This is a genomic window from Sphingobium algorifonticola, assembly GCF_004005485.1.
In the GTDB taxonomy this organism is placed as follows: domain Bacteria; phylum Pseudomonadota; class Alphaproteobacteria; order Sphingomonadales; family Sphingomonadaceae; genus Sphingobium; species Sphingobium algorifonticola.
Genome location: NZ_RZUL01000010.1, coordinates 1 through 47719 on the forward strand (window position 1 = coordinate 1; position 47719 = coordinate 47719).

Annotated in this window: 41 protein-coding genes and 1 pseudogene; 30 read left to right on the forward strand and 12 right to left on the reverse strand. The window is 58.8% G+C overall.

Annotation, left to right across the window (positions count from 1 at the left end; translation table 11 throughout):
- Positions 1 to 193: 193 nt before the first annotated feature.
- The 3 genes from ENE74_RS16215 (at position 194) to ENE74_RS16225 (ending at position 5285) form a co-directional block, all read left to right on the forward strand.
- On the forward strand, positions 194 to 3016 hold the full coding sequence (locus ENE74_RS16215) for an autotransporter family protein (RefSeq protein ID WP_127691928.1): 2823 nt from the start codon (positions 194 to 196) through the stop codon (positions 3014 to 3016).
- Positions 3017 to 3180: 164 nt separating this feature from the next.
- Positions 3181 to 3927, forward strand: coding sequence for a response regulator (locus ENE74_RS16220; RefSeq protein WP_206517749.1), 747 nt, complete (start codon positions 3181 to 3183; stop codon positions 3925 to 3927).
- Positions 3927 to 5285 (forward strand): ATP-binding protein, encoded by a 1359-nt coding sequence (locus ENE74_RS16225; protein WP_127691967.1) that lies wholly within the window; start codon positions 3927 to 3929, stop codon positions 5283 to 5285. Before ENE74_RS16220 ends, ENE74_RS16225 begins: the two co-directional genes overlap by 1 nt.
- A 329-nt stretch (positions 5286 to 5614) precedes the next feature.
- Here ENE74_RS16225 and ENE74_RS16230 read toward each other — a convergent pair whose 3' ends face one another.
- Both ENE74_RS16230 and ENE74_RS16235 read right to left on the reverse strand, forming a co-directional pair.
- Complete coding sequence (locus ENE74_RS16230) at positions 5615 to 7948, reverse strand: transketolase (RefSeq protein WP_127691930.1); 2334 nt, start codon at positions 7946 to 7948, stop codon at positions 5615 to 5617.
- Positions 7949 to 8158: 210 nt separating this feature from the next.
- Positions 8159 to 8626: an Lrp/AsnC family transcriptional regulator gene (locus ENE74_RS16235; RefSeq protein ID WP_127691931.1), complete on the reverse strand. Its 468-nt coding sequence runs from the start codon at positions 8624 to 8626 to the stop codon at positions 8159 to 8161.
- 575 nt (positions 8627 to 9201) lie between these two features.
- Between ENE74_RS16235 and manD the strand changes: the two genes are divergently transcribed.
- Positions 9202 to 10410, forward strand: a complete 1209-nt coding sequence (gene manD / locus ENE74_RS16240) for a D-mannonate dehydratase ManD (RefSeq protein WP_127691932.1) — start codon at positions 9202 to 9204, stop codon at positions 10408 to 10410.
- Between the two features lie 317 nt (positions 10411 to 10727).
- On the opposite strand, the gene ENE74_RS16245 is transcribed toward manD, so the two are convergent.
- Both ENE74_RS16245 and ENE74_RS16250 read right to left on the reverse strand, forming a co-directional pair.
- Positions 10728 to 11696: an MBL fold metallo-hydrolase gene (locus ENE74_RS16245; protein ID WP_127691933.1), complete on the reverse strand. Its 969-nt coding sequence runs from the start codon at positions 11694 to 11696 to the stop codon at positions 10728 to 10730.
- Positions 11696 to 14005: a TonB-dependent receptor gene (locus ENE74_RS16250; protein ID WP_127691934.1), complete on the reverse strand. Its 2310-nt coding sequence runs from the start codon at positions 14003 to 14005 to the stop codon at positions 11696 to 11698. Before ENE74_RS16250 ends, ENE74_RS16245 begins: the two co-directional genes overlap by 1 nt.
- Before the next feature lie 165 nt (positions 14006 to 14170).
- On the opposite strand from ENE74_RS16250, the gene ENE74_RS16255 reads away from it, so the two are divergent.
- From ENE74_RS16255 to ENE74_RS16315, 13 genes are all read left to right on the forward strand, one after another.
- A complete protein-coding gene (locus ENE74_RS16255; RefSeq protein WP_338142996.1) occupies positions 14171 to 15046 on the forward strand; it encodes a LysR family transcriptional regulator in 876 nt (291 codons plus the stop codon).
- A 134-nt stretch (positions 15047 to 15180) separates the two neighbouring features.
- Entirely contained in the window at positions 15181 to 16299 is a 1119-nt protein-coding gene (locus ENE74_RS16260; protein ID WP_127691936.1) for an FAD-dependent oxidoreductase, read from the forward strand.
- Between the two features lie 36 nt (positions 16300 to 16335).
- Entirely contained in the window at positions 16336 to 17238 is a 903-nt protein-coding gene (locus ENE74_RS16265) for a VOC family protein (RefSeq protein WP_127691937.1), read from the forward strand.
- A gap of 5 nt (positions 17239 to 17243) precedes the next feature.
- Positions 17244 to 18413, forward strand: coding sequence for an alpha/beta hydrolase family protein (locus ENE74_RS16270; RefSeq protein WP_127691938.1), 1170 nt, complete (start codon positions 17244 to 17246; stop codon positions 18411 to 18413).
- Entirely contained in the window at positions 18413 to 18733 is a 321-nt protein-coding gene (locus tag ENE74_RS16275; RefSeq protein WP_127691939.1) for a DUF2218 domain-containing protein, read from the forward strand. The genes ENE74_RS16270 and ENE74_RS16275 overlap by 1 nt, the downstream gene beginning before the upstream one ends.
- Positions 18730 to 19179: a hypothetical protein gene (locus ENE74_RS16280; protein ID WP_127691940.1), complete on the forward strand. Its 450-nt coding sequence runs from the start codon at positions 18730 to 18732 to the stop codon at positions 19177 to 19179. The genes ENE74_RS16275 and ENE74_RS16280 overlap by 4 nt, the downstream gene beginning before the upstream one ends.
- A gap of 2 nt (positions 19180 to 19181) precedes the next feature.
- On the forward strand, positions 19182 to 19961 hold the full coding sequence (locus ENE74_RS16285; protein WP_127691941.1) for a cyclase family protein: 780 nt from the start codon (positions 19182 to 19184) through the stop codon (positions 19959 to 19961).
- Positions 19962 to 19964: 3 nt separating this feature from the next.
- Positions 19965 to 20732, forward strand: a complete 768-nt coding sequence (locus tag ENE74_RS16290; protein ID WP_127691942.1) for an SDR family NAD(P)-dependent oxidoreductase — start codon at positions 19965 to 19967, stop codon at positions 20730 to 20732.
- Positions 20722 to 21645 (forward strand): NAD-dependent epimerase/dehydratase family protein, encoded by a 924-nt coding sequence (locus ENE74_RS16295; RefSeq protein WP_164847522.1) that lies wholly within the window; start codon positions 20722 to 20724, stop codon positions 21643 to 21645. The genes ENE74_RS16290 and ENE74_RS16295 overlap by 11 nt, the downstream gene beginning before the upstream one ends.
- An 18-nt stretch (positions 21646 to 21663) precedes the next feature.
- On the forward strand, positions 21664 to 22623 hold the full coding sequence (locus ENE74_RS16300) for a fumarylacetoacetate hydrolase family protein (protein WP_127691944.1): 960 nt from the start codon (positions 21664 to 21666) through the stop codon (positions 22621 to 22623).
- The gene (locus tag ENE74_RS16305) at positions 22620 to 23111 is read left to right on the forward strand and encodes a cupin domain-containing protein (RefSeq protein ID WP_127691945.1); all 492 of its coding nucleotides are present in this window, start codon (positions 22620 to 22622) and stop codon (positions 23109 to 23111) included. The genes ENE74_RS16300 and ENE74_RS16305 overlap by 4 nt, the downstream gene beginning before the upstream one ends.
- 4 nt (positions 23112 to 23115) lie before the next feature.
- Positions 23116 to 23832: an alpha/beta fold hydrolase gene (locus ENE74_RS16310; protein ID WP_127691946.1), complete on the forward strand. Its 717-nt coding sequence runs from the start codon at positions 23116 to 23118 to the stop codon at positions 23830 to 23832.
- Positions 23833 to 23900: 68 nt separating this feature from the next.
- Positions 23901 to 24980, forward strand: a complete 1080-nt coding sequence (locus tag ENE74_RS16315) for an aromatic ring-hydroxylating oxygenase subunit alpha (protein ID WP_127691947.1) — start codon at positions 23901 to 23903, stop codon at positions 24978 to 24980.
- A gap of 274 nt (positions 24981 to 25254) precedes the next feature.
- Here the strand turns inward: ENE74_RS16315 and ENE74_RS16320 are convergent, their stop codons facing one another.
- The 3 genes from ENE74_RS16320 to ENE74_RS16330 are packed head-to-tail and all read right to left on the reverse strand — an operon-like array spanning position 25255 to position 29161.
- Positions 25255 to 26004, reverse strand: a complete 750-nt coding sequence (locus ENE74_RS16320) for an SDR family NAD(P)-dependent oxidoreductase (protein ID WP_164847523.1) — start codon at positions 26002 to 26004, stop codon at positions 25255 to 25257.
- Complete coding sequence (locus ENE74_RS16325) at positions 26001 to 26774, reverse strand: SDR family NAD(P)-dependent oxidoreductase (RefSeq protein ID WP_127691949.1); 774 nt, start codon at positions 26772 to 26774, stop codon at positions 26001 to 26003. The genes ENE74_RS16320 and ENE74_RS16325 overlap by 4 nt, the downstream gene beginning before the upstream one ends.
- A 14-nt stretch (positions 26775 to 26788) precedes the next feature.
- Complete coding sequence (locus ENE74_RS16330; protein WP_164847524.1) at positions 26789 to 29161, reverse strand: TonB-dependent receptor; 2373 nt, start codon at positions 29159 to 29161, stop codon at positions 26789 to 26791.
- A gap of 202 nt (positions 29162 to 29363) precedes the next feature.
- Between ENE74_RS16330 and ENE74_RS16335 the strand changes: the two genes are divergently transcribed.
- The 5 genes from ENE74_RS16335 to ENE74_RS16355 are packed head-to-tail and all read left to right on the forward strand — an operon-like array spanning position 29364 to position 34570.
- Positions 29364 to 30671, forward strand: coding sequence for an LLM class flavin-dependent oxidoreductase (locus ENE74_RS16335; RefSeq protein ID WP_127691951.1), 1308 nt, complete (start codon positions 29364 to 29366; stop codon positions 30669 to 30671).
- Between the two features lie 14 nt (positions 30672 to 30685).
- Positions 30686 to 31561 carry an alpha/beta fold hydrolase gene (locus ENE74_RS16340; protein WP_127691952.1) on the forward strand — a complete coding sequence of 292 codons (876 nt, stop codon included), beginning with the start codon at positions 30686 to 30688 and terminating at the stop codon, positions 31559 to 31561.
- Between the two features lie 38 nt (positions 31562 to 31599).
- Positions 31600 to 32514, forward strand: a complete 915-nt coding sequence (locus tag ENE74_RS16345) for a DODA-type extradiol aromatic ring-opening family dioxygenase (protein ID WP_164847525.1) — start codon at positions 31600 to 31602, stop codon at positions 32512 to 32514.
- A 20-nt stretch (positions 32515 to 32534) separates the two neighbouring features.
- Positions 32535 to 33464, forward strand: coding sequence for an alpha/beta hydrolase (locus ENE74_RS16350; protein ID WP_127691954.1), 930 nt, complete (start codon positions 32535 to 32537; stop codon positions 33462 to 33464).
- Positions 33464 to 34570, forward strand: a complete 1107-nt coding sequence (locus ENE74_RS16355) for an NAD(P)/FAD-dependent oxidoreductase (RefSeq protein ID WP_127691955.1) — start codon at positions 33464 to 33466, stop codon at positions 34568 to 34570. Before ENE74_RS16350 ends, ENE74_RS16355 begins: the two co-directional genes overlap by 1 nt.
- On the opposite strand, the gene ENE74_RS16360 is transcribed toward ENE74_RS16355, so the two are convergent.
- Entirely contained in the window at positions 34560 to 35504 is a 945-nt protein-coding gene (locus ENE74_RS16360; protein WP_241242059.1) for an SMP-30/gluconolactonase/LRE family protein, read from the reverse strand. The genes ENE74_RS16355 and ENE74_RS16360 overlap by 11 nt on opposite strands.
- Before the next feature lie 107 nt (positions 35505 to 35611).
- Between ENE74_RS16360 and ENE74_RS16365 the strand changes: the two genes are divergently transcribed.
- From ENE74_RS16365 to ENE74_RS16375, 3 genes are all read left to right on the forward strand, one after another.
- Entirely contained in the window at positions 35612 to 36373 is a 762-nt protein-coding gene (locus tag ENE74_RS16365) for an SDR family NAD(P)-dependent oxidoreductase (RefSeq protein ID WP_127691956.1), read from the forward strand.
- Between the two features lie 62 nt (positions 36374 to 36435).
- Positions 36436 to 37503 (forward strand): alkene reductase, encoded by a 1068-nt coding sequence (locus ENE74_RS16370; RefSeq protein WP_277601385.1) that lies wholly within the window; start codon positions 36436 to 36438, stop codon positions 37501 to 37503.
- A complete protein-coding gene (locus ENE74_RS16375; protein WP_127691958.1) occupies positions 37500 to 38018 on the forward strand; it encodes a nuclear transport factor 2 family protein in 519 nt (172 codons plus the stop codon). Before ENE74_RS16370 ends, ENE74_RS16375 begins: the two co-directional genes overlap by 4 nt.
- Here ENE74_RS16375 and ENE74_RS16380 read toward each other — a convergent pair.
- Positions 38008 to 40764: a helix-turn-helix transcriptional regulator gene (locus tag ENE74_RS16380; protein ID WP_127691959.1), complete on the reverse strand. Its 2757-nt coding sequence runs from the start codon at positions 40762 to 40764 to the stop codon at positions 38008 to 38010. The genes ENE74_RS16375 and ENE74_RS16380 overlap by 11 nt on opposite strands.
- A 23-nt stretch (positions 40765 to 40787) precedes the next feature.
- Positions 40788 to 41408 (reverse strand): 3,4-dihydroxy-2-butanone-4-phosphate synthase, encoded by a 621-nt coding sequence (locus tag ENE74_RS16385; protein WP_164847526.1) that lies wholly within the window; start codon positions 41406 to 41408, stop codon positions 40788 to 40790.
- 220 nt (positions 41409 to 41628) lie between these two features.
- On the opposite strand from ENE74_RS16385, the gene ENE74_RS18330 reads away from it, so the two are divergent.
- Genes ENE74_RS18330 through dmpG form a run of 4 tightly spaced genes read left to right on the forward strand, consistent with a single transcriptional unit; the run spans position 41629 to position 44671 of the window.
- The gene (locus ENE74_RS18330; protein ID WP_164847527.1) at positions 41629 to 41874 is read left to right on the forward strand and encodes a hypothetical protein; all 246 of its coding nucleotides are present in this window, start codon (positions 41629 to 41631) and stop codon (positions 41872 to 41874) included.
- The gene (locus ENE74_RS16390) at positions 41871 to 42665 is read left to right on the forward strand and encodes a fumarylacetoacetate hydrolase family protein (RefSeq protein ID WP_127691961.1); all 795 of its coding nucleotides are present in this window, start codon (positions 41871 to 41873) and stop codon (positions 42663 to 42665) included. The genes ENE74_RS18330 and ENE74_RS16390 overlap by 4 nt, the downstream gene beginning before the upstream one ends.
- Positions 42666 to 42677: 12 nt before the next feature.
- The gene (locus ENE74_RS16395) at positions 42678 to 43631 is read left to right on the forward strand and encodes an acetaldehyde dehydrogenase (acetylating) (protein WP_127691962.1); all 954 of its coding nucleotides are present in this window, start codon (positions 42678 to 42680) and stop codon (positions 43629 to 43631) included.
- A complete protein-coding gene (gene dmpG / locus ENE74_RS16400) occupies positions 43628 to 44671 on the forward strand; it encodes a 4-hydroxy-2-oxovalerate aldolase (protein WP_127691963.1) in 1044 nt (347 codons plus the stop codon). Before ENE74_RS16395 ends, dmpG begins: the two co-directional genes overlap by 4 nt.
- A gap of 97 nt (positions 44672 to 44768) precedes the next feature.
- Here dmpG and ENE74_RS16405 read toward each other — a convergent pair whose 3' ends face one another.
- Positions 44769 to 45455 carry a hypothetical protein gene (locus ENE74_RS16405; protein ID WP_127691964.1) on the reverse strand — a complete coding sequence of 229 codons (687 nt, stop codon included), beginning with the start codon at positions 45453 to 45455 and terminating at the stop codon, positions 44769 to 44771.
- Positions 45456 to 45788: 333 nt separating this feature from the next.
- Here ENE74_RS16405 and ENE74_RS18740 point away from each other — a divergent pair, with 333 nt between their 5' ends.
- Positions 45789 to 46310 carry a hypothetical protein gene (locus ENE74_RS18740; RefSeq protein WP_420902606.1) on the forward strand — a complete coding sequence of 174 codons (522 nt, stop codon included), beginning with the start codon at positions 45789 to 45791 and terminating at the stop codon, positions 46308 to 46310.
- Between the two features lie 26 nt (positions 46311 to 46336).
- Here the strand turns inward: ENE74_RS18740 and ENE74_RS16415 are convergent.
- Positions 46337 to 47548 (reverse strand): annotated as a pseudogene (locus ENE74_RS16415) (TonB-dependent receptor); the annotation flags it as partial.
- Positions 47549 to 47719: the final 171 nt, after the last annotated feature.

A 47719-nucleotide genomic window follows, 5' to 3' on the forward strand; every position in this document is an offset into this window, starting at 1 on the left:
AACGGCAGACCATCGAACATCGGCGCTTGCTTCACCGCAAGCTCGCCGCCTAACATCAACCCCCAGACGAGGCCCGCACTCCGCTAATCTACGCCGCGAGTTGCGCCAAATGTTCTGACGACGGACACGTGCGGGAACGGATGTTGTCATCAACATCGACGAAGACGCGGTAATCCGCGTTCAGGAGGATTTCGTGCCGGATGACGATAACGGCACGATCACCAGGGGCGCTGCATCTGCCAGCAATCGCTATGGCATTCATGTCGACGGTGCGGCCGCCGGGTCCATCCTTAACGACGGCAGTATCTATGTCGAGGGCCAGAACTCCGGGGGCCTCGTTTTAGAAGGAAACTGGACCGGCGACATCACACACAGCGGCGCAATGTCCGTGATTGGCGATTATGCCAAAGGGATATCGACGCAGAACATAAACGGCGACCTCAACGTATCGGGCGCGGTATCAGTGGCGGGATACGGGTCGGAAGCAATCAGTTTAGACGGTGATGTTACCGGTACAGTGACCATTCAGGGCACCGTCACGAAACGGTATTCGTTTACCGACGACGACGGCTCAACTGTAACACTCTCTCGCGAGGCATTGAGGCTCGGCACAGCCGCCGTCAGCATAAACGGAAATGTCGAAGGTGGCATATATATCGCCGCGCCGCCGGTCGATCGGGACGAGGACGACGATGATGAAGACAATGATGACATAGAAGATAGTGACGAAACCACAGGTTCTATAGTCACATATGGCAATGGCCCAGCGTTGCAGGTCGGCAGCGTAGGCGACATCATCATTGGATCTGTTGTCGGCAATGTCGGCACGCACTCCATTGTCATCGACGGGACTGTGTCGTCCAACGCCACGTACAGCAATACGGATGCATATGGCATCATAATTGGCGGACAGGGCGGAAATGTGACCTTGACGGACGGAATTGGCGTGTCCGGCTCATTGAGCGCAACGTCCTACGACCAAGCCGCAACAGCATTGCTGATTAACCAAGGCAGCACTGTGAACAGCCTTTACAACAGCGGCACAATCGCCGCTACGCTGTCGTCGGGAGGCGACGGCTTCACCACCGGTATACGGGATTTGTCCGGCACACTTACGTCGATCGAGAATACCGGGTACATTACGGCAAGCGGTACCAGTACCGATGTTCGCAATGCAATTGACCTTTCCTCCAACACTACCGGTGTTACCATCATCCAATATCTGAACGACGATGACGCCGAAGCCCGCGCGGATTATGTCGAGGAGAATGACGAGGAAGATCCCAACATCTATGCGAAGATAACCGGGGATATCCGTCTGGGATCGGGCAATGACACGCTGTCTGCTTCCACCGGCGAGATCGATGGCAATACCTATTTCGGGGGTGGCAATGACAGTTTAACGCTTGCCGACGATACTGTTTACACCGGGGATATCTATTTCGGCACCGGCGTGGGCGTAGCAACGCTGTCGGGCACGTCGACCTTTTCAGGCACGATGGACTTTGCCGGCAGGCGCGGAACGGTTACTATCGGCGACACAGCGAAATACTCCGGCGATTTTTCCAATGCCGACAATGTCGCTGTCACCCTTACCGGTGGCACGCTGATCCCGAACGAAGCAAAAACCGTGCGTTTCGGCAGCTTGGACGTCCGCTCCGGGGGAACGATTGGGGTGTATGTCGATGGCGACCAAAGTTCGACCATCAATGTCGGCAGTGCCACTTTGGCCGATGGCGCGAGCGTCACGGCGGTAGTCGACAATCTGGCAACGGCCGAGAACACCTACACGGTCCTCACATCGGCCAACCTCGACATTCAGGGGCAACTCGCCAATTCAGCCGACCTTCCCTTCATTTTCAAGAGTATCGTCACAAGCGATAGGGAAAATGTCTACCTTACAATTTCGCGCAAGACCACTGACGAACTGGGCCTCAAGAAAGCGCAAGCGGCGGCTTGGGATGCCACCTACCTGACAGCGCAGAACAACAGCAACATCACCAACAGCTTTCTCCAAGTGGAAGACTCTGAAACGCTGAACGAACAAGTCGGCTCACTTCTGCCCGATCATGCTGGCGGTGTTTTCAATTCTGTGTCGACTGCCGATCGCCTCGTCGCGCGTCACATCGCAGACGACACATCGCTCTTCAACATATCTGACGTCGGCGGCTGGCTGGAACCGATCTATTGGCGCACCAACAGAAAAGAAACCGATGTTGCAGCATACAAGGCAAATGGTTGGGGGCTATCGACCGGCATCGAGAAGCGTACCGGTCTCGGATATTTCGGCGTGTCCTATGCCTATCTACCGAGCACGGTGGAAAACAACGGCGGCACCGGAAAACTGGATATCAGCCAGCATAATGTGGGAGCCTTCTGGCGTATAGGCAGACAGTCGTTCCTAGCATGGGCGCGTATCGGCGCCTCACGTATCTCTATCGATTCGACAAGAACCTACACTGGCACATTGGACGACACGGACTTCTCCTACACCGCCGATGGAAGTTGGAATGGCTGGCTGGTCTCGGGAGTGCTAGGCGCTTCGTACAGGATCGATCTGTCCGATCGCTTCAGTATCAAGCCTAAGTTGGAACTGGAGCAGATGTGGCTGAAGGAAAACGGCTATGATGAAACCGCAAACAGCGCGGCAATCGCTCTGAGTGTCGCCAGCCGCACGAGCAAATCGCTGACCGCTACGCCCAGCGTCACAGCATCCTATTCGTTAGGGGAAATTTCGCGGGATTGGCGCGCGCTGACGTTCCAGGTTGAAGCCGGACGTCGGCAAGTGTTGAACGGAAATCAAGGCGACACAACTGCATATTTCAATGGTGATGATGAATTCGACGCCGGAGCGAACTTCACTATCGCGGGTGACGATCTCAAAGGCGCTTGGATAGGCGAAGCAAGTGTGCTCGGCGGTGGATATGATTTCACATGGAAGCTTACCACCCGCGCAGAAAAGGCGAATTCAGTAACGGATTTATCCGCCCGCGTGTCGCTCAGCGTCGCATTCTGATCGTCAGGTAGCAGGTCAAGACAGCTGCGGTGGTGCTGGCTGCGCAGCCGCAGAAATGATGATGTGTGCCGATCGCGGGAAATATGCGAGACACAATATCTTGGGACCATAAATTTTGATTTGGCGCACAAGCTGCGCTGTGGGTAGAATATCGCGGGTTGATGATGCTGCAAAAATCCATTCAGACCGTTGTCCCGCAAGGCTCGGAGCGTTGCAGGCCGACGGCAACAATCTTGATCGTGGACGACGACATCGTCATCCGGACGCTGTTGGCCAATGGCTTGGCAGCCAATGGATATAACGTGCATACCGCAGCGAACACGGTGGAGATGGATCTGGTGCGACAGCGCACATCCGTCGATCTCATCCTGCTCGACATAATGATGCCAGGCGAGGACGGCCTTTCCGCATGTCACCGGATTGAACGAGATTCTGGCCCCGCCGTGATATTATTGAGCGCACGGGGCGAAGAGCATGATCGGATAACGGGTCTTGACATGGGTGCCGCCCACTATCTGGTGAAACCTTGTAGTCTCCAGGAAGTGCTGGCGCATGTCCGGGCAGGTTTAAGGCGCCGCCCCAGCAATGAAAATGCAAGCACGAACCTGCATTTTTTGGGCTGGAGAATGAATCTCGCATCGCATGAACTGTTCGATCCGAACGGCATCCTGATCGATCTGACGGACGGAGAGTTCGCGGTGCTGCGGGTATTTCTGGAAAGCCCCCGCAGAGTTTTGAGCCGCGATCAGCTTCTGGCTGCAGCGCGAGGGCGCAATACCGATTCGTTCGACCGTGCGATTGATGTTCAGGTAAGTCGCCTGCGCAGAAAACTGAAATGCCGCGGAGAGGAAATCATCCGAACCGTCCGCAACGAAGGATATCTTCTCGTTCCGGAAGTGCATTCCATGTGATGCAGCCAGCCATTCGCAAAGGCGCACCACTTTTTCTTCGTATTTTTCTCGTGATGCTGGCGGCTGTCGCGCTGGTGCAGGTATTAAGTACCGCCCTTATTTTCCTGCAACCACCGCCTGTGCCCCCTATCGTTTCAGCGGACAGCATTATCGATATGCTACGCACCGGAAAATCGGGCTCTGGTGATCTTCGATTGTCGGACACACCACCACCCTCCAATATCGACGAGACATCTTTCCCGGAAGCGATGCATCGCAGAATTGCGAGCCAACTCGGCGTCGCGCCGGAGCGCGTGAAACTGTATTATCCCGCACGTTTCCGCCCCAAATTGCCTCCCTTGCCCAAATATCAGCCACCTCCGTCATCGGGCAACAATCAATCGGGTGCGATTATACGCGAGCGTACTGCCGAAAATCGTGATGATCTTTTGTTTGGTGATTTCAGCGTATCGCTCCAGTTGGAGGACGGTAGCTGGCGTACCGTGAAACCCACATTATCCGGCCTCGAATACTGGCGCAGCCGTGCCGTGGCCTGGCTGTTGATTTCGATGATTGCGGTGGCGCCCTTTGCGTGGTGGCTGGCGCGCAGGATTGCCAAGCCTATTGCACTATTTGCACGGGCGGCGGAAACATTGGGCAAAGACCCGAGATCTACGCCGCTTTCATTGGCCGGGCCGTCCGAAATTGCCGAGGCCGCAGCTGCGTTCAACCAGATGCAGGCACGCTTGTCGCGCTATGTCGAAGACCGCTCGATGTTCATGGCGGCCGTCGCCCATGATCTGCGGACGCCTCTCATGCGGCTGTCGCTGCGCCTTGAATCGGCGCCGGAGAGCATACAAGCCGCAGTGCGGGAGGACGTAGAGGACATGGATGCGATGATCCGGTCGCTGCTTTCCCTGTTGCGTGACTTGTCGGCATCCCCCCGTCGTCAGCGCCTTGATTTGCGCGCTATAGCGCAGAGCGTCACCGATCGAGCATTGGATGAAGGGGGGCAAGTGGCCTTGGTGGACGGCGATCCGTTGATTATCGAAGCGGATCCGATCTCGGTAAAGGCCCTGGTTGCCAACCTCGTCCAGAACGCACTTCTTTATGCCGGCGATGCAACGATAATGATGGGCCGAAGTCAGGATCATGCGTGGCTGGAAGTGCATGATAACGGTCCGGGTATTCCAGATAATCTGCTGGGACAGGTTTTCGAACCCTTCTTCCGGGTGGAAGCGTCAAGGAACCGCGAAACCGGCGGAGTTGGCCTAGGCCTTGCCAGCGTCAGGGCAATTGCACGAGCGCATGGTGGTGATGTCGTGCTGTCCAATCGTGCACAAGGCGGGCTGACCGCTCGGGTAACTCTTCCCATGTAAGCTAGGTTCGGCCGAGGCCTGTTGAAAGATGATTGCGGCGGCCGTGTAAACATATGTGCTATCTTTGTCTCACGCCGAACAGCCCGAACCTCGCATGCTTCCTTTGGATCGTAGTATGCGTACAGGTCCGAAGCGGATACATCCGAACGAATGCAGGCACAAAAATGCTCCTTATGCGCCGATCCTGGGTTCAAGGCCTGGCAGTGGGTCCATCACATTCCCGACGGGTTAGGTGCGGGAGCGAGAGCTTGCACTCGCCATAGTAGGCATTCGCCATTCGATGGTCGTGCTGATTTCTCCCCACGTCTCTACCCGCGAATGAAGTCCCGTTACAGAAACAGTTCGGCAGCAGCGTCGATGATCGCTTCGCTGTCGAGCCGGTAGACGCGATAGAGGTCAGGCAGGTCACCGGTCTGCCCGAACCGGTCTGTCCCCAGCGGGCTGACCCGTTGACCGCGCACGCCGCCGAGCCAGGACAGCGTAGCCGGTGAGCCGTCGAGCACAGTAATCAGCCCGGCATCGGGTGCGAGAGGGGCAAGCAGCGCCTCGACATGACAGGTCGGCGCACCACCTCCGTTCCAGCGTGCCGCCCGCCGCGCCGACCAGCCGCGATGAAGCAGGTCGGGCGAAGTGACGTTCAGCAGGCCAAGGCCAGGGATATCGGCAACGAGTTCTTCCCAGGCAGCGAGCGCCTCCGGTGCGACCGTGCCGCAAAAGGCAATAGCTGCGCTTGCGCCGTTGGCGGGCTGGCGCAGCCAGTAGCCCCCTGCCAGAGCATCTGCATGCCAGGCATCGTCATGACGCGACGGTTGGGAAATGACGCGCGTCGAGAGTCGCAGATAAACCGACGTGCCGTCCGGACGTTGCATGAGGTCGAAGGCGTGAGCCATCATCAAGGCGACCTCGTCGGCGAAGGCTGGCTCGTAACTTGTCAAGCCGGGTTGCCCCATGCCAATTAGCGGCGTGTAGAGCGATTGATGGGCACCGCCCTCCGCCGCCAGCGTCAGACCGGATGGTGTGCCGACCAGCAGGAAGCGGCTGTCCTGATAGCACCCATAGTTGAGGGCATCCAACCCGCGCGCGATGAATGGGTCATAGACGGTGCCGACCGGCAGCAGCCGCGTGCCGAAATGCGGGCCGGCAAGCCCCAGCGCCGCAAGAAGGAGAAAGAAATTGCTTTCCGCTATGCCGAGTTCGATGTGCTGCCCGGCAGTGTGCTGGATCCACTTTTGAGCCGAAGGGATGCGGGCTTTCTGGAATACGTCGCCAAGTTCCTGCCGACGGAACAGCCCACGCTGATTGACGAAGCCGCCGAGGTTGGTGGTTTGGGTCACGTCCGGCGCGGTGGTGACGATGTGGTCGGCCAGCGCGTCCCCCGACTTGGCCAGGTCAAGCATGATGCGACCAAACGCCGCTTGCGTCGATTGCTCCTCTCCGGGCGGGGGCGCGATCGGCGGAACCGGCAGGACGGGGGCATGTAATTCTGGGCGTTGCCGGGCCACGGCACTTGTCTCGACGAACGCTTCCAATGTCTGCGCGACATTGTCGCCCATGCCGCCCCACTTTTCCCACTCCTCGCCCGGGGCAATGCCGAGGCCGGCACGGAACTGCTCAATCTGCGCGGGATTCATCATCCCGGAGTGGTTGTCCTTATGACCGGCAAGCGGCAGACCATGGCCCTTGACGGTGTAGGCAATGAACAGGGTCGGGCGGTCGTCATTGGCGCCATCGAAGGCGTCGACCAGTGTCTCGATGCAGTGCCCGCCGAGATTTGTCATCAGCCGTGCGAGTTCGACATTGTCGAAGCTCTGGAGCAACTCGACTGTCTGCGGCTTGTCGCCGAGGTCGGTTATCAGTCGTGCGCGCCAAGCCTCACCGCCCTGGTAGGTCAATGCGGCGAAGTCGGCATTGGGGCAGTTTTCGATCCACTCCTCGATCGCCGTGCCGCCCGGACGTGCGAATGCGGCGCGCTGGAGGCGTCCGTGCTTGAGTGTCACCACCCGCCAGCCACAGGTTTCGAAGATGTCGTCGAAACGACGAAACATGCGGTCGGCCGTGGTCGCGTCAAGCGATTGACGATTATAATCAACTACCCACCAGCAATTGCGCAGGTCATGCTTGTATCCTTCGATCAGGCATTCGTAGATATTGCCTTCATCCAGTTCCGCGTCGCCAAGTAGCGCGATCATCCGGCCCGCATCTGCCTCCCGCAATTGCCCGTGCGCTATCAGATAATCCTGGACGAGGCTGCTGAAGGCAGTGACCGCCACGCCGAGGCCGACCGAACCGGTTGAGAAGTCCACCGGGATCGTGTCCTTGGTGCGGCTGGGGTAGCTCTGTACGCCACCTAACCCGCGGAAGGCTTCAAGCTTTCCGCGCGACTGGTTGCCGAGCAGGTAGTGGATGGCTTGCAGAACAGGTCCTGCATGGGGCTTGACCGCGACCTTGTCGTTTGGGCCCAACGCGTGAAAATAAAGCGCCGCCATGATCGCCGTGATCGAAGCACAGCTTGCCTGGTGGCCGCCGACCTTGAGCCCGTCCCGTTTGGGCCGGATATGGTTCGCGTTGTGAATGGTCCATGCAGATAGCCAGAGAAGCCGCTGCTCCAGCAGTTCGAGGGTGCTGACAAGTTCCTGACGGTCTGCTGCAGTAGTGGTTTTCATAAGCCTCGTTCCGTTTCCCCGACTGCAGCAAAATGTTGGTCGCAACTGCCAGGTACCAGCGCGCCTTACGCATCCTGGCAGGCGTGGAAACTAGACCTGCAACCCGGCTCATGTCCTTGCAAAATGGATAACAATTAGAGCGTAGATAGGCAGAAAAATCTTCAAAAGCCTCCAATCGTGGCAGATTATGCTAAAAAGCGGATTTGCACGTCAAAGCGGTAATGCGGTTTTGTAAACGACCGGGCGCAGCGCGAAGCTCGTCGTCACTTCTGATACGCCGGCGATCCGAGTCAGCTTCTGTCGCAGGAAATCTTCGAACGCGCCCAGTGAGTCGAACAGGCCCCGCAGTTGGTAGTCGCAGTCCCCGGTCATGAGATAGCACTCCATAATTTCAGGGAACGTCGCAACGCAGCCTTCGAATTTCGCCAGATTCTGATCGTCCTGCCGGTCGAGGCGGACACGGATGAATGCCGTGACCGGAAGCCCGACCGCGATCGGATCAACCAGTGCCACGTAACGGAATATCACGCCTGTGCTCTCCAATGCGCGCATGCGGCGCAAGCATGGAGAGGGGGAAAGCCCGACGCGTTCCGACAAATCGTGGTTCGTCATCCGTCCATCGGCTTGAAGGGCATTGAGGATGCGCCGATCCATCATATCGAGAGAAAAATCTGCCATTTTTCACACTCTAATTATCAACTGTTGCCACAAATAACCCATAAATTGGGTAATTCATGCCAATTTCTCAGTATCACTCACTACGCGGTTGAGACGTTGCGATTAGCCCTGTTGGGCTGGCGATGCCGCGCTTTCGATTCAAAGTCGTTGTCGATCTCGAAACTGCTGTCGTCGACGACTGAATAGCCTTGGCTTTCTATGGAAAGTCGCGCTCGGTGATCTGGGCGGCAGCGCCCGATAAAAGGCCTGACCAATTATTGTCATCTAACAGCTTATGATGCCTGCCATAGCCCCGAATGAAACGAAAGGCGCCAAAACGTAACAAGCGTGCGGCATATCATGCCCACCACATTGCCAAGCACGCCGCAACGCCCCCAATCACAATCTGTTGGTAATTGATCGCCAGACCGCACAAATCCTGCTTTCGCAAAAGCGGCATCGGCACCCGTGGAATGAGCGGCGATAGCATTTTAAGATGCCTTAGCTCAAACAGGTATTACCAATTATGTTGCAATTGATGCGCCACGCGCTACCAACGGGGCGACATGACTTTCAGGAGGGGAGAACCGCATCCCATGAAGATACAATCGGCCAAGGTGATCGTGACATGCCCCGGGCGCAATTTCGTGACGCTGAAAATCGAGACCGACCAAGGGGTTTATGGGATCGGTGACGCAACGCTGAACGGGCGCGAACTTTCGGTCGCTTCCTATCTGGAGGACCATGTCATACCCTCCCTGATCGGCATGGATCCGCGACGGATTGAGGACATCTGGCAATATCTCTATCGCGGTGCCTATTGGCGGCGCGGCCCGGTGACAATGCGCGCCATCGCGGCGGTCGATATGGCGTTATGGGACATCAAGGCCAAGATGGCGGGCATGCCCCTGTATCAGTTGCTCGGCGGACGCAGCCGCGACGGCGTAATGGTCTATGGCCATGCCAATGGCGGCGACATTGCCGAAACGGTTGAAGCCGTCGGCTTTTATGTCGACATGGGCTACAAGGCTATTCGCGCGCAGACCGGTGTGCCCGGGATCAAGGACGCTTATGGCGTGGGCCGCGGCAAGCTCTATTACGAACCGGCTGACGCCAGCCTGCCCTCAGTAACCGGATGGGACACGCGCAAAGCGCTGAACCACGTACCAAAGCTGTTCGAGGAACTGCGCAAGACATTTGGCTTTGACTATCATCTGCTGCACGATGGTCATCACCGCTACACGCCGCAGGAAGCCGCTAACCTCGGCAAAATGCTGGAGCCTTATCAACTGTTCTGGCTAGAAGATTGCACGCCCGCAGAGAATCAGGAGGCGTTCAAGCTGGTGCGCCAGCACACCGTTACACCGCTCGCAGTAGGCGAGATTTTCAACACCATCTGGGATTGCAAGGACCTTATCCAGAATCAGCTGATCGATTATATCCGCGCCACCGTGCTTGGTGCAGGCGGCCTGACGCATCTGCGCCGGATTGCTGACTTTGCTAGCCTCTACCAGGTGCGCACCGGCTGCCATGGCGCGACCGACCTGTCGCCAGTAACCATGGGTTGCGCGCTGCATTTCGATACATGGGTCCCCAATTTTGGCATTCAGGAGTATATGCGGCACACCGCCGAAACCGACGCTGTTTTCCCGCATGACTATCGGTTCGAGGCAGGACTGATGTATTGCGGTGAGGCGCCCGGCCATGGCGTCGATATCGACGAGGCGCTGGCGGCAAGATATCCCTACAAGCCAGCCTATCTACCTGTCGCACGGCTGGAAGACGGGACAATGTGGAACTGGTGACCGATGCGGGTCGCTCTGGTCGGGGAAGTCATAAAGGTGTCGAGCGGACGTAGTGCGAAAGGCGGAGCACGTTCGACGACAGTGATCGCCACCGGCTCTGGCACCAAAGGAACGAGGCATCGCCCTAATGCGACCGCGCGACCGCGCGACCGCATCGACGACAATCGATCTACCAACGCTCAATGACAAGGCGCTGTCGCAAAGTGACGTCACGTCGATGGCTGCAGATTAACAGTGAATGCCCTGCAACGAAATTGTGGTGAAGCTGCGGACCGAAAGCCCGATGCAGATCTTTCGGTCGTGCAGGCTCCTCGTTTTCAGAACTGGTCGAGATCGTTCGCCAGCGTCACCGGACCGCGATAATGTGCGCCAATTTGGTCGATATAGCCCTGTGTTCGCAACGGGTCGGGCGTGCCAGCGGCGAAATGGGTGATGACCAGCGCCTTCACCCCTGCCTTCGCAGCCAGCTGGCCCACGGCTTCGGGCGTCAGATGATGGGTTGAAAGGTGCTGCACCAACTGCTGCTTGGCTTGCGGGGGCATATCCAGTGAGTTGCGCGCGACATTGGCCATGGTGCCGCCCATATCGATCATCTCGCTGACCAGCAGGTCCGCGCCCTGCGCGAGTTTCTCGACCGCCGCACTGGGCCCGGTATCGCCGGTGTAGACGATCGAACGACCCGGCACATCGAAACGCAGCGACAGCGATTTGTAGTTACGATCCTGGGTGCTGCCGGGCGCAAAGTCATAATGGGAGTTCTGTGCGGCAGTTACGGTGAACCCATCAACCGATACGCGTTCGCCATCGCCCAGTTCGATCACCGCCACCGTGTCGGCAGGGGGTGCCCAGTGCTGACCAGGGATGCCATAACCGACGCGAGCGGCGGGTTGCATCGATGCGACCATGCCCGCCACCAGTTCGCGCGTGCCCGGCGGGCCGTAGACGGTGATCGGCTCTCGCTGGTTGGTCTGGTTGCGCAAACCCAGCACGGCAGACAGGCCGCCGGTGTGATCGACATGCAGATGGCTGAGGAACACCGCGCGCACCCGCGGCAGGAGAATCCCCGCGCGGGCGAGCTGCTGCACCGCTCCATCGCCCGCATCCACCAGATACACCTTGCCCTGATGCACCAGCGCGTTGGCCGGCTGCGATCGTTCAGGGGACGGCACTGGCCCGCCCATCGTGCCAAGCGTGATGAAGCCGTCGTTGGCTGGCGCAGGCTGTGCCGGAGCCGGAGTCGCCAAGAAGAGGACAGCCAGCACCGGAGCGACGAACAACTTTCCCACTAGAAATTATACCCCAATCTTATGCCGTAGGTCCGGGGCGGACGCAGTGTACCAACTGGGAAGTCGAGGATCGGGCGGGTGCCCGCGCGTGCCAGCACTTCTTCATCGGTAATGTTGTTGATAAATCCCGTGATACTCCATCCGCCCGCGCTTTCCAGCGTGGCATAGGCATCGGCCATGGCGAAGCTGCCCTGACGTTCTTCCGGCCGGAAATTCGAATTCAAGAAGCGACTGCTTTCGATATTGCCGCGCGCTCCCAGAACCAGGTCAAGTTCACCGGTCAGCGCAAACGTCCGCTCATAGCCCATATTGATCGCCCATTTCGGCGAGTTGACGGTTGGCCTGCCCGAACAGTCGATATCGAAGAATCGCGCAGCATTGACGCCGGGATTGGCCAGGCGGCTGCCCAATGTAGTGCATCCCGTGGTAACCGGTGCGCCGGTAGGCGAGAAATTGGCCGTTATGAGACTATTATATTTGCCGTTGAGATACTGAACGTTCAGGCTGAACAAGTCATTGCGGCTGGGCGCGAACCGCGCCTCGAACTCTGCACCATAAATGCGCGATTTGCCGGCATTAACCGTCGTAGACCCTTGCGCAAATATCCCGCCTGCGGTGCGTACACCGCCCACGAATGTGATCTGCTGGTCCTTGTAGTCCCAATAAAAGGCCTCAATGTTAAGCTGCAACTTGTTGTCAAAGAAGCGATTTTTTGCACCAACGGTGAACGCGGTCAAGTTTTCCGGGGCAAAGGTGTTGTTGGGGGGCTGGGCAACGAAAAAGCCGCCAGATTTGAAGCCAGTCGCCGCATTGGCATAGATTAGCGACTGTGGACCTGCATCCCATTCCAGCCCTGCCTTCCAGGTGAACTTTTCGAACGAAAGATCGCCGGTGAACGGGGCGCTGAGTGGCGGGGTGATAGGGCCGGGCAGACCGCCTGATGCCACTGACGTGAACTGTTCCTTGTCCTCCTTGGTGTAGCGTCCACCTGCTACCAGCCGCAACGCATCGGTGATGTCGAAGGTCAACTGGCCAAAGGCGGCAATGCTCTCAGTGCTGAGCCGTGGTGTGAAGCGTGTGGTGGAGATATTGCCCTGACGGAAGAAGTTTTCGGTAATCTGGTTTTCACCGAAGTAGAAGACACCCAGCACATAACGCAGCCGCTGGTCGTCGTTCGATGCAAGGCGAACTTCCAGCGATGTCTGCTCGGCCAGATCGGTCACCGTTCCGGCAAAGCCCGGCAAATATGTGAGCAAATTGACATCAGACCGACGATAGGCCGGAATGACCGTCAGCGTACCAAAACCCATATCGCCCACGATGGTGGCGCTGACTCCAATGAATTCATTGTCCAGAAAGCCATCGCTTCCAGGAAGTGCGACGCAGCCGCTGTTCACGAAATTGCCCGCACCGCCGCAAAAGGGCGGGGCCACAATTCCTGACGCAAGCCTGCGGATCGCCGCATGCGCAACTGGATCGGAAATACCGACACGGTCTTCCAGCGGCGGTACGGCATAGCGCGCCTCAGGCAGCAGGACCGCGCCTGCACCCTTGCCGCGTTGGTTGTAATAATCGGCGACCAGGGTCATCGACCAGCGGTCGGACGGTTCGATCAGCAGGGACGCACGGAAAGCCTCACCCTTGTCATCGTCATAGCCGTCGGAAATGTATCCGTCGCGATCGACGATCTGGCCCGCCAGACGCAGCGCGACGGTATCGCCGATGGGAATGTTCAGCGCGAGCGAGGCCTTTTTGCTGTCGTAATTGCCATATTCGAACAGGCCTTCGCCGCTAAACGTCCCCAGCACCGGCTTTTTGGGAATGACGTTGATCGCGCCGCCGGTGGCATTGCGGCCATACAGCGTACCCTGCGGCCCCTTGACCACCTCGACCCGCTCAAGGTCGTAAAACACGCCGGCAGGCGCCGTGGGCCGACCGACATAGATGCCGTTGAAGTTGAAGGCGACGGCGTTTTCCGCAAAGGAATTCTGCGAGTTGGTGCCGACGCCGCGCAGAAAGAAGCTGGTCGTGCCGCCGGTCGGCTGAACGACGAGCGACGGCACCAGGCGGCCAAGATTGGCGGTTTCGGTGATGCCGGACTTCGTCAGATCGTCGCCGGTCACCGCAGTGACGGCAACCGCAGCACGCTGTAGGCTCTCTTCGCGCCGCTGTGCGGTCACAACGATTTCGCCGAGGCCCTCGGCCTGATCTTCGACCGTGGATCCGGCGGTGGCGGCATCCTGTGCTAAAGCTACGGCGGGCACCGCGAATACCGCGAACGCCGTTGTAGCCAACAAAATTGCTTTCATAAATCCTCTCCCCAACGATGCGTGATGCCTTGCTTGGGCAACCACTATTTCGAAGAGAGATAACAGAGGGGCTAGGCATAGGTGAAATCTTTTGTTTTAATGATGATCTAGTAATGTTATGGATAGATATCAGCGATGCGGTTCAAAGGTCTCGACCTCAATCTCTTGGTTGCCTTCAACGTGTTGATGGATACGCGGAGCGTTTCGCGTGCGGCACACCAACTGAACCTCAGCCAGCCTGCGATGAGCGCGGCGCTGGGCCGATTGCGTGACTATTTCGGTGATGACCTGCTTGTGCTTCAGGGCAAGCGCATGTTCCCGACACCATATGCCGAATCGCTCGTTCCGATGGTACAGGACACGCTGCGCCGTATCGATGCGCTGATCACCACGTCGACCAGCTTCGATCCTGAAACGTCGCAGCGCGTGTTCCGCCTGATCGCATCCGACTATATCACTGCTGCGGTTATTGCGCCCTTGTCACGCCACCTTGCGCATGTTGCGCCCGGTATCCGGCTCGAAGTCGTACTACCATCCGATGGCAGCGCCGATCTGATCGCGCAGGGTGCATTTGACCTACTTATTACGCCCGAGGAGTTCATAAACCCGAGCCAGCCTGCCGAGCTTCTGTTCGAAGAACGTCATGTCATTGTCGGGTGGAACAAAAACCCGATTTTCAAACGTACCATTAGCCTGGACGACATTGTCAGTGCCGGCCACGTCAGCGTACATATGGGCAACCAGCGGACCAGCGCCTTTGCTGACAGTGTCATGGATAAGCTGGGCCATTTTCGCCGTATCGACATGACGGCGTCGTCGTTTACCGTCGTACCTTGGCTGATCATCGAAACCGATCGCCTGGCGCTGATGCACGAGCGGCTGGCTCGTTGCATGGCGCAGATGTTCCCGCTCGCAATGGCTTCGATACCCTTTTCTTTCCCGGCGATGCGCGAAATGATGCAATTCAACCACGCCAGATCCGCCGATGATGGCTTGGCCTGGCTGCGGGACGAACTGCGACGGCACAGTGCACTGGATTGAGCAAGTTAATCCATAAATCTGATGTTTAAGTATCCAAACAATAATATTTACAGATTTACCTCTCTCGCCTTATCCTCGGGTCACAATAGAGCAAGCTCGGTTACGCAATCCCCGGGGCGGAGAGGCAATCCAGCATGAAAAACATGCAAATATTGGTCGTGGGTGGCGGCATCGGCGGGCTGACATCAGCCATCGCGCTTTGCCGTGCCGGTCACACCGTCGAAGTTATCGAACGCGATCCAAACTGGTCGGTTTATGGCGTCGGCATCATACAGCAGGGCAATGTCATTCGCGCAATGACCGAACTCGGACTGATCGACGATTACATCGGTGCCGGTTTTGGCTTTGATCGGGTACAAGTTTATATCCCTACCGGCCAATGCGTTGCAGACATTCCCACGCCGCGCTTGGTCGACGGCTATCCGAGCAATGTCGGCATCGGCAGGCCCGCGCTGCATAAGGTGCTGGGTGACCGCGCCAAAGGCGCTGGGGCACAGATTCGCCTCGGTGTAACGGTCGATACGCTGGTCGATGATGGGGAAGGTGTGTCGGTCACGTTCAGCGACGGTTCGACTGGCAGGTACGACCTCGTCATCGGTGCGGATGGGCTGTATTCGCAGACACGCGAAACCATTTTCCCCGATGCACCCAAGCCAGAATTTACTGGTCAGTCGGTTTGGCGCTACAATTTCAAGCGCACGCCTGATGTGGTCGGCCTGCAGGCTTATGAAGGGCCAACCGGCATTGGCTTGGTGCCCCTTTCCGATGAACTGATGTACATGTACGTCACGACGCCGGAGCCGGGCAATCCATGGTATGCCAAGGAAGACTTGGCGAGCACCATGCGCAGCAAGATCGCAAACATTCCTTCGCCCGCCATCAAGGCACTGGTCGACCAGATCACCCAAGACCATGAAGTCGTGTACAAACCGCTCGAATGGATTTTGCTGGAAGGGCCATGGCACAAGGGCCGGGTCGTTTTGCTGGGCGACGCCGTGCATGCGACTACACCGCATCTGGGTCAGGGCGCCGGCATGGCTATCGAAGATGCGTTGGTTTTGGCGGCCGAGTTGGCAAGAGCCGACTCCATTGAGCCCGCGTTGACGGCCTATCGCAATCGCCGCTTCGAACGGTGTCGCTACATTGTCGAATCCTCCCGCGCCATCTGTTTCGGCCAGATCGGCAAAGGGCCGCTGGTCGATAACGCGCACGCAACAAGGGACATGTTCATGAAGGTGGCAGAGCCAATTTGAATCTGTAATCTTCTAATTTCTTCAAGGATTTAACTTATGACACGTGTCAGCGAAATTCGCTACGTCGGCTATGCCGTGACCGATCTTGCCGCCGAAGCGGCCTTCTACCGCGATGTCTGGGGCCTGAAAGAGGCTGGCGAGCAGAACGGGATGCTGCACTTTGCTGCTGAGGGCAGTGACGAGCTTTATGTCGTGCGCCTGCGTGAGGCGGACACGCAGCGGATCGACGTCATCACCCTTGCCGCGAACAGCCGTGCCGATGTCGATGCGCTGCACGTCAAGGTCGCGGCCTATGGTTGCCAGATTATATTCGCACCCAAGGCGCTCGAAACGCTGGGCGGCGGCTATGGCTTTCGGTTCTTCAGCAAGGACGGCCTGCCATTCGAGATTTCAAGCGATGTCGCCCGCGGCACATCGCGCGAGCTCATTCGCTGGGAAGGCATTCCGCAAAAGATCAGCCATATCGTCCTGCATTCGCCCGACCACAAGGAAATGGTTCGGTTCTTCACCGATGTGCTTGGCTTCAAGGTCAGCGACTGGCTGGGCGATTTCATGTGCTTCCTGCGGTGCAACCAGTGGCACCACCGCATCGCATTGCTGCCTGGCCCAGCCTGCCTCAACCACGTCGCCTATGACATGCTCAGCGTCGATGACATGATGCGCGGCATTCATCGGCTGAAGCAGCAGGGCACCGATATTCGCTGGGGCCCCGGCCGCCACACCGCCGGAAACAACACCTTCAGCTACTTCACCACGCCCGGCGGTTTTGCGGTCGAATATACCGCCGAACTGGAGGAAGTGGATGATGCCACATGGGAGGCCAAGGTCCACACCCCTGCCCCCATGATCATGGATCAATGGGGCGTAGGCGTGGGTGGACCGCAGACCATGCCGCACCCTGCGCCGGACGCAGGCCTGTTCCAGCCTGTTGGAGTCTGAACGTCATGGCGCTTTTTGAGTATTTCCCGAATTATGTATGGAATCTGTCGGTCTCGATCGCGCTGGAAAGTGGCGGCAAGATTGGAGAGATTATCGACATGTGCAAGCCGATCCGCGATGCGGCGGCAAATGGTGAAGACGCGGGCACCGGCGCGTTCCTGCAGCAATGGGTGGCGATGGGCGAAAAGCTGATCGCACTTGCCGCCGAGGATGAGGCACGCGGTCGCAGCCTTTCTGCTTCCAGGAAGCTCGAGCGCGCCGCCCTCTACCTCCTGGTGGGTGAACGCATGCAGGGCCATGGCAACCCTGCGCGTATTGCTACCTTTGCAATGGCGCAGGATACATTCGCCAAGGCGATGAAGTTGGGCAACCACCCGATCGAGCGTGTGATGATACCCTATGAGGGCAGCGAATATCCCGCGCTTTATGTCCGCGCGCCAGGAGAAGGCCCCAAGCCGGTGGTGGTTTACTGCAATGGCCTCGATAGCTCGAAGGAGCTGCTTTACTGGTCCAACCTGCCCCAGGCGCTGGCAGCACGCGGCATTTCCACGCTCTGTGTCGATCAGCCGGGCACGGGCGAGGCGCTGCGCATCGGCAACCTGCCCGCCACGCCGCATTCGGAAAAATGGGCATCGCCTGCGGTCGATTGGCTGGAGAAGCAGCCCGATGTCGATCCCTCGCATATCGGCATGACCGGCATTTCGCTCGGCGGCCATTTTGCCCCGCGCGCTGTCGCTTTCGAACCGCGCTTTGCTAGCGGCGCCGTCTGGGGGGCCAACCACAATTGGGCCGAAGTCCAGCAGAAACGCCTCCGCCGCGAGGGCGAAAATCCGGTACCGCATTACTGGGCGCATGTGATGTGGGTGTTCGGCGCAAAGGACATGGACGATTTCCATGAAAAGTCGAAGGACATGCACCTCAACGGCGTGATGGAACGGATCAAGGTGCCGTTCCTCGTCACCCATGGCGAGCAGGACCGGCAAATCGGCCTGGAATATGCGCACCAAAGCTACGACCAGTTGACGAGCAGCCCCAAGCGCGAGCTGAAAATCTTCACCCCGCGTGAAGGCGGCGTCGAGCATGTCGGCGCTGACAATATGTCCTATGGCTGCGACTATATTGCCGACTGGTTCGCCGAAACATTGGGCGGCGATACCGCCGGAAAGTCTGCATAATGACCTACATCGCCATCGCGCACGTCCTAGTGACGAGCGTAGGCAGATATTTGCAGCAGCTAGGCAATCACTGGGGACATATTACGTCAGTGACCCTTGCCGTGCTGCACGGTGTGATCAGTTTCGCCAGGAAGCCGCGCGCCGCGGAGTGGGGGGCCGATGCGCGGGTGATGCTTGACGCCGAACGCAATACGCCGGTGTGTGCTATTAGCGTCCCCGCCGCGGGCCGAATTGGCGGCCGGACATCTACGCTGAGGCACGATGTCGGTCTTTTCGCCTTTCGCGAAATGCCGCTGACCGTCCATTGGATGGATCGATGACATCGGTCAGTGCACATTTGCGTTTTAGCACGCTGATATCCGTCGTCATCTCCATGGCGATAAGTGCGGCCTTCTTCCTCCTGATATTTGGCGGCACGCCAAATATCCGAGTCTTCACCGTGGATGGACTCGCGCTGGACTTCATCCCGCAGACCTTGGCGGCCGGATTTATGTCCGCATTGGTGCCCGCAATTCAGACAAGAGCGAAAATGGTCGCAGGGAGCATCACCGGATCTCCTCCCCCGCTTTGGCAGATTGCGGTCCGCGCGCTAGGGCTCGCCCTTGGCGGCTTGGCATTGGCTGGCGTGATAACTGCCCTTCTGTGGCTCGCTGGAGCAGAGGCCATGAGTTGGGCCAGCGCCTTGGCTATGAAAATCGGCTATGGGGGGCTGCTAGGCCTTATCATCACGCCCATCGCTTTGCGCGCAATCTTGCCGAGAGGATAGCCATGGCCCGGACATTCGTCGATTTGTCGATCTATTTGGAAAACGACGTCATTACCGATCCGCCCTTCATGCGGCCGAAGATCACCTATCAGCAGCATGCCGACACCGTGGCCGAACTTGGTCACTTCTTCCCCGGCGTGACAGTCGAGCAGACCCCCGACGGCGCAGGTTTTGCCGCAGCCGAATGGGTGACGCTGACCACGCACAACGGCACGCATTTGGATGCCCCATGGCACTTTCACCCTACGATGGACGGAGGCAAACGCGCGATCACCATAGACGAGGTCCCACTTGAGTGGTGCTTCAATCCCGGCGTCAAACTCGACTTTCGGCATTTCGATGACGGCTATGTCGCCACCGCTGCCGATGTTGAAGCGGAATTGGATCGCATAGGATATGAACTTCAGCCATTCGATATCGTGCTCGTCAACACCGCTGCGGGCGGCGCGGTAGGTAACCCGGAATTCGTCAATATCGGCTGCGGCATGGGGTATGAAGCGACCATGTATCTGCTCGAACGCGGTATCCGGGTGACCGGCACCGATGCATGGAGTTGGGATGCTCCGTTCAGCCATACTGCGAAAAAAGTTGCGGAAACCGGGGATACATCGCTGATTTGGGAAGGGCACAAGGCTGGTCGCGATATCGGCTATTGCCATCTGGAAAAGCTGCACAACCTCGAAAGCCTGCCTTCGCACGGGTTCACCATCAGCTGTTTTCCCCACAAGATCCGGGGCGCGTCGGCCGGCTGGACCCGTGCCGTTGCGATCATCGAAGGCTGAGCGATGCTGGCCGCCGCGTTCGATCTTGCCGGTCGCACGGCCATTATCACGGGATCGACGCGCAGTATCGGGCTGGGCATCGCGCAGGCGCTGGCCGAGGCTGGCGCGAAAGTTGTTGTGTCGAGCGAGAACGACGCTGATGTCACCCAGACTACTCGTCAACTGACCGACCTCGGGTATTGCGCGCACGGCATCGCCTGCGATGTCACTGATCCCGTTGCGCTGCGCGCCTTGATCGATGGCACAGTGACGGCCTTTGGCGGCATCGACATTCTCGTATGCAATGCGGGCATCACAGGCGCTGCGGGCAGCTGGTCGCTCGAAGATTTCGATCAGGTTATGGCGATCAACCTTCGCTCGAAGGTGGCGCTGACGAGCATCGCCCTGCCGCATATCGCCGCGCGAAGCGGCGGCAGTGTTATCCTGATGTCCAGCCTGTCAGCGCTGCGCGGCAATGGCGCGATCAATGCCTATGCGCTGGCTAAGGCGGGTGTCGCTCAACTGGCCCGGAATTTAGCGGTTCAATGGGGGCCGAAAGGCGTTCGCGTCAATGCCATCGCGCCCGGCCTGATCCGCACCCCGCTGTCCGAACCCTTGATGGCCGACAAAACCTTTATCGACCGGCGAATAGGCATGACACCGCTGCGCCGCGTTGGCGAGGTCGACGATGTTGCCGCGACCTGCCTATTCCTCGCCTCGAAGGCCAGCGCCTTCATCACCGGCCAGCAGATCTCTGTCGATGGCGGCACATCGATCACCGATGGCAGCTGAGCCGATCCTGATCACCGGCGCGGGCGGCTTTGTCGGCAGCGCACTGATGCGCGCGCTGGCGGGGACACGCCGGATTATCGCGACCGATCGGGCGGAGCTGGATTGCGCCGATCTGCCTGGTATCACCGCGCTGCAAGGCGAAATCGATAACCCCGCGCTTGTCACGGCGATTGCTGCAGAGCCGCTCGCCGCGATCATCCACCTCGCTACTATCCCAGGCGGCGCGGCAGAGACCGATCCGGCGCTTGCGGCGCGGATCAACGTCGCCGCTCCGATGGCGCTGATCGATGCGGTGACCGCCTACGGCAACGTGCCCCGCCTGATCTTCGCCAGCAGCATTGCAGTGTTCGGCCATCCCATGCCGCAGTGGGTAGACGACGATACGCAGGTGCGCCCGCTGAAACTCTACGGCGCCCACAAAGCGATGATGGAAGAATGGATCGCGACACTCGACCGGCGGGGTACGGTACGCGGCCTCTCGCTGCGACTTCCGGGCATCTTGGCCCGCCCGCTCGCGCCATCGGGGATGAAATCGGCTTTCCTTGGCGATCTCTTCCATGCGTTGAAGACGCGCAAGCCCATCACCCTGCCGGTCTCGGCCGACGCCTACAGCTGGCTCTTGTCTCGGCGCGCGCTGGTGGAGCAGCTGATAATCGCACTCGATCTTGCTACCGACCCTGCGTCTACCCGTCTGAACTTGCCCGCCTTGCGGGTGCGCATGGGCGATTTAGTGACCGAAGTCGCGCGCCAGACAGGAGCAGACCCAATGCTCGCGACATACGCGCCTGATCCGGCAATCGAGGCCGCATTCGGTGCGCAGCCCCCGCTTGCAACCCCTGCCGCAAACGCGCTTGGCCTCACGCATGATGGCGACATTGCTGCGCTAGTGGCGAATGCCCTTGCCGATCTTTGACATGCGAAAGGACGCCGAATGAAACTCGCTACCGTCGATGACGGGACACCCGATGGTGCGCTGGCCGTCATCAGCGCGGACGGAAGCCGCTATCTGGCAACGAACGTCCCCACGCTGCAGGCTGCTATCGAAGGCTGGCACAAAGCCGAACCCACATTGACGGGGTTAGCGGCACGCCTGGACGCGGGAGAAGGCGAAAGCACCCATAGCCTCGTTTTTGCGGCCCCCTTACCCCGCGCTTGGCAATGGCTCGACGGCTCGGCCTATCGCAGCCATGGCGCGTTGATGGAGACGCTGTTCGGGACAGAGCCTCCGCCGCCGGGCCGACCGCTCATGTATCAGGGCCTGTCGCACCAGTTTCTGTCAGCCACCAGTGATGTTCCCCTGCCGCGTGAGGAGGATGGGATCGATTTCGAAGGCGAATTTGGCATTATAACGGATTTCGTGCCGATGGGCGTCACCCCCGAACAGGCGCTGGGCCATATCAAGCTGCTGGTACAGATCAACGACTGGTCGCTGCGCGCACTGGCCCCAGTCGAAATGAAGACGGGGTTTGGCTGGATCCATGCCAAGCCAGCCTGTTCACTAGCACCTTTCGCCGTAACCCCCGATGAGCTGGGCGATGCTTGGCGCGATGGTCGCGTCCATTTACCGCTGACGGTGGACTGGAACGGGGTACGCTTTGGCAATGCGGAGGGTGGACCGATGGAGTTCGGCTTTCACGAACTGGTCGCGCACGCCGCCAGTACGCGGTCGCTTTGCGCGGGCACGATCATTGGCTCGGGCACTGTGTCGAACAGCAATTTCCGTGAGATCGGCTCGGCCTGCATTGCGGAACGGCGCGGCATCGAGATGCTGGACGAAGGCAAGGCACGCACAGGCTTCATGCGGTTCGGCGATCGTGTGCGAATGGAGTGTCGATTGCGCGACGGCCGTGTGCTGTTTGGGGCCATTGACCAGAAAGTCGTGAAGGCATGATCGGTTCTGCCGATGTCCGTCGGATCGTCACCGGCCATGATCCGTCGGGTCGCGCGATATTTGCCAGCGACGACCTGTTGCCGGTCAATCCAATCGCATCGGGGGATGCCGCATTCAGCCTGGTGTGGACCACCGCGACCGTTCCGGCCGACAATAATGACGATACCGAAGGCCGGGATCGCGACGCTGGACTTACGTTGCATCAAGGTTCGGTCTTGCGGGTTGTCGACATGCTGCCCGGTGGCGTCTCGCCCTTTCATCGCAGCAGCAGCATCGATTACGGCATCGTGCTGGCGGGCGAAGTCGAACTGGAGCTTGATGGGGGTGCGGTAAGGATAGCGGGCGCCGGGGATATCATCGTCCAGCGCGGCACCGTTCACCTCTGGCGCAATCCTTCAGCGACCAATATCTGCCGTATCGCCTTTGTCCTGATCGAAGCGGTTCCGCGGATTGTGGACGGCAATCCCCTGCCCGATATCATGGAATGACCTCATGACAAGTCGTGAAGCTGTGATCCTCGTCCCCGGCCTGTTGTGCGATGCCGAAGTCTGGGCTCATCAGATTGCCACCCTTGACACGCATTACAAAGTCATAGTTCCCGACCTTACCCGACGCGATCTGCTTACTGACATGGCTGCGGACATTCTGATCGACGCACCTGCCCGTTTTTCGATTGTTGGCCATTCGATGGGCGGTCGCGTCGCTTTGGAAGTGTTCAGACTTGCACCCGATCGGGTCACGCGGCTCGGCCTGCTCGATACCGGCGTGCATCCTGCGTCGCCGGATGAACTGCCCAAACGCCAGGCAATGCTCGACATCAGCGCCAATCAGGGCATGGCCGCTCTCGCCTCGGTCTGGTTGCCCCCGATGGTCAAGCCAGGATTGCTGGACACCGATCCCGCGCTTCGGGCCAGACTTTACGCAATGGTCGAACGCATGTCGCCGCGGATTCACCGCCAACAGATCAACGCCCTGATCCATCGCCCTGATGCGGCACCTTTGCTGAAACACATTGCATGCCCTACCCTCATCGGCGTCGGCGAACACGACCAGTGGAGTCCGCCCGATCAGCATAGGCCAATTGCGGCGGCGATTGCCGGTACCGAAATGACGGTTTTTGAAGATTCAGGCCATATGGCGCCGATGGAAGTGCCGGACGCTGTGAGTGCTGCGCTGTCGGCGTGGATGGCCCGCCCGATCAGCAGTTGACCTCCAACTTGCGATTCCCCGCGAAGTACATTATTGGATCCAAAAATATGGCAGCGGGAGAACTCTAGATGGCTACAAGCCTCAAAGCCGAGGCGCGCGACGCAGAGCCGACTGCCGCGTCATGGGTACGTAATGCGTGGTATGTCGCGTGCATGCCCCACGAGATTGAGGGAAAACCTCTAGGCAGAACAATATGCAACGAACAGATGGTGTTCTTTCGCGGTATCGAGGGGCAGGTCGCCGCACTGGAGGACTTCTGCCCGCATCGCGGCGCGCCGCTATCGCTCGGGTTCCTGCGCGATGGCGCGTTGGTCTGTGGCTATCATGGATTGACCATGGGCTGCCGTGGCAAGACCGAAGGCATGCCGGGTCAGCGTGTTGGCGGTTTTCCGCCGATCCGATCCTTTCCGGTCATAGAGCGTTATGGCTTTATATGGGTCTGGCCGGGTGATCCCGATCTGGCCGATCCGGCGAAGCTGCGGCATCTTGCGTGGGCTGAAGACGAAGGCTGGGCTTACGGCGGTGGCATTTATCACGTTGCCTCGGACTATAGGCTGATGATCGACAATTTGATGGATCTGACGCACGAGACCTATGTTCACGCGACCAGCATCGGACAGAAGGAAATTGACGAGGCACCGGTTCGCACACGACTGGTTGGGAGCGAAGTCGTGACAAGCCGGTTCATGGACAATGTCTCGCCGCCGCCGTTTTGGGCCATGGCGCTGGACGGTGCAGGTCTGCCCAGTGAAGTACCGGTAGACCGCTGGCAAATCTGCCATTTCCACTTGCCCAGCAGCGTTGAGATCGAAGTTGGCGTCGCCCCCATGGGCCAGGGAGGTTATGACGCGCCAATGGACCAGAAAGTCTATGCAATGGTCGTCGATATGATGACACCAGAAACGGATTCATCGCATTGGTATTTTTGGGGGATGGCAAGACGATTTGCCGTTAACGACCAGGATTTAACCGACAGCATTCGGGATGGCCAGGGCCGTATATTCGCTGAAGACATCGAGATGCTCGAACGTCAGCAGCAAAATTTATCGCGCCAGCCCGACCGGCGACTTTTGCTCTTGAACATCGACGCCGGCGGCGTGCGGTCGCGTCAGTTGATAGATAAAGCCATTGCGGTAGAGCTGGCATGAACGGCGACCAACGCGTCGCAGCGCGGCGTCCCGCAAAATTCGCTCTACGCGCGGGCCTATCCGGCTATCGGTAACAGCCGTGGTAAGCCCGGAAGAATATGTTCGATCGCTTGAAATGTTTGATGATGCAACGCGGGCAAGCCGGAGACTGGATGCTATCGCCCATTGCAGTCGATAGGCAGCAATTTTGAAGATCTAATGGCGTTTCGCACATTGGCGATCATTCAAACTTTTTCGATGACCGAGAACGGGCAACTTGATGGTCGAAGCGACGTTAGTTTTTTGATGCGCCTCCATCCGTGGCGATCGTCTGGCCGGTAAGGAACTCGGCACCGTCGCTTGCCAGAAACAATGCGACGCCTACGACATCAGTTGGCACCGCTACACGTTCGATCGCCTGCATTGCCACCGTCTGCGTGACGACTTCCGGAGCCGCCTGCTCGATCATTGCTGTTCCCTCGGTTCGCGTGAAGCTTGGGGCTATGCAGTTTACCGTAATGCCGTACCGGCCCATTTCGCTCGCCAAGGATCGGCTCAGCCCGATTATGCCGCCCTTACTGGCAACATAGTGCGCCAAATACGGCGTCCCCATGAAAAAGGTGTTGGACGTCACATTGATGATCCGACCCCAGGAACGCGCCCGCATGTTCGGCAGGCATAACTGACTCAAGTGGAAAACGGACCCGAGATTGGTAGCCAGCACACTGTCCCAATCGTCCGGGCTGATATCCTCGAACCGCTGCATCGGATAAATGCCTGCATTGTTGATCAGGACATCCACGGGGCCAAGCTCCACTGCCACGCGACCAACAAATTCGGTGCACGATCCTCGGTCGCGAACGTCACATGGCCCGGTAAAAAGGCCCTCATTCCTCTGGAAGTTTTGAAACGCGAGGTCGGCAATGGCGACCCTGTCCCCTTGCTGCGCAAATGCCTGGGCCAGCGCCGCACCTATCCCTTGTGCGCCACCCGTGACGAGAACCGTCCTGCCCATCCTCTTCTCCTCAAATGCCAGGCTGCTCACCAGGCCATGGTTCCGCCATCAACGGCGAGATCGGTGCCGGTAATCCACGCAGCGTCATCCGAGGCGAGAAAGGCGGCAGCAGCGGCAACATCGTCGGGCGTCCCGAACCTATCGAGCATGATCTTGGAAAGCATGGCTCCTGCCCATGTGACATCAGCAAGCAGGGCTTCAGACTGGTTGGTGCGGACGAGGCCGGGTGACACCGAATTGACGCGAATCCCGTGTGGCGCACCTTCCATCGCCAGATGCCGGGTCATGCCGAGCACGCCCGCCTTTGCAGTCGAATGGGCCAACCCCGGAACCACGGCATAGCAAATCGAGGCAGAAACCGACGCAGTGTTTACGATGGCACCGGACCGCTGAGCGACGAAATGCGGCCAAACGCACTTGGTGAGATGGAACAGGATTTCGAGTTCATCGCGGATCGTCCGAGAGAACAGGTCGTGATCCATTGCGTCGAACCACGCGAAATGGGCCATCGCGGCATTGTTGTAGAGTACGTCGATCCTCCCGAAGCGGGCAAGCGCGAGATCAACCAGTGCCTGCGCATCGTCGGGTTCAGTGAGGTCACACGGATGCAGCGAGTCGATGATGCCACCAATCTCTTCCACCGCCTTGACCGTCGCCGCTGCGGCATCGGACTGCAAGTCGCAGCCGACCACCGCTGCACCTTCGGCAGCGAAGCGGAGGCAGGCGGCGCGCCCGATGCTGCCCCCACTGCCGGTAATGATGGCGACCTTTCCCCGCAGCCGATCGGCAAAGCCTGTCATGCGCGCCGTCGGCATCAATAGCGGTAGTTGAGCCGGACGTACCACGTACGTCGGTCGGCATAGGCACGTCCCGCATACTCCGGTACCGATCCGAAAAAACCTGTGACCCAATAGGTTTTGTCGAACAGGTTTTCCACGCCGAGTGTTGCGGTGATCTTTTCGCTGCGCGTCAGATAGGTAATGCTTGCATTGGCGACTTCATACGACTCGACACGTTCTGAATCGAGGTTGGCGACGCCCAGCCCATTGAAATGATCTCCCACGCCATCCATTGCCGCATTGATCATGATACTGCCGACATCACGCAGGTCGAACGTGTAATTCGCACCGGCACTGAAGCTGTAATCCGGAGTGGAGACTGGCTTCGCGTTCAAGCCCGGCGCGAAACCGGTGAAATCCGGGGCGAAGATCGGGTGACTCGAATCGGCGCGGATGTATTTCGCGTCGAGGAGACCCAGATTGACATAGAATTGCAAACCTGCAGTGGGCACCCAAGTGACTTCCGCTTCAAGCCCGTTAATCCGCTGGTCCGAAATGGCCACGGTCTGGGGCGAGATCAGGTCAGCATGATTGGTGAATTTGCTGGAAAAGGCTGTGACATTGGTGCGCAGTGTGCCATCGAACCAGTCAGCCTTAATTCCGGCCTCAAAGGTCTTGACCGTTTCAGGAGCCAGAAAGCGCGAAGCTGGCACCGGGTCGGTCGCGCGGTCACCCTCAAGATTGCCCGCCTTGTAGCCAGTCGTGTAAGTTGCATAAAGTAGAATGTTCCGGGTCGCCTGCCAGTTGACGCCGACACGTGGCGTAAACTTGCTAAAGTTCTCGCGTGGAAACACCGGGAAGCCGGGATAGCGGGTTTGATTGTCCTCAAAGAGTGAATCATAGCGGACTTTCTTCTTATCCCAGGTCTGCCGGAGTCCTCCGAGCAGGAATATATTGTCGATCACTTCCCAGGTTGCGTCGAGATACAAGGCGTAGCTTTTGGCGTCCTGGAATGTATCTTGATAGGAGCCGCCAAACCGCTCGGTGAAGCCGGGCTGGGTCACCGGCGAGAACTCGACCGGCACACCGATGGTGGAGCCATATTGCAGCTGCCCCCATTGGTTGCTGAAATAAAATGCACCGAGCGTGTAATTAAACCGGTCGCCAATCGACCCTGACAATTGCAATTCCTGCGTGAACTGGTCGTAATCCTCCCGCGATTCAACGGTACTGCCCAGAGTGATCCCGAAAATCGTCGATCGAGTAAAATCAGAGCCTAGCTGCGAAAGATATCGACCATCATAATGGCGAAAGCCCGTGATCGATTTTAATGTGCCGATGTCTGTCTCCGCAGAAGCCTTGAACACAGCGCCATAGCCGTCGAACCGGTGGCCCGGCTTGCGCTCAAACCCGCCGATGGCGGTCAGCGGCTCAAGCGCGCCACGATTGACACCGTAGACTGGAGTGAACCTGACGGAGCCATTTTTGGACAGCAACTGTGCCAGCGAAGTCGGATCCGGCGGAGCAATCGGGGTCATAAGATTTGTGCCGTCATCCTGCTCGAAGAAATCCAGATTGAGCTCGAACTCCAGCGTGTCGCTGGGCTTGAAATAAGTAGCCAGACGGGCGCCGTAATGTAGCGTCTCAGAGATATCGTCGCGCAGCACACGGTTGGCTGCATCGACCTGCTTCATGAAGCCGTCATTCTGCGTGCGATATCCATCCAGCTTGATCGCCAGCCTGTCGGCGATAAGCGGAACGCTGATATTGCCCTTGACGTCGATGCGGTTGCGGCTGCCAAAGGTGACCGAGGCGGAGGCAGTAACGTCACGCAAGTCTGGCTTGCGAGGTACGAACTTGATTGCTCCGACCGTCGCATTACGTCCATAAAGTGTGCCCTGCGGACCGCGCAGCACTTCGACCCGTTCGAAATCAATCATGTCGACATAAGCCGCAGCGGTGGATTGCAGATAGATGTCGTCAACAAACACCGCGACCGCATTTTCCGCATTCCAATTGTTATTGGCGCGCCCTGCTCCGCGCAGATAAAATTGTGGTGCGGCGAATGACACCGTGTTTTTGGGTGCCTGGAAATTGGGTATAACCGACATGAGGTCCATAACGCTCTGCACGTCGCGCTGCTGCAATTGTTCGCCGCCCAGTGCCGAGATAGCTATCGGTACGCTCTGCATGCTTTCGGACCGCTTGCGCGCAGTGACCACCAGGTCCACCACGCCGGTGTTTTCTATCTGCTCTAAATTATCGCCGACGACCGCTTGCTGGGCATGAACAGGTACAGCGGACAAAGCTGAAGCGATCAGTGCGACGGTGCTGACCCGACATAGCGTAAGACGGAATGCGCGATCCACGCCACATTGCTGACGGTAACGGGTGTTGCTCGAGATCATCTTTATCCTCCCCTTTTTGTTGGTTCGCAGCCTCAATGCACATGGCGGCTGGTTCAATCGCCTATCTTTTGGACGGGCAGAACGCGCAGGAGACGAAGCGGCACAGCGGCGAAAGGCCGCCGGCATCAGCGAACAGCCTTCTCAAAGATCAACCGAAAGATAGGTGGCGTGCCCTCTACGCTCTGCTTCACTGCAACTTCGAGTGGCAGGCGCACACGTTCTGGATGAGCGGAAGTGCGTGCGCGCTGCTTCAACGGATCACGTAAGGAGGGATATGCACATGGAAGTCGCCTTTTTCATTCCGCCGACCGTCGGATCACGCGAAGAACTGATGCAGGGCCTCGCTGGACGCAGGACCGACCTGTACCAGCGTATGCTGACTGACCTGACCGAGATCGCCCAATTCATGGACGAATATGGATATTTCGGCATGGGCTTTACCGAACATCATCTCTCTGTTGAGGGTATGACCCTGTCCAACAGCCCTTCGATGCTGGGGTTGTATCTGGGTATGCAGACGCAGCATCTGAACTTCGGCGCGCTTGGTTATGTGTTGCCGGTGCATGATCCGCTGCGCGTGGCTGCAGAAGTCACCATGCTCGATCAAATGACACAAGGCCGCGCCTTCGCGGGCTTTGCCCGCGGCGTCCAGACACGCTGGATCAACACCATGGCGCAGCACCGGTACAGCCTTGCCGACAATATCACCGATCCCGTGCGCTATGACGATGACCGTCGTCGCCTGTTCTACGAGCATCTCGAGATCATCCTGAAGGCGTGGGACAATGATACATTTTCCCATAAGGGCGATTTCTGGACGATTCCGGCACCCAAGACGGCCTGGCCAGGCCAGCGTATGAGCCGCGAAATGGGCGGCCGCAGCCTTGATGCAGACGGCAATCTAGTGGAAATCGGCGTGGCTCCGGCTATGTATAACCGCAAGCGGCCGCTAATGTTCGAGCCCTTTTCGGTGAGCCATAAGTCGATCGAAACCGCCGCCGCCAATGGCCTCGTCCCAATAGGTATCATGTGCGATCCGCAGATTGTTTCCGAACAGATCGATGCCGCGCAGCGAGGCTGGGAAAAGGCCGGAGTTTACACCCGGCGCGGCGAGAAGCTGGGCTTTGCGCGCTACATGATCGTCGGCGAAACGGATGAAGAGGCAATGGAATTTGCCGAGCTGGCTATGTTCGAGTGGACCTACTTCTTCGCTCAGTTCGGATTCAACGCCGTACTTGCGCGTCCAGGCGAAGACTGGAAGTCGATACCATCAACTATTTCGGAATTCATCCGCCGCGGCATCCTGTTCTGCGGCAGTCCTGACACGGTCAACCGTCAGCTGGAAGCAGCACTTCGAACCATGCCAGTCGAATATCTCTGGCTGTTCACGGCTAACGAACTGCTGCCACAGGCCAAAATGATGAAGCATCTGGATCTGATGACCCGCAAGGTCCTGCCTAACTTCACCGACAGGATCGGTCCTAACATCCATCGCAAAGCGGCAGCCTGAGAGGAAACAAGCCGATGACCTTTTTGAGCCTGTGGGGCGATGTCCATCGCTCGGCATTCGAACAGGGCTATCTGGATGCAGGCGGTGTACGCACACGCTTCATCCGCGCCGGAAGCCGGTCTGCTCCCAAGCTCGTCTTTCTGCACGGGACGGGCGGGCATGCGGAAGCGTTTCTGCGCAATCTCGATGCGCATGCCGCGCATTTCGATACGGTGCTGATCGACTATCTGGGCCATGGCTGGACTGAGAAGCCCGACGTTGCCTATGAAATGCCTGATTACTGCGCGCACCTCGCGGCGACCTTAGACGCGCTGGGTTTCGCCAGCGCTTCGATATGCGGGGAGTCGATGGGCGGCTGGATTGCTGCCTGGTTCGCGATCCATTATCCTGATCGGGTCGACAGGCTGGTGCTCAACACCATGGGCGGCGCGACTATGAACGCTCAGGTGATGCAGACCGTCTATGACAAGACATTGGCGGCGGTCGAGGACCCGGAGACTTTGACCAGGCCACGGCTCGAATGGCTGATGGCCGATCCTTCGGTGGTCACCGACGATCTGGTTGCATGCCGCACCCGAATTTACGCGCAACCCGGCATGAAGGAGACGATGCGCAAAATTCTCTGCTTGCAGCAGGAAGAGCCGCGCCGCCGCAACCTTATGACACCCGAAAACATGGGACAGATCAAGGCTCCGACGCTGGTCATCTGGACCAGCAAGGACCCCACGGCATCGGTCGAGACCGGACGCGAGATCGCGAGCTGGATCCCCGGTTCAGCCTTTGCTGTAATGCAAAACTGCGGGCATTGGCCGCAATATGAAAAACCCGAAGAGTACAACCGGCTATCGCTCGACTTCCTGTTGCGAGATCGGATGGGAGCCGCAGCCTGATGTCAGCAGAGGGTATCTGCATGGGGCATGGCGGGCTCATGAACTTTGGTGAACTACTCGCCCCTGATGAAGAGTGCGAGATTCGCGAGGAACTCGCACTTGCCCGGGCAGCGACAGCACGACTTCGCCCCGACATTGTTATCAAGTTCGGTAACGATCACAACAGCGGCTTTTCGCTCCGGCTGATGCCCGCGTTCCTGGTGGCTTTGCGAGCGCGGACCTTGGGTGATTTCGGCACAACGGCGGCACCACTCGCAGTGGACGAACCGATCGCCCGGGCACTTGTCGAGCATCTTCACGCGTCCGGGATCGATGTAGCGACATCCTATGACGCGCTGTTTGACCACGGGATGGTCATGGCGCTCGACAAGCTGTTCGAGGATTCGGCAAGCGTTCCCGTCGTCCCGGTGTTCACCAATTGCGGCGGGGATCTGCGCCCGCCGCTCGGCCGTTCGCTGGCGCTGGGTCAGGCAATCGGCGCATTCTTCCGCGATCATTGTCCGCAAAAGAACGTGCTTTTCCTGGGATCGGGCGGACTGTCGCACGACCCCCCGCTGCCGATCTTCACCGCCTCGCCGCCCGAGGTGCAGCAGCGGATGATCGACGGCGTCGAATGGACCGCCGATTCATTGGCCGTCCGCACCGCTAATGTCATTGAGGCCGGTCGCGAGCATGGCCATGGTGCGGGTCCGTTGCAGCCGCTCAATCCGCAATGGGACAACTGGCTGATAGAGCGTTTTGCCGAAGGCGATCTCGCCACTGTCGCTGCACAGAGCGATGCGGACGTCATTCGGCTGGGGGGCCGCGGGGGTAGCGAAATCCGCAACTGGATAGCCGCACTCGCCGCGCTTAAGGCCTATAGCGGTGGCGGCTACCGCACGGCGCACAGCTATTATCGGGCTTTGCCAAGCTGGATTACCGGCTTCGGCTTGATCCACGCCACCGCTCACTGATCCAACTGGAACTGCCAACGATGTATATTGATCCGGATGCAAAGCGGTTTCTCGACAGCCTGGCCGCCGGGCCGCCGCCGCCTGCCGACATTCAGGCGCAGCGCGCGGGATTCAGCGCCTTGTGGCGAAGCATGGCGCCCGTGCCGCCGACCGGGGTCACCATGACCTGCGCAATGGTGCCAGCAAGCGACCATGCAATAGAATGTTTGATCTACCGGCCAAGCGACACGGACGCCCCGCTGCCGGTGGTGATTTTTTACCATGGCGGCGGTGGCATCATGCTCTCCCCGGAAGATTTCGATGCGACCAACCGGATGCTTGCCCATGAAGTCGGGTGCATGGTTGTAGTGCCCCGCTATCGTCAAGCGCCCGAAAACCCGTTTCCCGCGCCGGTCGATGATTGCGTCGCAGTCTACGAATGGCTGATCGGCCATGCCAAGGAGTGGGGCGGCGACCCTGGGCTTGTCATCGTAAGCGGCGACAGCGCCGGCGGTTACCTGGCTGCCGCCGTGGCACAGGACGCGAAACGCAAAAGCTTGCCCATGCCTCTTGCCCAGGTACTGCTTTATCCGATGCTCGACATGGCAGGCATGGCGCCAAGCCGCTTCGACCGCGCCGCCTTCACCACCCACGATGCGCTGACAAGTACCGTCAGCCTGCATTTCGGCGACGCGGTGCTCGACCCCCGTGCTTCGCCGCTGCGTGAGCCTGACCTTGACGGATTGCCCCCGGCCATGATCATTGCTGTAGACACAGATCCGCTGTTCGACGAGGCGCGCGCTTATGCGACCCGACTGCGTACCGCCGGTGTGCCGACATCATTTTTCGTCTATGAGGGCCAAGTGCATGGCTTTTTCTCTTTTGGAGGCGCAATGCCCGAAGGCAATCGCTGCGTGACTCATGTGGCCGGCTGGGTTGCACGAGCGTTCAGGATGGCTGCGGGCAAATAATGACGGAACGTGTCGATTGCTTGGTAATTGGTGCGGGCGTTGTAGGTTTGGCCTGCGGCGCCGCGCTGGCTGAATCAGGCCGCGAGGTGCTGGTGCTTGAGCAGCACAGCTTGATCGGCAGCGAGACCAGCAGTCGCAATTCAGAAGTAATCCACGCGGGAATCTATTACCGGCCTGGCTCGCTCAAGGCCCGGCTTTGCAGAGAGGGCAAAAACCGGCTTTACGCCTATTGCGCAGACCGGGGTGTGGGGCACCAGCGGATTGGCAAGATCATCGTGGCGGCCAGTGAGGAGCAGGCTGTTCGCCTCAATGCAATCAACGAAAATGCCCGGGCGAATGGCGTTAATGATCTGGCTTGGCTTGCCGCAGACGAACTGCGCGCTCTTGAACCAGAATTAGTGGGGGTCTCCGCACTCTTCTCTCCCTCCACCGGCATTGTTGACAGCCACGGCCTGATGCTGGCGTTGGAAGGCGATTTGGCAACGCATGGCGGCATGGTCGTCTTAGGCGCCAAGGTTGAAGCCGGAACGGTTGGTTCGGATGGCATCACGCTGGCCATAGGCGGCGACGAGGCAATCGAACTGACTGCCGGAACGGTAATAAACTGCGCCGGGCTGCATGCCCCGGCTGTCGCAGCACGCATCGCAGGACTCGATAGCCGCCATGTGCCGACAGCGCATTTTGCCAAGGGGCACTATTACCAAATGAGCAGTCGTGCGCCATTTAGGCACTTGATCTATCCCGTACCAGAGGATGGCGGACTGGGCATCCACCTGACGCTGGATCTCGGCGGCCAGGCCAAGTTCGGCCCCGACGTTCGCTGGGTGCACGATGTCGACTATGCGTTCGACGACAGTCGCTTTGATGAGTTCATCGCCGCGATCCGCACCTATTACCCGGCCATCGATCCGGAGCGCATCCAGCCCGATTACACCGGAATCCGCCCGAAGCTTGCGGGCCAGGGGGCTGCTGAGCAGGACTTCAGAATCGAAGGTCGGTCGGTGCATGGCGTCGCCGGCCTCATCAACCTCTTTGGCATCGAATCGCCCGGCCTTACTTCGGCGCTGGCAATCGCCGACTATGTCACTGAGTTGGTCAACCGTTGAAGGCCAGCCTCAACCCCGGGCGCGCCCAGCGCATTGCTATTAGATGGCCGACGCCCGACAGAGTTAGATAAGCGGTCTGCATGTCAGGCCCGCCGAAGGCAATGTTGGTGGTGACGGGGTCACCTGTTTCGACGAACTCAACTGTCTCGCCCTCGGGTGAAATAACCCGGATGCCGCCGGTGGCCAGAGCCGCCACACAGATATTGCCGCCAGCCTCGACCGCCAGGGAGTCATAAAGCTCGAAGCCGCCTGCTCCGTAAAGTAATGCTTCGGCATTCAGGAGGCCCTGCGGCACCAATGCCATCCCCGGCTGAGGCACGGCGTAGCGCCAGATACGACCCGACATTGTCTCGCTGACATAAAGCGTCGCACCATCGGGAGACATGCCTATACCATTGGGATGGCTGCGCGGATAAACCTGCTCGGAAATGAAAGACCCATCGCAGAGGGCATAGTAGACCGCACCGACATCCTCTGTTCGGGCATAGCGTTTGCCGTTGTCGGTAAACCAAAAGCCGCCGTGCGCGTCAAAAACGATGTCATTCGGGCCCTTGAGCCGTTCCCCGTTGCAATGCGTGTATAGCGTCTCAACCACACCGGTAGCCAGATCGACCCGTTGGATGCTGCCTCCCGCATAATCCGCGGGCGTTAGGCCGGGGAGAAGCGCACCATTTACGTCATGCCATTCGAAGCCGCCATTGTTGCAGACGTACACCTTGCCGTCCGGGCCGATAGCGGCGCCGTTCGGGCCACCACCTGTTTCGGCGACAATCTCCACGTTGCCGTCTCGCGTGAGGCGGCTGAGTGTGCCCCGCGCGATCTCGACGAACAGCACACTACCGTCCGCCATGGGGATCGGACCCTCAGGAAACTTGAGTCCGGTTGCCAGCACTTCGAACCTGCCCATCGCGCTCTCCTTACTGATCTTGTTCATCGTTGCCCAAAGTCGCGCGGCCTGTGTCGACAGCCACCCGCTGAAAGATAGGTGGCCCTTCAGGGCACTTGGCTTAGATATGCACGAGTTGGAGAGGAGCAGTCGACATGGCAGGAATGCTTAGCGACAAGGTGATCATCGTGACAGGCGCAGGTAGCGGCATCGGGGAAGCAGCAGCACGCTACTTTGCCGATGAAGGGGCTTGCATCGTCGCAGCGGGTCGTACGCTCGCATCAGTCGAGCGAGTGACGTCCGATATCATTGCCCAGGGCGGTCACGCCATCGCCTGCCAAGCCGATGTCGCCGTCAGCGAAGACTGCTGCGCGATGGTGGCGCGCGCAATCGAAGCCTATGGACGGCTGAACGGCGCGTTCAACAACGCTGGCATCGATGGACCTCTAATGCCCGCTGCGGATTATCCCGAAGAGGCATTCGATCAAGTCATTGCCACTAATCTGAAAGGCGTATGGAACAGCATGCGCTTCCAAATTCCCGCAATGCTGGAAGGCGGTGGCGGCAGCATCGTCAACAATGCATCGGGTCTGAGTGAAGTGGGACAGTTCAATATGGTCGCCTATTGTGGCGCGAAAGCCGGTGTGCTGGGGCTGACCCGGGGCGCCGCGCTGGACTATGGAGCGCGTGGCATCCGGGTCAATGCCCTCTCTCCCGGTGTGATCGAAACGCCGATGATGACCGGCCAGATGGAGGCTCATCCCGAACTTCGTGAGATGTTGCTCGCCCGCCACCCGATAGGACGGCTGGGATCACCCAAGGAAATCGCCCGCGCCGCGGCCTGGATGCTGTCGGACGGATCGAGTTTCATGCTGGGTGCAAATGTTGCTTTGGATGGTGGCTATGTTGCATTGTGAAGGCGTTGGGGAAGATCTGCAAAAGGACTGTTCGCGTGGCGTCTGAAGCGTTGTTTTCAAAGGTGCGTCTGGGAACGCATCAGTTGAGTAACCGCATTGTAATGGCCCCGATGACTCGTTTGCGCGCACCGGATGGCAAGGCCAATGCGATCATGGCCGAATATTATGCGCAACGGGCATCGGCCGGGCTGATCATCACCGAGTGCGTGATGATATCGGACACCAGCGCCGCCTACATAAACTGTCCTGGCATCTATGGCGATGATTTCATCGACGGATGGCGGCTCGTAACTGACGCCGTGCATGCTGCTGGCGGCAAGATTTTCATGCAACTTTGGCATTCGGGCCGGGTCGCGCACACGTCACTGATGCCCGCAGGCGCGGCACCGCTTGCCCCCAGCGCGATCGTCGGGGTGGGCGAATTGCACACTCCAACAGGCAAGCAGCCCCTGTCCACACCCCGTGCCCTGTCCATCGAGGAGATTCAGGACATAATCCGTGCTTTCGGCAAAGCCGCGCAGCGGGCGCGCTTGGCGGGGTTCGATGGCGTTGAGATACACGGCGCGTTCGGCTATCTCATTGATCAGTTTCTACGCGATGGGAGCAACCAGCGTACCGACATCTATGGCGGTAGCGCAGAAAACCGGACGCGGTTCCTGCTCGGGATCATCACTGCGGTACAGCAGTTCTTCGGGCATGATGTCGGGGTGAAACTGTCACCAGCCAGTCGCGCACATGGCATGACCGACAGCCGGACCGAAACAACCTTTGCCTATGTGCTGGGCCAGTTGAACGAAGCCGATCTCGCCTATGTCCACATGATGGAACCTCTGCCGGGCGACGAAAGCCCTGACCTGCTCCTCGGCGAGACCGTGGCCTTTGCCCGCAAGCATTATGCCGGGCCCCTCTTGGCCAATGGCGGATTCTCCGGCGAAAGGGCGTCGCTACTGATTGCTCAGGGCGGCGCTGACTTGGTATCCTTCGGTCAAGCGTTCATCGCCAACCCCGATCTTCCAGCCCGCCTCAAGACAGGAACAGTGCTGTCGATACCCGACTATACGAACGTCTATGGCCTACCAGGCCAGCCGCTGGAAGTCGGCTACACCGATTACGCTGCCGCTTTGGTATGAACGATTCTCGAGACATTGCAGCCCTGATCGAAAAAGATCGACTGACCCAGCTTATCCACGAATTTGGCTGGGGCCTCGATTCGGGAGACTGGGACCTTTATCGAGCCTGCCTTTGTGACCGCGTCAGGATCGATTTCGAGCGGCTCACCGGCTTTCCCGAAGTGGAAGTTGCAGCCGACGACTGGACCGATTTTGCGCGGCATGCGCTTGCTCCCGTTCGTCGGCACCATGCTTATAGCAACATTCAGATTACGCTGGATGGTCACAGGGCCAAAGCGCGCGTGCATATGACTGCACGCCATTTTCTACCGAGCGACAACGGCGCTGCTCACAACACCCAATACGGATGGTATGATTTCGACTTCGTCTTGATGTCGCAGGGGTGGAAAATCGCCGGCGTCCGACATTGGTTCCAATGGGTGTCGGGCAATGTCGGACTGTTCGATTTCAGCCGGGAGCCCGTGGCGTCAGCAGTTGCGCGCGTTTTCGATCCGTCACGGATGGTTAAGCAATGAGGCCGATCTGCCGAGCCTTGAACACCGCTTCGGAGCGACGGTTGACCCCAAGTTTGCTATAAATCTGCTGGAGATACCATTTGACCGTGCCGACAGTCAGGCCGGATTCTTCGGCGATTTGCGCATTCATCATGCCCATGGCCACCATGAGCAGGATTTCCGCCTCCCGGTCATTCAGCGCCTGATATTGCCCCCCTAGCTCCTCCAAATTGACCGACCGGCTGGACGCCAGCACCTTTGGCCGAGCAAAGGAGGCGATGACTCGCTCGTGATATGACGCGAGCTCGCCAGCCCCGGTGCCGAGACCCAGCTTCATGTGTTCGATCTGCTGCCGCACGGCGCTGTTGGCGTCTGAGAAGATGCGGAGGAACCCGCCCTGCATACCCATATGGAGCGCGCTGCGAAGGGTACGATGACATGCTTTTGGATCACCCAACAAGATCTGGGCATGTGCGAGTTGAAGCGCGAAGCGGATGTTGAGGCGCGCAAACTGATGCGTCTCGAGAAAGCGCATCCAGCGGCGCAGGATCATATCTACTTCAGAAAGGCGGTTTTCCGCGATAGCCAGATAGGACGCAGCAAGCACCCGCCCGGCAACGGCACTCGCCTGACCTGGTCCCGGAACGGGCAGATCGCCGCTGGTCACCAGATTGTTCACGATCGACACCCGCCTGACTTCGCCGATGTTGCCCATCCCGGATAGGATGCGAAGACGATCTAGGATCAGGAATTGGCTAAGCCGATCAAAGTCGCGTGAAAGGGCAATCTCGGCACCTTCATCGATAACGCCGAGGGCGGCTTCGGCTGAGATCATCTGCGCAAGACGAACCTTGGTGTAATATCCAGCGATCAGCTGATCCACCAAGCCTATCCGAGTCGAAAGCGGCAGGAACTCCTCAATCAGCGCATCGGCCTCGATGGCATCGCCACGCTCCAAGGCAAGCTCAGCGAGATGCAGCGCTGGCATGGCTGTAGTCGGATTGGATCGCCCAACCACATCGATCGCAGTTTCGAAGGCGCCCCCGAAAATGGACTGGGCCTTGGCAAGCTGACCCAACTGCACGTAGCCCGCGCCGATGATGCAATCATGCCAGATGGTGCCCCAACGATTGTCGTGGCTGACAAATATCACGCGCGCCTTGCCTGACGAACCAAGATTTTGGCAGTTGAACCGCTCACGCTGTGCATAGAGCAACGAGGTATGGCTGACGGCGCCTTCAAAATAGGAATACTCACCGTCCATCGAGAGCCACTGGTGAGCAAGCGCCTCGGCCTTGACCATATCGTCACTGAGGATTGCAAGCTGCATTTCGCAATAAACCTGCTTGCGCAGGACACGCTCCAGGTCAATCCCCAGCTCAGCCCAGCGGGCCGCCGACACGCCACTGGTAAGCGCCGCCTTGACATTGCGCAGGATGCGTTGCGCCTCGCCAAATTGCCACGTCAGCGTGAGAGTGTAGGCACGCTCCAGCTGTAGTTCAGGATAGTCGATGAGCAGTTCTTCGGGCAGTTCAGCGGCATAACGCAACAGCGTGCCCTCGCGGCCTGACTGGATCAGCTTGGGCGCAACTTTGCTAAGCAATTGCGCTGTCGCTTCCGGGTCTCCTGCGGCAAAACTGTGCTTTAGCGCCCGCGCCGGATAACCCCGCTTGCAAAACCAGCTTGCTGCGCGCTGGTGCAGCATTGCCTTGCGTGCGGGGTCGCGACGCGTGACGAGAGCGGCTACCGATTCAGCAAAAATCTGATGAAATCTGAACCAGCCGGGTTCGCCGACACGCATGATAAACAACTGTAGCCCCTCGATCTCGCCAATGCGCTCGGCGCTGTCCGACCTGTCGAGTACATGGTCACACAGTTCGGCGGAGAACTCACCGAGTACGCCGGAATCGGCCACGAACTCGGCAAGTGCTTGCGGCAGGTTCTCGAAAACCTCGTCGCGCAAGAACTCAGCGACAGCTGAGCCGGGCAAAAGTTGCGGATATTCGCGAATGCCGCCCTGCCCCGCAGTCAGCGCAATCAGCCTGAGGCCGACCGGCCAACCTTCGGTACGGGCATAAAAACTTTCAATCTGCCCGGTATCCAGGGTCGATCCCATTGCCTGTTCGAGAAACATCGCAGCTTCGTGTTTGTTAAATTTGAGCTCTTCCAGCCCAATTTCGCCGATAAGTCCCTGAGCACGCAGTTTAGCCAAGCGAATGGCCGGAACCGAGCGCGAGCCGATGACGACATGCAGGTATCGGCTGGACGAATTAACCAACTGCGAAATCGACTGACGCACATCGGTGTCGCTCACGCAATGGAGATCGTCGATAAACAATATTGTTCGGCGCTCACTGTGTTCGACTGCATTAAGAATAGCAATAGTCGCGGACTTCAGGTCGAGATCAACCTTATAGTCCGGCGTGACCTTCAACCGCTCGCTGATCCCGGGGTTGCTGCGTATCAGCGAGGAAACCAAGTGGTTGGCGAAGAGCAGCTTGTCGTCATCGCTGTCATCCAGTGTGAGCCAGGCAACGGTTTCACCGCTGGCCTTGAGATCGGCATAGCAAAGACAGAGCAGCGTCGTCTTGCCATAGCCTGCGGGCGCCACCACAATGGTAGCGGCCAGGCTCAAAGCCGACTTGATCCGCTGGGCCAAACCCACCCGCTCGATCAGGTCGACGCCATGCGTCTTTGGGGGCGCAAGCTTTGCTGCCAGTATATATCCCGACAATCCGGCCTGGACGGTTTCTGGCTTGGACTTCAATGCGCCGGTTCCTTCTCGTAGCCTCACGCAAAATGGCTGAGTTCAAGACCGCTGTCCAACACCGGAATCACCGGCTGCCGCCGACTGGTTGCGAGGGCATCGGCATCCACCACTGCATTGCCTCTCCGCACCAGCAGCGGGCAGCCCAGATGCCGGGCAAGCCTGACTGCGTAAGTCCAAGAGGCCACTTCGCCTTCGTTATCCAAAATATCGCACCAAGCAATTACCTCAGCACCGTTGGTGCGGCCCTCATGATCAAGCGCGATCGAGACCAGTTCAAGCGCGCCGGGTGCATCTTCGCGAATAACAGCCGGCATGATATGCCCTGGTGTGACGAGATTTTCAGGCTGGGTATCCGGCGCACCCAAAACATGCAGAGTCAGTGCTCGTTCGGCGGCGGAGATCCCGGTTTCGCTGCACCGCGTCGCCTCGACGCTGGCCATATAGGGTGACGCGGCCCGTTCTGGAGAGATCGCTGCCATGGGCTGGAGGCCGAGAGCAAAGGCTCGGCTTGGCCGCATCGCCGCCGAGATCAGCCCCCGCCCGTGCTTGGCCATGAGATTGACGTCTGCCGCCGCAATGCCTTTCGCCGCCCGGACGAACAGCGCGCGTCCGCGACGCTCAAGCGCATCATGATCGACCAACATTGAAAGGCGGCTGGAAGGCCTGTCCCGCAACAGCATATTCATAATCTCCGCTCCTTCATTCTGGTCCGCATCTTGCGTTGGCCGGCATCGGCCAACTGCGGATCTCCAGTGCATGCATATCTTCGAATCGCACGATGCGGACCCGCCAAAGGTTAGGTGCGCTGACCAGAACATTGGGCGAAGTGCCGGTGACGGAAACACGAGGAAACGTACTGCCATGCAGCACGAAGAAGCGATTCGTTCGAAAAGCAATATAGCGGCTGACGGCGCTGCCATGGCGCGCTATCGTGCAATGGACCTGCCATCGCCGCTCGCCTGCTTGAATGCGATCGCTGTGATCGCATGCGTAGTCGATGCTGCAACTAAATGTGACAGCCAGCGCATTATTGCCGGGCGGGTTACGGCGACCGACCATTTGGACAGCGCTTGGCCTATCGTCCATTGCACCGGACGCTACCAATGACTGCGGCGTTGTTGGCAAACCTGTCTGCTGAACTGTACACGGCGCTCCGCAGGCGCGAGGTGCTCACACCCTTGGTGCAGCGTCACTCCGATCTCGATATCGAACAGGCATATGCGGTTTCGTTGGGCTTCCTCCAGCGGCGCCTTGCCGACGGTGAGCGGGTCGTCGGCAAAAAAATCGGCGTCACCAGCAAGGCCGTGCAGGACATGCTTGGTGTGCACCAACCAGACTTCGGTTTCCTCACCGACTGGATGCAAGTGCATGGAGATATCGACATCCACGCCAAAGCCCTTATCGCACCACGGGCCGAAGCAGAGATCGCCTTCATTCTGCGCGATTCCTTGAGAGGCCCGGGCATCACCGCCGCCGACGTGCTGGCGGCGACTGCGAGCATCGCCCCCTGCTTCGAGATCGTCGACAGCCGGATTCGCGATTGGAAGATATCGATTGTCGATACGATAGCAGACAATGCGTCTTGTGGCGTGTTCGTGCTGGGAGAGGAACGGCTCGATCCCGCACCACTGAGCCTGCCGGACCTGCATGTCACAGTCAGCAAGAACGGCAAGCCAATCTCTGAAGGGTTTGGATCGGCGGTGCAGGGCGACCCTGCCGAAGCCGTAGCTTGGCTCGCCAACACACTGGGCGGGTTTGGCGTCTGTCTCGATGCAGGCGACATCATCCTGTCGGGAAGTCTCGTTCCGCTCGCCCCAGCTGTCGCCGGCGATGTTTTCGAAATGATCCTGACTGACCGGGGGCAAGCGATCGGCTCCTGCATCGCCCGATTTATCTGAAGGAATATTGGCATGGTACGCGTCAAGGCAGCAATCATCGGGTCCGGCAACATCGGCACAGACCTGATGATCAAAATGATCAGATACCCGCAAAACATGGAACTTGTTGCCGTGGTCGGCATAGACCCAGCCTCTGAAGGGCTGGCCATGGCCCGCGAGCACGGCATCGCGACGACGCACGATGGCATTGAGGGACTTAGGCGATTACCCTGTTATGCGGAGATCGGTATCGCATTCGATGCAACCAGCGCCTATGCACACAAGGTCCATGACGCAGCGTTGCGGGCCGACGGCATTCAGGTGGTGGACTTGACTCCCGCCGCCATTGGCCCGTTCACCGTGCCGCCGGTCAACATCGACGCACATCTGGACCAGCCCAATGTCAACATGGTGACCTGCGGTGGACAGGCCACCATCCCCATGGTCGCAGCTGTTACCCGCGTTTCCGACAAGGTGCATTATGCCGAAATCGTGGCCTCTGTGTCGTCGCGCTCTGCGGGACCCGGAACGCGGGCCAATATCGACGAGTTTACGCGCACCACGGCCCGCGCGATCGAAGTGGTGGGGGGCGCCGCGCGCGGCAAAGCGATCATCATCCTCAACCCCGCCGAACCGCCGATGATTATGCGCGATACCGTTTTTACGCTCAGTGAGGGTGGTACCGAAGAAGCGATCCGTCAATCGGTGGCGGAAATGGTATGCGAAGTGCAGAAATATGTGCCCGGCTATCGGCTGAAGCAGGAGGTGCAGTTCGAGCGTTTCGGCGGCAACGCCCCGCTGCGGATTCCCGGCATGGGCGAGTTTACGGGTATCAAATCCATGATCATGCTCGAGGTCGAAGGCGCCGGCGACTATCTGCCAAGCTATTCGGGAAACCTCGACATAATGACCGCTGCCGCCAAGGCAACGGGCGAATTGATTGCCGCAAGGCGGATGGCGCTCGTCCACACCGGAAAGGCAGCATGATGACAGATTTTCATGTTGATGCGGGCGCCAAGCTTTACATCCAGGACGTAACACTGCGCGATGGCATGCACGCCATTCGGCACATGTACGGCATCGAGCATGTCCGAGCGATTGCGACCGCGATCGAGGCGGCCGGGGTAGACGCTATAGAGGTAGCGCACGGCGACGGACTGTCCGGCGCCAGCTTCAATTACGGCTTTGGCGCGCACACCGATTGGGAATGGCTCGAGGCGGTTGCAGACGTGCTCGATAAGTGTGTTCTGACCACATTGATCCTGCCCGGTGTCGGCACCGTCGAGGAACTGCGGCGCGCCCACGCCATCGGGGTCCGATCTGTCCGTGTCGCGACGCATTGCACGGAGGCGGACGTTGCAAAGCAGCATATTGGCATAGCACGAGATCTGGGCATGGACGTCGCCGGGTTCCTGATGATGAGCCACATGATTGAACCGGACGCCTTGGCGCAACAGGCGCTGTTAATGGAGAGCTTTGGCGCGCATTGCATCTACGTCACCGACAGTGGCGGCGCTCTCGACATGGACGGTGTCCGCGCGCGTTTCGAGGCCTATGACCGGGTGCTTAAACCGCAAACCCAGCGCGGCATCCATGCGCATCATAATCTTTCGCTCGGTGTCGCCAATTCCCTTGTCGCTGCGCAATGCGGAGCTGTCCGCATAGACGCCTCGCTCACCGGCATGGGCGCAGGCGCAGGGAATGCACCGCTTGAGGTGTTCGTCGCCGCTGCAGATCGCAAGGGCTGGAACCACGGATGCAACGTCAAGTTACTGATGGACGCCGCAGAGGATCTGGTGAGACCACTTCAGGATCGCCCGGTACGTGTAGACCGCGAAACGCTGAGCCTGGGCTATGCCGGTGTCTACTCCAGCTTTCTGCGTCACGCAGAAAGGGCGAGCGAAACATACGGCATCGATACCCGCGAGATTCTGCTGGAACTGGGGCGGCGAAAGATGGTCGGCGGCCAAGAGGACATGATTGTCGATGTCGCTCTGGACATGCTTTCGGCGCGCGCGATGGCTTGATCGTTTTTCGACCGCACGGCATGCCTTTGAATTATACAACAGACGCACGATGGGGAACACGCAGGCTCCTTGCAGACTCAAGGCTGGGCTGGGCAAATCACCTGTAGAAGAATCGGTAGCACACAGCGACAACCGTCCCCGCCAGCAAAAGCAAAAGATGGCGCGCCCTATCCTGATGATTGCGGGCTGAAAGCGTTCGAAATTCGTAAAGAGCGAACAGGATTATCCCGAGCAGTATCGCAAGGCTGACGTGCGGCAGCCGCTGTTCGAAAGCGAGACGTGCACTGATCGAATGGACAAGGATTAGCGGGACGACAAACCATGCAAGGCCATGAAGCCTGCGCCAGTCGGCCTTCAGTGCCCGCATGGCCCAGCCATAGGATGTCACGAACAGGATCATGAAAATGAATGTCGCGAGCTGACCGTTGTCCAATACCGGATCATAGCGCGGTTGTATCTCCTGCGGCCCGCCGATCTCGACCCGCAGCATTTTGACGCCAAGATTGTAGTGACCGAAAAACCAGAGCCCGGACATAAGGCCGAATGTACGTCGACGAAGGGCGAGCGAGCGCCACAGCCGTTTGCGATCGGGCCAAAGATTGATCCGCAACGCATTGCCGGGAACCAATGTTGCGAGCAGATAAGCAACACCGAAATATGCACAAAGGGAAATCTGCCATAGTGGCGGCGCACTTGGCGTGGCGAACAGCCAATAGGCTGAAAGTGGCAACACAATCAGAAGATTGGCTAGCTTGAGAGAGGTGTCCTGGCCAAGCAGCGTCATGACATGACGCCGGTTGCATCGGCTGCGCGACCTTCGCCGACGTCAGGATCGGCCTGAGGTCGACTGACATCCCAGCAAGTGAAGAGCAACAGTGGTAACGCGATGACGCACAGCCAAGCGAAGGCGTTGCGCAATCTCTTTCGAAAAGACGCGCCAGCTTTAGTCTTCATCGGCCCAGTTCCTGTTGTGTGGCAATCGGCGGCTGGCTATGGGCTGTGACGTGCTGCTGATTTCACCCTTCACGCTGGTTGCAAGATGAATCGTCCACGCAAGGCGTCCGACGAGGATATTCTGAACGCCACCCTTGCGGCACTGCGCCAAGGTGGCCCGGCGATGTCCGTGCAACAGGTTGCCGAACGGCTCGATATCACGCAGGCGGCACTCTTTCGCCGTTTCGACACCAAGCAGAACCTGATTGTTCAGGCTCTGCGGTGGCATGGCCGGTCTTTTTCCTGGACCGATACAATCCGGACCGAACCTAGCGCAGATCGATCGATATTTCGGACGCAGTTGGTCGCTTTGGCGCGCGCCGTTGCCGAAGTCGGAGAGATGTCGGTGCTTGCCGCGGACGGCTTCAGAGCAATCGGCGTTACAAAACCCATTGGACCGATGGCCATGGAAGTCGGTTTTCCAAGCTTGCCGGAACTTCATGCCGCCGTTTCGGAGTGGCTCGACAAGGCGGCCAGGAAACAGCTTGTAGAGGGCCGACATGTGCCACACATTGCCATTGCCCTGCTGGGTGGGATGAGCTTGCTGCACTTCATCACGCGTGAGAAGAACGAGGCGATTGGTGGCGAAGTCGATGCCTATGTCGATTTTCTGGTTGGTCCCGGCAATGCGGCGGAGCACCGATAGATATCCTGGACGGTTATCAAGCACGATCAGAAGCCATAGCGGAGGCGGACACCGAACGTTCGCGGTGCAGCCGGAAGGTAGCGCCATGCGGAACCCCCTGTAGCCAGTGGCACTTCCAACGTGTCGGTGAAATAGTCTCTATCCGTCAGATTTTTCGCATAGGCCGACAGGGTCCAGCCCTTGCCGATCTCGCTCAGCGCCACATCCAGATTCCAAATCGCAAAACCGCTGCGTCGTGACTCGACCGCATTTGTCGGCTCGAAATATGTACGGCCGACATAGGAAATATCCGTACCAATCCGCAATTCGAGGGCATTACCAAGCGGCGCGGCATAGCTGACACGTCCGTTGGCCGTCATCGAAGGCGCATTGGCGAGACGATTGCCCGTGCAATCTGTACCGACGGCGCATTCAGCGAACCGGCGATAGGCGGTCCGATTGATTGCAGCCGATCCACTGACATCAAGACGGTCGGTAAGCCGTGCGCGCAGCTCAATTTCTGCACCGTACGAACGGGCTTTTTCGGCATTACTGACGTAATTGGTGAATGTCAGCGGATCGGAGCGGAACACTTGGAGATCGTTATAGCCTATGTAGAAGATTGCAGCGTCAAGGCTGAGCCGCCTGCCAAACAGGAACCCCTTGTAACCCGCTTCGTAATTGATCGACCGCTCCGGGCGAAATATCTGCTGCGCGGCCAAGCTAGGGGGTAATGCAGCGGCATTTATGCCTGCACTTTTATACCCTTCAGATACTGTCGCGTACAGTGTTGCAGCGTCAGACGGCTCATACTGCACCGCAGCTTTCAAGCTGACGTCCGTATCGACTGTACTGAAACGATCGCTGCCGGGTGAAATCAAGTTCGGAATGAAGCCACCGCGCTGGGCCGAAATCCGCTGGCGGTCCTTACTGACTCGCCCACCCGCCGTTATCTTAAATCCCGGCGCCAAGGTGTAGCTTGCCTGGCCGAAGGCGGCCTGGCTGCGATCGACGAGGCGCGTGGCCGATGTTCCGACAAACTTCTGCAAACCAAAAGGCGTCGGAAAACTGAGCGCGATCTCCGAATTGAGGTGATTCACTTCACGATAGAAATAGGTTCCAACCAGCCATTCGAATGCACCTTCCCCTTGGGACGCAAGGCGCACCTCCTGGCTTATGCTATCGACATCACCTCGATTGGCTGTTGTCTGTTCATCACGGATCGAAGAGTCGCCGTCTGATAGCCGAACATCTGTCCAGCCACGATATCCGGTTACGGAGGTGAGGCTTGCCGGACCAAGATTGTCAAACGGCGTTCAAAAGGGACCCCCGATCGGCGTCGAAGAGGGACCCCTTTTCGGATATGATGTTGGTTTGTTGAAGATGGCCTTGCGCTGCGTGCGGCGGAGGGCGGGCGTAGCCCGACCGGA

What these genes read in the sequence shown, in the direction of transcription:
- dmpG (WP_127691963.1), top strand. Translation starts at nt 43,628, where the DNA reads ATGATGACAGATTTTCATGTTGATGCGGGCGCCAAGCTTTACATCCAG.
- ENE74_RS16360 (WP_241242059.1), bottom strand. Translation starts at nt 35,504, where the DNA reads ATGAACAAGATCAGTAAGGAGAGCGCGATGGGCAGGTTCGAAGTGCTG.
- ENE74_RS16285 (WP_127691941.1), top strand. Translation starts at nt 19,182, where the DNA reads ATGGCCCGGACATTCGTCGATTTGTCGATCTATTTGGAAAACGACGTC.
- ENE74_RS16260 (WP_127691936.1), top strand. Translation starts at nt 15,181, where the DNA reads ATGAAAAACATGCAAATATTGGTCGTGGGTGGCGGCATCGGCGGGCTG.
- ENE74_RS16405 (WP_127691964.1), bottom strand. Translation starts at nt 45,455, where the DNA reads ATGACGCTGCTTGGCCAGGACACCTCTCTCAAGCTAGCCAATCTTCTG.
- ENE74_RS16230 (WP_127691930.1), bottom strand. Translation starts at nt 7,948, where the DNA reads ATGAAAACCACTACTGCAGCAGACCGTCAGGAACTTGTCAGCACCCTC.
- ENE74_RS16305 (WP_127691945.1), top strand. Translation starts at nt 22,620, where the DNA reads ATGATCGGTTCTGCCGATGTCCGTCGGATCGTCACCGGCCATGATCCG.
- ENE74_RS16355 (WP_127691955.1), top strand. Translation starts at nt 33,464, where the DNA reads ATGACGGAACGTGTCGATTGCTTGGTAATTGGTGCGGGCGTTGTAGGT.
- ENE74_RS16235 (WP_127691931.1), bottom strand. Translation starts at nt 8,626, where the DNA reads ATGGCAGATTTTTCTCTCGATATGATGGATCGGCGCATCCTCAATGCC.
- ENE74_RS16220 (WP_206517749.1), top strand. Translation starts at nt 3,181, where the DNA reads ATGCTGCAAAAATCCATTCAGACCGTTGTCCCGCAAGGCTCGGAGCGT.
- ENE74_RS16270 (WP_127691938.1), top strand. Translation starts at nt 17,244, where the DNA reads ATGGCGCTTTTTGAGTATTTCCCGAATTATGTATGGAATCTGTCGGTC.
- ENE74_RS16395 (WP_127691962.1), top strand. Translation starts at nt 42,678, where the DNA reads ATGGTACGCGTCAAGGCAGCAATCATCGGGTCCGGCAACATCGGCACA.
- ENE74_RS16275 (WP_127691939.1), top strand. Translation starts at nt 18,413, where the DNA reads ATGACCTACATCGCCATCGCGCACGTCCTAGTGACGAGCGTAGGCAGA.
- ENE74_RS16300 (WP_127691944.1), top strand. Translation starts at nt 21,664, where the DNA reads ATGAAACTCGCTACCGTCGATGACGGGACACCCGATGGTGCGCTGGCC.
- ENE74_RS16250 (WP_127691934.1), bottom strand. Translation starts at nt 14,005, where the DNA reads ATGAAAGCAATTTTGTTGGCTACAACGGCGTTCGCGGTATTCGCGGTG.
- ENE74_RS16310 (WP_127691946.1), top strand. Translation starts at nt 23,116, where the DNA reads ATGACAAGTCGTGAAGCTGTGATCCTCGTCCCCGGCCTGTTGTGCGAT.
- ENE74_RS16295 (WP_164847522.1), top strand. Translation starts at nt 20,722, where the DNA reads ATGGCAGCTGAGCCGATCCTGATCACCGGCGCGGGCGGCTTTGTCGGC.
- ENE74_RS16345 (WP_164847525.1), top strand. Translation starts at nt 31,600, where the DNA reads ATGAACTTTGGTGAACTACTCGCCCCTGATGAAGAGTGCGAGATTCGC.
- ENE74_RS16330 (WP_164847524.1), bottom strand. Translation starts at nt 29,161, where the DNA reads ATGATCTCGAGCAACACCCGTTACCGTCAGCAATGTGGCGTGGATCGC.
- manD (WP_127691932.1), top strand. Translation starts at nt 9,202, where the DNA reads ATGAAGATACAATCGGCCAAGGTGATCGTGACATGCCCCGGGCGCAAT.
- ENE74_RS16315 (WP_127691947.1), top strand. Translation starts at nt 23,901, where the DNA reads ATGGCTACAAGCCTCAAAGCCGAGGCGCGCGACGCAGAGCCGACTGCC.
- ENE74_RS16350 (WP_127691954.1), top strand. Translation starts at nt 32,535, where the DNA reads ATGTATATTGATCCGGATGCAAAGCGGTTTCTCGACAGCCTGGCCGCC.
- ENE74_RS16265 (WP_127691937.1), top strand. Translation starts at nt 16,336, where the DNA reads ATGACACGTGTCAGCGAAATTCGCTACGTCGGCTATGCCGTGACCGAT.
- ENE74_RS16225 (WP_127691967.1), top strand. Translation starts at nt 3,927, where the DNA reads ATGCAGCCAGCCATTCGCAAAGGCGCACCACTTTTTCTTCGTATTTTT.
- ENE74_RS16340 (WP_127691952.1), top strand. Translation starts at nt 30,686, where the DNA reads ATGACCTTTTTGAGCCTGTGGGGCGATGTCCATCGCTCGGCATTCGAA.
- ENE74_RS16375 (WP_127691958.1), top strand. Translation starts at nt 37,500, where the DNA reads ATGAACGATTCTCGAGACATTGCAGCCCTGATCGAAAAAGATCGACTG.
- ENE74_RS18740 (WP_420902606.1), top strand. Translation starts at nt 45,789, where the DNA reads ATGTCCGTGCAACAGGTTGCCGAACGGCTCGATATCACGCAGGCGGCA.
- ENE74_RS16290 (WP_127691942.1), top strand. Translation starts at nt 19,965, where the DNA reads ATGCTGGCCGCCGCGTTCGATCTTGCCGGTCGCACGGCCATTATCACG.
- ENE74_RS18330 (WP_164847527.1), top strand. Translation starts at nt 41,629, where the DNA reads ATGCAGCACGAAGAAGCGATTCGTTCGAAAAGCAATATAGCGGCTGAC.
- ENE74_RS16280 (WP_127691940.1), top strand. Translation starts at nt 18,730, where the DNA reads ATGACATCGGTCAGTGCACATTTGCGTTTTAGCACGCTGATATCCGTC.
- ENE74_RS16390 (WP_127691961.1), top strand. Translation starts at nt 41,871, where the DNA reads ATGACTGCGGCGTTGTTGGCAAACCTGTCTGCTGAACTGTACACGGCG.
- ENE74_RS16325 (WP_127691949.1), bottom strand. Translation starts at nt 26,774, where the DNA reads ATGACAGGCTTTGCCGATCGGCTGCGGGGAAAGGTCGCCATCATTACC.
- ENE74_RS16365 (WP_127691956.1), top strand. Translation starts at nt 35,612, where the DNA reads ATGGCAGGAATGCTTAGCGACAAGGTGATCATCGTGACAGGCGCAGGT.